The organism is Bradyrhizobium sp. LVM 105, from assembly GCF_003957705.1.
GTDB lineage: Bacteria > Pseudomonadota > Alphaproteobacteria > Rhizobiales > Xanthobacteraceae > Bradyrhizobium > Bradyrhizobium frederickii.
Genome location: NZ_QZMV01000001.1, coordinates 507709 through 563987, shown reverse-complemented (window position 1 = coordinate 563987; position 56279 = coordinate 507709). Strand labels below are relative to the sequence as shown.

Sequence of the window (56279 nt, the reverse complement as noted above, 5' to 3'; positions counted from 1 at the left end):
GAGGCATGAGCACGCAGCCCCGTGATCAACGGCGATTTCGATACGACCTCAAAGAGCGCAGACTTGCTGGCGACCTGATCCAGAAGTCCGGGCCGTTGCACTACTCCAGTCCGCGCGTCGAAGATCCTGTCCATGTCAAGCTGGGTGGTGTGATAAATCGAATGCTTGAACAGCCCCACACCCATCCTGAGCATCGTGCGTTCATCGAGCACGAGGACGTCGTTGATCCCGTTGAGAGTCGTGACCACGTCAGGCAGGAATTGCATGCCATCGTGCGCCAAAGTGCCCAAAGAAATACTCGAGAACCCGGCTGGTACGGAGGCGTTGATCACCTCCCACTCCTCGCCGGTCCGAAGCTCGAGCGCCCGCTTGAGGATTCCTCCGAGGGAAGCCTCCTCGCGACAGCCCCAACAGGAAAATGCCACACTGTCGCCGAGCAGCATCGCACGCCTGACGGACTTACTGCGCGCAATCGTCGGCTCCGCTCCGCGCCAGCCCCAGCTATTGACGACGACCGGCACCCAATTCCCGAGCTCATAGCGGAACCCTGGCGTGTTCCGATACCCGGACCAGGGCTGATAGGCGGCGTGCTGATTTAGAACGGTAATGGCCTTCGTCTCCGGCTTGGGAGGCGCAATGGACCTAGCCCACCATTCGCCGATCACCAGGCCCAGAACGATCAGGATGAAGGCGTTTCCCACGATCAGCGATACCGCCCGCAGGAGCATCCCTAGCGTCGTCAAATATCGCATCCCCGCTGCCTTTTGCAATTCAAGGATAAAAGCGGAGTAAGGATCGCAAATCCCGGCATGTCAACCAGGGCGCACTGCCGGCAAGATCACTGCCGGTGCTCAGCGCACAAGTGGCATCGGGCAAATCGCTCAGCCAGCGATCTTGGACTAATCCGCTTCAAATCGGTTCTTATCGTCGAGCTTCAGAGCTGGATTCTGTTCGGTTTTCTCGAGCATGCAGTTGCCGATCACCATAAGCATAAGGTCGATTTCCGATCCCATTAGCAGCGAAATGCATCCACAGACGTGCACACGATCGGCTCGCCGCGAACGTTGAGGCTGGTATTGACGAGGCGAAGCCCGCGACGAGTCCAAGCATGATCGCTGCCGCGCACTTGCGACGCGAAACGAACACAGCCAGTAAGCTTGTTCTGTCCATCTCGATCATGGACAAATTAGGAGCTGACACATTTCGAACAGCCCCCAAATTCCAACATCGACAGAAAGGAGCCAGCCGAAATTTGCTAGCGGCGGACCCTCGCATTGCGGTCGCACCATCGCCCCATTGGGCTCCGAACTTGACGCTTTCAACTCGATGCACCTAATAGTAGTGTTCGGGTCCTTATACAAATGGTCTTGGTGACAGCTGTGAGCGAGGCATTCAGAAGGGCCCGGTGGCCTACTTCCACCGGGCTCGTGTCTCTATTTTGCTTGTTGTTCTTTTTTTCCGGCACCACTTCCTTGATCTACCAAGTGGCGTGGGTACGATCCTTGTCTCTGTTCTTCGGCAGCGACGTGTATTCCGCCACCATTACGTTGGCCGTATTCATGGGCGGCTTGGCTCTGGGGAGCTGGCTGGCGAGCCACTTCGTGGACACGTGGACACGTCCGATCGCCATTTATGGACTGTTCGAAATCGCGATCGGACTCGCAGCATTGGCAGTCGCGTCGATGCTCGACTGGTTTCACGACTCCTATCGGCTCATCTACAACCAGCATTTCGAGAGCGCTCCCTGGGTCTACAATGGATTCCGGATGGTAGTCGCGACATCGTCGCTCATCGTTCCCACGACTCTGATGGGAGCGACGCTGCCCTTGCTCGTTCGGTACTTTGTTCGTCAAGCCGACCAGTTGGGTCAGCGCGCCGGTACATTCTACGCGATGAACACGTTGGGGGCGTTTTGCGGAACGCTCGTCGGCGGCTTCGTCCTCTTGCCAATGTTCGGTGTTTCCCGAACCGTGGCTCTCGCTGCGTCGCTCAATTTCGCGATCGGTGTCGTAGCGTTGTTCATGGGCGTGAAACGGACATCTGCATTGGGACTTTCCGGGAATGCGATCGCGGCATCCCCCGGACCGGCCGTTCACAAGATTTCCGAGCTTGAACGGCGTGCTGTTTTGGCTGCGATCGCCTTGTCCGGGCTGGCGGCATTGGCGCTTGAAGTTGTGTGGATGAGAGTCCTGGTCCAGTCGTTCTCCGCGACGGTATACGCCTTTGCCATCATGCTCGCCTGTTTCCTGTTTGGCATCTACTACGGGAGCTTCAAGGCGTCGCGTTGCGCCGACCGATCGCCATTGCCGGCAAAGACACTCAGTGGGCTGTTGATCGGTTTGGCGGTCGCAAGCACCTTTCTCGCGGTGTGCACCTATCTGGTACCGCATCTATTTGGGATGCTGGTATGGAGCTTGACCGCCATTTTGAAGGACGCATTCGGTACGGCGAGTGTCGTGGCGCAATTCATCGTCGCGAGCTTGGTCATCCTTGGGCCAACGATCATGTTGGGCGCAACTTTTCCATTCGCGGTGAAAGCCGTGACCTCCGATTTAGAACGACGTGGCTCTGACACGGGCAGAGTGTATGCCGTCAACACGGCCGGAGGGATCATTGGCTCGTTGTTGGCAGGCTTCGTCTTTCTCCCATTCCTTGGAGCCCGCCTCAGTTTGCTGATCATCGGCGGACTATTCGCCTTTGCCGGACTATTGCTGTCGCATGCTCTAAGATCGGGAGCGATGCCGACCACCCTTAGACTCCCGTTCGTGATCGCTGGGCTCGGGGCAATGGCGGTTTTCAGCGCCATCTCTGTCGCGCTGCCCTCGCAGACGGTCGCGAATTACGGCCTGCAGCGATCCACGCAGCCACAAGTCCTCCATCACAGGGAGGGCGTTGCTCATACGGTCTCCGTGGTCCGCAACGACAGCGGCACCATCATCATGATGGTCAATGGCAACGTCGAGGCGGACACTTCGCTCATCCAGCGTCGCCACTTCGTGCTGAAAGCCCACCTGCCGCTCCTTCTCCATCCCAATCCCGAGCAGATAGGCGTTGTCGGACTCGGTCTCGGCATCACGCTTCGCTCCACGACGCGCTACCCGACGGTAAGGCGCGTTCGATTAATCGAGCTCACATCCGATATGGTGGAAGCACATCAACACTTGAAAGAGATCACCGACGACGTCATGCGCAATCCGAAGATTCATCTGCGTATTGACGACGGTCGCAACTTCATGGCGATGTCCGACGAGCAATTCGACCTGATCACAGCTGATCCGATTCATCCACGGATCACCGGCGTTGGCTTTCTATATACGCGAGAATATTACGAAGTCATCAAGGCCAGGCTTCGCCCGGGCGGGATCGTGACGCAGTGGATGCCCATGTACAGTATCTCGCCGCGATCTTTCGACGCGGCATTCCGAACCTTCGCACAGGCGTTCCCGAACGCATCATTCTGGTACGTGCGTGGCCACGGCCTGTTCGTCGCGAGGATCGAGCCGATGTCAGTCGACTGTCGAAACCTTGCGGCCGAATTCGCAAATCCGTTGGTCAGAGAGGATTTCAGTTCAATACAAATTAACTCGCCGGCCCAGTTCCTTGGCCATTTGCTCATGGACAGTGACCATATCCGCAGCTACCTGGCGCGTAGCGCGAATGATGAGGTCAATACCGACGACAATGCCTACCTCGAATATCGAACCCCCTTTGAATTCCTTGGTCGCACCGATGCCATCATACCCGACCTCATTCGTTATGCCGGGTGGAGCCCCGAGCGGATCATGCGCAATTGCAGCGCTGAACAAGCGGCCGCGGCTTCTGACGAGTTCCAGAAACGGCTCGGGCGAATTCCCGTCGAGTTGACAGAGCCGCTGCAGTAAAGGCCAGGGTGTCGGACCTCGAACCCGTCAGTTTCCGTGGTTGGTCGTCCGAAGCAGATTGCGGGCACGGAGGAAATCGAAGATAGCCGCGGCGAACCGCTCATCGGCGAGGATGTTCGGGTGCGGATCGGTCGGCGTCACCCAGAGCCGGCCCGGTTCGAGATCGTCGACCGCGGGTAGGAGATCGAGATACGGAAGGTCCAAGCGGTTGGCCAGGGCCTGCACCATCGTCCTTTCCCGCTCGAACGGGTATGGCTTCAACTGCCTGAGCTCGGGCAGATTTGTCACGAGGACCATCGTCCCTCGCGCCCGGCAGAATTCCGCCAGGCGGGCGACGGCCGCTTCAACTTCGGCCCAGCCGCTGGTCGGCGATGATGGGTCATAGAGGTCCCTTAAGTAGTCATACCATGGCCGACGGCTGCCCAGCCCGAGCATCCGCGCGGCAACATCGATCCGCGACGCGAAATAGATGTAAGCCGCAGAAGTGCGTTCGAGCCGATGAGAGTCGTACCGCGGCGTCCGCTCCGCGTCGTTGATGAAGTAGTTCAGCACCAAGATATCCGGCCGGAAGCGATGGCCTTCGGAAAGATAGGCGGCAACTTCCATGCTGGTGTTGTAGTTTCCGACGCCCGCGTTGATGACCTCCGCCTGAACGCCGGTCGCGTGGATCATCGCTTCCAGGCGCTTCACGAACGTCTTGTCGTTCGGTACCCCCCAGCCGAAGGTGAGCGAGTCACCAAGCATCATGATTCGCAAGCTGTCGGGTGTACGTTCGAAGCCAATTTCGCGATCACGGAACTTGTGGCTATTGATGGCAACATCGACACCCATCAAATGGGCAGTTGCGCTGGGGCGATGCTCGTGCCCGATCCGCGGGTCCGCCGACACGCGCTTGACCTCGCGCGCATACTTCCACATTTCCAAATCGAACTGCATGCCGTCGTCGACCGCCAGCCGCACGAACGCTTCAAGTGCAAGCGCGACAAGCAGTATCGTGGCCGCAACGACTAGACCAGTGAAGAGACGCTCCCGTGACATCGCGAATGGGACGACAATCAAAACAGCGCATAGATAAAGGGCGCCACTGTGCTGCCCTGAGTCAGTATCATGAGACTGCCGAAGAACAGCATGGCCAGCACGATGGGTACCAGCCAATACTTCTTGCGGCTACGCATGAATTCGTAGAACTCAAACAGAAAGCTCTGCATCAGCACCTGCCCGTGCAACCGCGCGCGTGTTGGTAGTCGATGCCATTGAGCGTCGCATCGGTCAGCATCCGCAGCTCTCCAAAAGAAATGCCGTCAGGTCCCTTTGGATCGTCTACGACTGATCTTCTTCTCGATTCTCTGACGCCTAAAGTCCAAAAATACCGTCACATAACTACCAAGCGTGACGGTATTCCGATTTTCCTTGGGAGGCAAGCACGACGCATACCGTCGCATGTCAGAACTCGGATCGTAATAGAGCATCCTTGTAAGCGTCGGGCAGGTCACTGAAATAGAGGTCTCCGTCGAGGAATAAGCCGCAACTTTCGGATCGCTCCTTGGTCAACACTGACCAACTCAATTTCGCATCGCAGGAAGATCGAGCAACTCTCCTTCTCGCGGAAGCCGTCGCAAGCGGTCGATGACTAGGCCGGCCATCGTCTTGTACGCACCAAAGAAGGCCGAGACGTTTAGCTCATTGATCGACTATTTCAAGGACTGCAGCGAGTACAAAGATCTCGGCGAGAAAAGTAAGCGCGCTTATGACGGATACCTCAAACTCCTCGAGGCTAAGTTTGGCTCAATGCCGATTGGCGCTCTCGAAGACAAACGCGCGCGCGGGGACTTCAAGGAATTTCGTGATTCATTTTCTGATAAGCCGCGCATGGCGGACTACGTATGGACGACCATCGCTCGAGTTCTGTCGGTTGCGAAGGATCGGGGCAAGATCGCCGTAAACGTTTGTGAGGGCGGCGGCCGACTCTATGAATCTGATCGATCAGAAATAATCTGGACCTCAGAAGACATCCGCGCCTTCTGCTCGGTTGCCTCCGTCGAATTGCAAGCCGCTCTCCTGCTTGCGTTATGGACGGTCCAGCGCCAGGGCGACCTGCTGCGGCTCACCTGGAAGGATTACGATGGCACGTACACAAGGATGCGTCAGTCAAAGGGGCGTGGGAGCAAGGGAAGGCGCCGAGTGACCATCCCGGTCGGACCACCGCTGAAGGCCGCGCTGGACGCTACGCTGAAAGAGGAGCGCTCGGCCGTCACCATTTTTGGTCAATTCATTTGGCCAGCCCTGGACAGAAGACGGCTTTAGAACGAGTTGGGACAAGGCATTCAGAAGGACTTCGCTGGAGGATTTGCGCTTCCACGACCTGCGGGGGACCGCCGTTACGCGCCTTGCGCTATCGAACTGCTCAGTTCCTGAAATTTCGGCGATCACCGGCCATTCAATGAAGACGGCTCAGGGGATCTTGGATGCGCACTATCTAGGTGGTCGGCTCGAGCTTGCGGACTCCGCGATCAAGAAGTTGAGCGAAACCTACGGCTAGAACAGGTGTGAGTTCGAGATGTGGACGGATCCAGGTGAAGGCGCTCTCGGTCGCCAAGGCATCTCGCGTGGGAGAAGAACTCCACACCGCCGGAAACGAGCTAACCGCTGTGGTAACGCGCAGCCATCCCACCAATTCACAACTGAGAGTACGGAGGACGAACAAATTTCTCAGACAGGACGTCAAACTGAACAGTCCGTTCTGAGATGCACCGCTGTAAGTGCTTGATTTATATGGTGGGCGCACCAGGGCTCGAACCTGGGACCCGCTGATTAAGAGTCAGCTGCTCTACCAACTGAGCTATGCGCCCGAAAGGCCGGTCAAAGCCCCTGCGAGGCCGGTCGTTTAGCAAAGCGATCCGGGTCTGGCAAGCGATCGGTCGCAAGTTTTCCAAGGTTCTTCCACAGCTCCGGAAAAGCGAAAAGCCGCTGGATTCCAGCGGCTTCGCCAAAGTTAATCCCGGGGCTGACCCCGGCAAGACCCGCCTCGTTCAGAGCCTGCCCTCGCGGTCGCGGCCTTCGCCGCCGTCGCGGTCATGGTGGTCCATGCCGTGCCCCATCATGCGGTCCATGCCGCGCTCCATGAAGCGGCGGTGCCGCGGGCCGTCGTCGCCGCCGCCGAACGGGCCGCGGTGGCGGGTCAGCACGGCGAGGCGCCGCTTCTGGCCCTCGTCCAGGGTCTTGTAGAGCGGATCGGCGGCGTCGGCGATCTTCTTCAGGGCCGCGGACGTCGCGCCCATGTCCTCGGCACGCTGGCGCAGACGGGCGACCGGATCTTCCGGCCTGTCGGCGTCCTTGCCGGCATCGCCGGGGCCGGCATTCATCCGCGCATTGGCGCGGTCGATGCGCAGCTTGGCGAAGTCGCGCACGGCAGCCTCGACCGGCGGCCACAGCTTCTCCTGATCGGCGTTGAGCTTCAGCCCGGCATGGACGGCGGCGATCCGCGCGTCGATGAGGGCAGCGCGATCCTCGGGGTTCATGCGCATGTGGCGGACGTGCTCCATCCACGGGCGATGGTATTGGGCGTAGACCGCGCCTGAGCCGGCGATGCTGAGCACGGCGATGGCGGCGATGGTGAACTTCTTCATCCGAACCTCCTCTGGAAGGACGTCCGTGAGGATGGGCGCGGTGCGACTGACGCGCAACTTACAAGTTGGACAGGGAGCGCGTCCTTACCAAGATGTAACGCGCGATTTTACCTCCGCAATCGGAATCGTTCGCAACAAGAAGGCTTCCGTGCAGACCGCACGGAAGCCTTGGTTCATCGTTCGGATCGATCAGTTCGTCGCGCTCTTGGCCTCTTTGAGGAATTCGTCGATCAGCGGCTGACCGATGCGGCTCGCGGCATCCTTGTAGACCGGCTCCATGGCCTTGCGCATCGCCTCGTTTTGCTCCGCCGTGAGCTTGATGATCTCGCTCTTGCCGCTCTTCTTGATTTCGGCGAGCGCGTCGTCGTTCTCCTTCTGCGACTGCGTGTTGCCGAATTCGGTTGCTTCCTTCATCGCCTTGGTGAGCTGGTCGCGGATGTCGGCCGGCAGATCGTCCCAGAACTTCTTGTTCACGATCACGACGTAGCCGATATAGCCGTGATTGGTCTCGGTGATGTACTTCTGCACCTCGTGCATCTTCTGGGTATAGATGTTCGACCAGGTGTTCTCCTGGCCGTCGACCACGCCGGTCTGCAGCGCCTGATAGACTTCCGAGAATGCCATCACCTGCGGCAGCGAGCCGAGCGCCTTGAACTGGGCCTGGATCACGCGAGAGGATTGGATGCGGAATTTGACGCCCTGATAGTCGGCGGGCGTGATCAGCTTCTTGTTGGCGCTCATCTGCTTGAAGCCGTTGTCCCAATAGGCAAGGCCGGTGATGCCCTTGGCATCCAGCAGCTTGAGCAGCCGCGTGCCGAGCGGCCCTTCCGTCACCTTCCGCAGCGTCTTGATGTCGGGCAGGATGTAAGGCAGATCGAACACCTCGAACTCGCGGATGCCGAGCGGTCCGAACTTGGAGTTGGATGGCGCCAGCATCTGCACGCTGCCGAGCTGGAGCGCCTCGAGCTCTTCCTTGTCCTTGTACAGCGTCGAGTTCGGGTAGACCTCGACCTTGACCTTGCCGGCGGTGTATTTCTCGGCCAGCTCCTTGAACTTCTCCGCCCCCTTGCCCTTCGGCGTGTCGGTGGCGACGACGTGGCTGAACTTGATGATGATCGGCGATTGGGCCGATGCCGGCCCGGCCAGCCCGAGTGCCAATGCCGCGATGGACGCGGCGATCGCGAAGGTGCGCATAATCTCTCCCTGCTGTTATTTGGGCCGCCCGGCGTGCGGAGCGGCCTTTCCTCTTGCCCGGCTGCATCAATACAGGCCGCCGGCTTACACCGCTATTGGCCCTTAGCAGGGCAGGTATTCATGGTGAATGCCGCAGGCACTGCTGCGCACCCTCTCCCGCTTGCGGGAGAGGGTGTTTCGGCAACGGGACATTCCCCGTGGGGAAACAACCCTCACCCGCCACGCTTCGCGTGTCGGCCTCTCCCGCAAGCAAGCAGGAGAGGCGAAGAAACGTCAGCTCGCCGCGGCCGTCGTCACGGTGTCGCGCTGGCGCTTCATGACGATCTTGTTGAGCGCACCGAGATAGGCCTTGGCCGACGCCACCAGGGTATCGGGGTCCGCCGCGCGCGCCGTCATCGAGCGGCCGTCCTGCGACAAGCGCACCGACACTTCCGCCTGCGCGTCCGTGCCCTCGGTGACGGCATGGACCTGATACAGCTCCAGCTTGGCCTCGTGCGGCACCAGGCGCTTGATACAGTTGAACACCGCGTCGACGGGACCGTTGCCCTCGGCCTCCTCGATCTTGATCTGGCCGTCGACGTCGAGCTTCATGGTCGCGCGCTGCGGGCCATGGGTGCCGGCGATCACGGTCAGCGAGGTCAGCTTGATGCGGTCGTGGGACGCCGCCATCTCCTCGTCAACCAGCGCCTCGATGTCCTCGTCGTAGATGTCCTTCTTGCGGTCGGCCAGCGCCTTCATCCGCGTGAACGCATCCTCGAGCTGGTTCGGGCCGAGCTTGTAGCCCATCTCCTCCAGCTTGTGCACGAAGGCGTGGCGGCCGGAGTGCTTGCCGAGCACCAGCGAGGACTGCTTCAGGCCGACCATCTCCGGCCGCATGATCTCGTAGGTCGAGGCGTCCTTCAGCACGCCGTCCTGGTGGATACCGCTCTCATGCGCGAACGCGTTCCGGCCGACGATGGCCTTGTTGTACTGGACAGGAAACGAGGTTGCCGCCGAGACCACCTTCGAGGCACGGGTGAGCTGGGTGGTGTCGATCTTGTTCCAGTAGGGGAATTTGTCGTTGCGCACGTTGATCGCCATCACGATCTCCTCGAGCGCGGCGTTGCCGGCGCGCTCGCCGATGCCGTTGATGGTGCACTCGACCTGGCGCGCGCCGCCGACGATGCCGGCCAGCGAGTTCGCGACCGCCATGCCGAGATCGTTGTGGCAGTGCACGGAGAACACCGCCTTGTCCGAGTTCGGCACGCGCTCGATCAGCGTCTTCATGAAGTGGGTGTATTCCTCCGGCACCGTGTAGCCGACGGTGTCGGGGATGTTCACCGTGGTGGCGCCGGCCTTGATCACGGCCTCGACGATGCGGCACAGGAAATCCATCTCGCTGCGGGTGCCGTCCTCGGCCGACCATTCGACGTCGTCGATCTGGTTGCGGGCGCGCGCGACCATGGCGACCGAGGTCTCGATCACCTGCTCCGGGGTCTTGTTCAACTTCACCCGCATATGCAGCGGCGAGGTCGCGATCACGGTGTGGACGCGGCCGCGCTTGGCGAACTTCACCGCCTCGGCGCAGCGATCGATGTCGGCGGGATGGGCGCGCGACAGGCCGGCGATCACGGCGTTCTTGGAGCGGCGGGCGATTTCGCTGACGGCCTGGAAGTCGCCTTCGGAGGTGATGGGGAAGCCGGCTTCGATGACGTCGACGCCCATATCGTCCAGGAGCTCGGCGACCTCGAGCTTTTCCTCGAAGGTCATGGTGGCGCCGGGGCACTGCTCGCCGTCGCGAAGCGTGGTGTCGAAAATGATGACGCGGTCCTTGTCGGACTTGTTCTGGGTGGCCATTACGAAATTTCCTTTTGAGCGTTTGCGCCGTTCAGACCGATTTGTCCCCTGGCGCTTGTGAGGTGTCCGGTGATCTCGACCAACCCCTGAGCGCCCAGGCGCGTGGCGCCCAGCCGGCCCTCAGGGGCAAGTAAGAAGAAGGCCGCCAAGAAGGAGGGTGGGCAGCAGCGCGGCCGGGATCGTGGCGGCGGCCAGAGCCACCTCCCCCGAAATCCCTTCGATTTGGCCGCGAATCAGCATTGCCGGACCCTTTGAGCCCTCAAATCCTCGGTCAAAACCGTTGACGGTTGGTTGCCGGGAGGCTCAGTGGCCCGTTTCTAGACGAGAAATGGCCGCAACTGCAACGCCAAAAGATGGTCAAGGGGGCTGACCTGATTGGGCGCTCCGTATCATCGCTTCGCCGATGCGCTGCGTCCGGGGCACGAGAGCGGAATGGCGGCGCTCGCTCTCTCCACGCCGATCTCCCCTATCCTGCGCGGCGGGCGCGGGCCCTCGTCTCCCAGCGGTTCAGCATCTGGCCGAGCTCGCCGTTGACCACGGGTACGGCCGTGATGGCGCTTGCGATCTCGTTGGTGTTGGCGGGCGCGTTGGCGGACAGCCAATCCGGCTCGGTGTATTCGCGCCAGCGGCGGGCTTCCGCACGCCGCTTGTTGGAGATGTGGTCACGCGTGAAATAGCCGGCCGCGAATGCGATCCCCAGCAACACGATCAATACGATGACGCCAGCCACATTTAACTCCGTTCATCGCCCCCGCACGGTGTCTGCGGGGCAATGCGCGCAAAATCATGGCTTGAACCGGGCCGAATGCGTTGCATGCCGCGCTTTGCCGCAAGCAAATTTTTGCTCAATCCTGCGGAACATTTTCGAGCCCTGCAAACGGCGCAAGGCGAACGCGAAGCGCATCCATTTCGAGCGCATTCGAATATGACGGGATTGCGGCCGCTACATCGCGCGAATCCGATTTCCGCCCTCGCAACCGACTCCGGACCGCATTAACCTCCGGTTGCTCGGCCGGATCAACCGGCCAGCCGAACATCACTGGGAGGACGCGATGACACGCCAAGAACAGCGTGAGCAGGATGCTGCGCTTTCACGACGAACACTTGTCCGGGGGCTTGCGCTTGGCGCCGCGGCCACCGTCGCCGGCCCTGCGCTGGCCCAGACCGGACCCGCCGCACCGCCGACCACCATCACCACCCCGCCACGCGATTTCGGCCCCAACGGTGCACCGACGACCTATTTCTGGGACCCCGACATCATCGCGGTCGATCCCTCCTTCAACGATCTCGCGCAGCCCAACACCGCGATCAAGCGCCTTTACACCGGCTTGCTTTGGGCCGAGGGCCCGGCATGGAGCGCGCAAGGACGATATCTGCTCTGGAGCGACATTCCCAATAACCGGCAGATGCGCTGGAGCGAGGACGACGGCCGCGTCAGCGTGTTTCGCACGCCGTCCAACAATTCCAACGGCAACTCCTTCGACTTCCAGGGCCGCCAGCTCTCCTGTGAGCATCTGACCCGCCGGGTGACGCGCTACGAGCATGACGGCACCGCCACGGTGCTGGCCGACTCCTATCAGGGCAAGAAGCTGAACTCGCCGAACGACGTCGTCGCGCATCCCGACGGCAGCTATTGGTTCACCGATCCGCCCTATGGCGGTCAGCTCTACGAAGGCGAGCCTGACGTCGCGGGCGGCCCGAGCAATGCGGGCGGCAAGCTCAATCCGCGGATCGGACAGCCGGCCGGCTTCACACCGGGCAGGCGCGAGCTGCCGACCAATTGCTATCGCATCGACCCCTCCGGCCGCATCGACCTCGTCGTCACCGAGGAGCAGGTGCCTGATCCGAACGGCCTCTGCTTCTCGCACGACTACAAGAAGCTCTACATTGCCTCCACCGGCAAGGGACCGGGCGATACCGGACCCGGCGGCAAGGGCGAGATCTTCGTGTTCGACGTCGGCAGCGACAACAAGCTGTCGAATCACAAGAAGTTCAGCGACTGCGTGGTCGACGGCGTGAAGTGCGGGCCGGACGGCCTGCGCTGCGACGTCAACGGCAATTTATGGGCCTCCAGCAATGCCGGTCGTGCCGTCGGCTATAGCGGCGTGACGGTGTGGTCGCCGGAGGGCAAGCTGCTCGGCCGCATCCGCCTGCCGGAGGTGTGCGGCAACGTCTGTTTCGGCGGCCCCAAGCGCAACCGCCTGTTCATGGCCGCGAGCCAGTCGCTCTACGCGGTGTTCACGGCGACGCAGGGCGCGGGACCGGGCTGAGCGGCACGGGCCCTGTGACGACACGGCGCCGGCGTCTCCCGCCGGCGCCGATTGTCCTGATGGTCATCCTGCTGCATGGACGGGACCACGGAGGTGACTCCCGGACGGAGCGCGTGATAGTTGAGCCATGGCAGACAAGATTCGCGTCGTCGTTCTCTATGGTGGCAGGTCAGGTGAGCACGAGGTCTCGCTGAAATCCGCCGCCTCCGTGCTCAGGCATCTCGACCGCTCGCGCTTCGAGGTCATCCCCGTCTCCATCGACAAGGCAGGACGGTGGCAGTGGAACGATCTGCATGCGATTGATCGGGCGCAGGCGGCGTCCTTGCCGATCCTGCCCGACGCACCCGAGATGCGGCTCGCCCGGGGCCCCGACGGACGCTGCGCGCTCGTGCCGATCTGGCAAAGCGGAGCTGGCCCGCTCGATATCGACGTGGTCTTTCCTGTCCTCCATGGGCCGCTCTGCGAGGACGGCGCCGTGCAGGGCCTCCTGGAATTGGCGGAGGTTGCCTATGTCGGGTCGGGCGTTCTCGCCTCCGCCGTCAGCATGGACAAGGATGTCGCCAAACGCCTCGCCGGATTCGCCGGCATTCCGGTCGCGCCCTATCGCGTGCTGACCCGCAAGGCCTTCGTTCGGGACCGCGCCGCGTCCGTCGCCAAGGCGACCGAGGGCTTGGCGCTTCCGGTCTTCGTCAAGCCGTGCAACATGGGCTCCAGCGTCGGCATTCACAAGGTCAAGACGTGGGAAGCGCTCGGCGCGGCGCTCGACGACGCATTTCGCTATGACGTCAAGGTGCTGGTCGAACAGGGTATAGACGCCCGGGAGATCGAGGTCGCGGTGCTCGATGGCGAGACGCCGTTCGCGAGCATCGCCAGCGAGCTCAATCCCAACGCCCATCACGAATTCTACTCGTATGAGGCCAAGTACCTGGACCCCGACGGCGCCCGGGTCGATCTTCCGGCCAAGCTCGACGCCGCCCAGATGGCGCGCGTGCGCATGCTTGCGGTGCAGGTCTTCGCGGCCCTCGAATGCAGTGACCTCGCGCGCGTCGACTTCTTCCTCGACCGGCACTCCGGTGAATTCTGTTTCAACGAGATCAACACCCTGCCCGGCTTCACGTCGATCAGCATGTACCCGAAGATGATGGAAGCCTCCGGCGTACCCTATGGCGAGCTGCTGACTCGTCTCGTCAACCTGGCACTGGATCGGCACCTGCAGCGTCGGTCCCTGGAACGCACCTACGCAAGCTAGGTTATCCGCCGGCACCGGCGACACCTGGTCGCTGCGCGAAGCATGCGACGCGCGGAGCCGCTCCCGCCGCGGCTGGAGGATCCAGATCGATGACCGGTCGAAACCGACCGATGACCTGATGCAGGGACGACGGCAGTCCGCCGCCGACTATCCGGCGACGAAGCTCAGCGCATGACCCCGTGACCAGACGTCACGCGCGCCTCGCCGTCATTTCGCATTTGCGTTCCATGCCGCGGGCGACTGACCTCGACTTTCGCGATGTTGACTTTCCGTCGTCGCGCTCCCCATACTTCGCAAAAGATAACAAGATCATACGACGGTTTTGAGGGAGGATAGGATGCCGACTTCACGCAGGCAGCTGCTGAAGGGTACGGCGGCTGCCGCCGCCACACTCAGCCTCGATTGGACCAGGGCCCAGGCGCAAGCCGAGAATTTACGCATCGGCCTGATCTACGACCTCACCGGCCCCTTCGCCGCCGGCGGCTCGGTCGCCTCCTCGATCGGCGCGCAGATCGCCATCGACCTCGTCAACGAGAAGGGCGGTGTCGGCGGCAGATACAAGGTCGCTCCTGTCGCCGCGGATTCCCAGAGCAAGCCCGACGTCGCGATCAACGAAGCGGAACGTCTGATCAGCCAGGAGAAGATCGACATCCTCAACGGTGTCTATGCGAGCTCGCACGCGGTGCCGCTCGCGGCCAAGGTCGAGCAGCAGAAGAAGATTCTCTGGATCACGACCGCGGTCTCCACCGCCGTGTTCAAGGACAAGAACCTGCAATACGTGTTTCGCGCGCAGATCCATTCCGACCAATACGGCCAGGCCTTCGCCGGCTTCCTCGTCGAGCACGCCAAGGCCAAGCTCGGCATCGATCCGAAGGAGGTCAAGGTCGCACTGATCCACGAGGACGGGCCCTACGGCGTCGGTGTCGCCGCCGCCGACGAGACCTACGCCAAGCAGGCCGGCATCCAGGTCGTGCTGCGTGAAGGCTATTCGGCCTCCGCGCCCGACCTTTCGGTGCTCGTCACCAAGATCAAGCGCGCCAAGGCCGACGTGATCTCGCACGCCGGCTACAATCCCGACATCACCCTGTTCCTGCGCCAGGCCCGCGAGAGCGGATTGCGCTTCAAGATGCTGTTCGGCGCCGGCGCCGGCTACAGCCAGCTCGACAAGCTGCGCGCGACCTTCGGCGCCGATATCGACAATTTCTGCAACATCGATCCGGTGCCGGCGCAGCTGCTCGATCCCGCCAAGCTCGCGCCGGGCATGGGCGAGCTGATCAAGACCATGGTCTCGCGCTATCAGGCCAAGACCGGCGCCACCGACGTGCCGCCGCATTGCTCGATGGGCTTCAACCAGACCTGGGTGCTGCTCAACAACGTGCTGCCGGTCGCCAAGGAGAAGTACGGCAGCTTCGAGCCCGAGGCCATTCGCAAGGCCGCGCTCGACGTCGACATTCCCGCCGGCGGCACCATTCAGGGCTACGGCGTGAAATTCTTCCCGCCGGGCACGCCGCTCTCCGGCCAGAACGAACGCTCGACCCCGGTGGTGATGCAGAATGCCGGCGAGCACATCTCGGTGGTGTGGCCGACCAACATCCGCACCCAGGACCCGGTATTCCCGCTGCCGAAGGGCTCGACCTACGGGGCGTGAGCGAATTTCTTCGCCTCTCCCCGCATGCGGCAGGGCTATCGCATACGGCGCTTTGGGAGACTTGAGCGCGCGCCTCGTCCTTCGAGACGACCGCTTCGCGGTCTCCTCAGGATGAGGCTAAGCAGCATTGGTGCTGGTTGAAACTCGAGCCGCGCACCCGGTCCTCATCCTGAGGGCCCGCCAACGGCGGGCGTCTCGAAGGATGGCCACAGGCGAGATCGCTCGCATATGCGACTGCCTGCCGCTTGCGGAGCGAGAGAGCGGTGACGATCTCATTCACAGCACCACCCGTCGTCCCTCCTCCGCGGCCCAATAGCCGGCGTAGTTCACCTTGATCGTCTCATAGGCCAGCGCGAGGTCCGACAGCGGCTGTCGCCCCGTCGCCACGCATTCCATGAAGTCCTGGATCTCCTGCAGATAGCCGCGCGTCCATTCCTCCTCGAGGCAGACATATTGCCAGCCGGTTTTGCGGTCGACCTTCTCGGTGATGTAGACCGAGGCAAGCTTGTCCTCGCTGGTCTGGTAGCTCATCAGATGATTGTTGGGGGTGATGTTGGCGAACAGCGAGCCGCCGGACGTGTAGGTCTCGATCAGGTTGCGCACGCCGCCCATGATCATGTCGCCGGAGAACACGGTGGCCTTGGTGCCGTCGGAGAACGTGGCGGTGAGCGTGCCCCAGTCCTCGACGTCGACGGGATTGGCCTTGATGTAGGTGCGCTCCTCGGGCTTGAGACCGGCGGTGACGTTGCCGACATCACAGGTGACGCTGGCGACGCGAATGGTCTCGCCGCGCGCCCTGGCCTCGACCTGCTTGAGATGAAGCACGGCCGAGAGCGGATGGCAGCCCATGCGGATCAGCGAGCCGCCGCCGGTCATCGCCCATTGCGCGGCATGGGCCGCATGCGACCCGGAATGGCTCTCTTCGCCCTTCATGAACAGGATTTTGTCTTTTGTCGCCCTGATGATTTCGGCCGTCTTGGTCACTGCAGGCGCGTAGACCCAGTCCTCGGCATACATGAAGAGCTTGCCGGTGCGCGCGATCGCCGCGCGCGTCTTGTCCATCTCCTCGATCACGCGCTCGTACATCAGCGCCTTCGGCACGCGCCTGCCGATCGGCTGCGCATCGCCCTCGCGGCCGAAATAGCCGGCGAACGGCTTTTCGCAGATCACATGCTTGCCGGCCTGCATGGCGCCGACGATCATCTCGGCATGAAGGTTCGGCGGGGTGCAGATGTCGACGACGTCGAGCTCGCGGTCGGCGATCAGATCAGTGAAGCTGCGGTAGACGCGCGGGATATTGTGGTGCTGCGCGAACGCGATGACCTTGTCGCCACGCGCGGCGACCGCCGCGACCTCGACATCCACGCCATAGACGCGCCGGAAGGCATACATGTGCAGCTCCGACACGAAGCCGCAGCCGACGAGTCCCACCCTGATCCTGGCCATAGTGCTCCCCAATGCTTTGAGCGGCACTATAGCGCGCGGTTCGGCCTATTCCACGGAGACCCGCACCACGCCGGCACTCATCATGCCAAGCGCCCGCGCGGCGGGGACCGAGAGGTCGACGATCCGACCGCGGATGAAAGGACCGCGATCATTGACTCGGCATTGGATCGAGCGGCTGCCATAGGACACCCTGAGCACGCTGCCGAACGGACGCGTCCGGTGCGCGCAGGTCAGCTCGCCGCCCTTGCCGGCTTTTGCATAGCTGTAATACGAGGCAAGCCCGCTTTCGGCCTGGGCAACAGAAATGGCAAAAAGCGAAAAGCTGGCCAGAGAAAAAAATAGTGTGGTTTGCGCGCGCACGGCACCGCTCCCGGTTGACCCTGCCCTGCGCTGCAAACGTCGCTTTGTTCCCTTGGGTTCCAGACACTGCCGCCGGACGCACGGCGGTGCCATCACACATTGTTACTGTGTTACTGTGAAAAACTGGCACGCCTCCAGCAATCATGCGTGCAAACGCGTTGCGCGTTTGCACGTAGATCATGCTCAAAGCCAAAGGGCGCGGGCGCTCACCAATATCGGCGGTAATAGTGTCGGTGATAGACCCGGTACGGCCGGTAATAGCCGTAGCTGTAATACGGACGATAGGGCCGATAATAGCGCGGATAGGCATAGACCGGCGCGTAGCCGTAGCCGCCGTAATAGGCGGGGGCATAACCATAGCCGTAGCCTGGATAGCCGTAGCCGCCGTAATACGGTGCGCCATAATAACCATAGGGTCCGCCGCCGGCGATGGCGCCGCCGATGATTGCACCGGCCGCGAGGCCGCCAAGGGCAAGTCCCCAGCCGCCGCCGCGCCAATGCACCGGCGTGACGTCGTCGCCGACCGCGGCCTTCATGGTCGCGACGTTGGTCGGCAGCGGGGCTGCCGCCGCCTGCTGGATCTGGCCGGCGATGACCACACCGGCCAGCGAACAGGCAATTGCCGTTTTCCAGAACCTCATCGTCTTTACTCCTGTTGACGTTTCGCTTGGAAAAGGATCGCAGCGTCATGATCGGGCATCGTTGCGTTAAGTCAAAGCCCGGATTTGCGTGCGGCGCACAAGTCTCCTTCTGCCTCCTTGCGAGAGGCCGCCGGCACGCGAAGCGCCCGAACACCCGCCGCCCGGCGTCGCCGCGGCGATGCCGAAGCTCGGCGCCTAAGGCAAAGCATTAAGCTTCCCGCCTTCGCAACCAACAACCTACTTCACGATTTACTATGCGTACCGTTACTATCTGTTCCAATGGCGCGGGGGCTTCTCGCGACAAATGGCCTCGGCCTGCGCCGGGCGTGAGTGGGAGGATGACATGAGTGCCGTGGGTAGTGAACCGCTCGCCCGTCAGGCGCTGGCGTTCGTCCTCGCTGGCGGACGCGGCAGCCGGCTCCTGGAGCTGACTGACCGGCGCGCCAAGCCCGCCGTCTATTTCGGCGGCAAGTCCCGCATCATCGATTTCGCGCTGTCGAATGCCGTCAATTCAGGCATCCGCCGCATCGCGGTCGCCACCCAGTACAAGGCACACAGCCTGATCCGGCATCTTCAGATGGGCTGGAACTTCTTCCGCCCCGAGCGCAACGAGAGCTTCGACATCCTCCCCGCAAGCCAGCGCGTCTCCGAGAACATGTGGTATGTCGGCACGGCGGACGCGGTGTACCAGAACATCGACATCATCGAATCCCACGCCTGCCGCTTCATCGTGGTGCTGGCCGGCGACCATATCTATAAGATGGATTACGAGGTGATGCTGCGCCAGCACGTCGAGAGCGGCGCCGACGTCACCGTCGGCTGCCTGGAGATGCCGCGCGCGGAATCCTCGGGCTTCGGCATCATGCATATCGACGAGAACGGCTGGATCCAGGAGTTTCTGGAGAAGCCGAAAGATCCGCCGCCGATGCCGGGCAAGCCGGACGTCTCGCTCGCCAGCATGGGCATCTACGTCTTCAACGCAAAATTCCTGTTCGACCAGCTCAAGCGCGACGCCGAGGACCCGGACTCCAACCACGATTTCGGCAAGGACATCATTCCCTACCTCGTCAAGAACGGCCGCGCCATCGCGCACCAGTTCTCGACCTCCTGCGTCCGCTCCAGCCGCAACAACGGCGCCTATTGGCGTGACGTCGGCACCGTCGACGCCTACTGGTCCGCCAATATCGATCTCACCGACGTGGTGCCGGAGCTCGATTTGTTCGACCGCGCCTGGCCGATATGGTCCTACGCCGAGATCACGCCGCCCGCCAAATTCGTCCATGACGAGGAGAGCCGGCGCGGCCAGGCGGTGAGCTCGCTGGTCTCCGGCGGCTGCATCATCTCCGGCGCCTCGCTGCGGCGCTCGCTGCTGTTCACCGGCGTGCGCATCAACTCCTACGCCAATGTCGAGAACGCGGTTATCATGCCCTATGTGAATGTCGGCCGCGGGGCTCGCTTGAAGAACGTCGTGATCGACCGTGGCGTCGAGATCCCCGAAGGCCTCGTCGTCGGCGAGGATCCCGAGTTCGACGCAAAGCGCTTCCGCACCACTGAACAGGGTATCTCGCTGATCACCCAGCCGATGATCGACGGGCTCAATAGATGATGCCTGTTCGCGTCCTCGCGGTCGCCTCTGAAGTCTATCCCATCGTCAAGACCGGCGGCCTCGCCGATGTCGCCGGCGCCCTGCCGATCGCGCTGAAGGCGCACGGCGTCGAGATGCGCACCTTGATGCCGGGCTATCCCGACGTGATGCGACTGTTGTCCGGCGCCGCGGAGATCCGCAACTGGCCGGATTATTTCGGCGGTCCCGGACGGCTGCTCGCGGGCTTCCACAATGGGCTCGACCTGTTCGTGCTCGACGTGCCGCATCTCTACGCGCGGCCGGGCAATCCTTACGTCACCAGCGAAGGCGTCGACTGGCCCGACAATGGCGTGCGCTTCGCGGCGCTGTCGCGCGTCGCGGCCGACATCGGCCACGGCCTCGTGCCCGCGTTCGTGCCCGATATCGTGCACGCCCACGACTGGCAGGCCGGGCTCGCGCCCGCTTATCTGCATTATGACAATCGCCCGCGGCCCGGCACCGTGATGACCATCCACAACATGGCCTATCAGGGCAAGTTCGCGCCCGAGCTGATCGGGTCGATCGGACTGCCCTGGCACTCCTTCAACGTCAATGAGCTCGAATATTTCGGCGGCATCAGCTTCCTCAAGGCCGGCCTGCAATTCGCCGACCGCATCACCACGGTATCGCCGACCTACGCGCGGGAGATCCAGAGCGACGAAGGCGGCATGGGATTCGGCGGCCTGTTGCGCGCACGCAGCGACGTGCTGAGCGGCATACTCAACGGCATCGACGTCTCGGTGTGGAATCCGCAGGAGGATCCCCACATCGCCTACCGCTACGGCGCCGAGGACCTCACGTTCCGGGCCGCGAACAAGGCGGTGCTGCAGCAGCAATTCAACCTCGATTCCTCGGACGAGGCGCCGCTGCTCGGCGTCATCAGCCGGCTGTCGTGGCAGAAGGGACTCGATCTCCTGCTCGAGGCGATCCCGACCATCTTGCGCGAAGGCATGCAGCTCGCGCTGCTCGGCAGCGGCGACCGCGATCTCCAGGACCGCTATCAGGCCGCGGCCCGCGCCAATCCCGGCCGCATCGGCGTCGTGATCGGCTATGACGAAATCCTGGCGCACCTGCTCCAGGCCGGCTCGGACGCGCTGATCGTGCCCTCGCGCTTCGAGCCTTGCGGCCTCACCCAGCTCTGCGCGCTGCGCTATGGCGCCGTCCCGATCGTCTCGCGCGTCGGCGGGCTCGAGGACACCATCGTCGATATCGGCGAGGCCGACGCCTCCGGCCGCGACGCCACCGGTTTCAAGTTCGCACCCGTGACCGCGGATGCCCTCGCCGGCAGCTTGCGCAAGGCCAACGCCGCCTTCCACGACAAGCAGACCTGGCGCCGGCTGCAACGAAACGGCCTTGCGACCGACGTCTCCTGGCGTGGCCGCGCCGGCGACTATGCCGCACTGTATCGTGATCTGATGGCGACGCGCGCCTGAAGATGACCATCGGCGAATCCATGTTATAGAGCCGGCATGGACCCCTTCGTCATCAAGCTGATCGGCTTTGCCGCCGCCACCTGCACCACCGTCGCCTACGCGCCGCAAGCTATCAAGGTGTGGAAGACCCGCTCCACCGGCGACATCTCGCTCGGCATGTTCCTGGTTATGGTGCTGGGCCTCGCGCTCTGGCTGATCTACGGCCTGCTCTCGGGCGACGCCCCGCTGGTCGCCGCCAACGCCGTCACCATGGTGCTCGCCGGCGGCATTCTGGTGATGAAGCTGAGATACGGGTGAGGTTGTTGCTGCGTAGGGTGGATTAGCCGAAGGCGTAATCCACCACCTAAATTGCGGCCCGATGGTGGATTACGCTTCGCTAATCCACCCTACGAAGTCACCCAAACACATACGACGCCATCGCCACGCCCGCGACTTCGTCGACGAAGACGCGCCTGCCGACGTCGCTGCCGGCGGCGCCGGCGGCCACCATCAGCGGCAGCAGATGGTCTTCGCGCGGATGCGCCAGGCGCGCACTCGGTGCATTCTCCCAATCGACCAGCATGGCGTTGCGGCGGGCCGGATCCGGGTTGCTGATCGCCTCGTTCAGATAGGCCTCGAAATCGTAGGAGACGGGCTTGGACTCCGGCCGGTTGAAGCCGCGCATGTTGTGATAGGTCAGGCCGCTGCCGACGATCAGGATGCCTTCGTCGCGGAGCGAGGCGATCGCCTCGCCGGCCTTGATGTGCTCGGCCGCATCGTACGCAGACCTCAGCGAGAGCAGCACGATCGGCATGTCGGCGTTCGGATACATCAAGCCGAGCGGCACGAAGGTGCCGTGATCAAAACCCTGATTGGGATCTTCCCGGCAATCGAGGCCGGCACGCGTCAGCTGCGCCTTCACTTGCGCGGCGAGTTCGGGCCTGCCCGGCGCCGAATATTTGAGATGATAGGTATGCTCGGGGAAACCGTAATAGTCGTACACCATCGGCGGATGCGCCGAGGTCGACACGGTGAAGGCGTCGGCCTCCCAATGGCCGGTGATGACGAGCACGGCCTTCGGCCTTTCGGGGAGCAGCTGCGGCAGCCGGCCGAACTCCGCGGCGGTCTTGGCATATTGCACCCGCCTGTCCTCCATGAACGGCCAGGGACCGCCGCCATGCGACAGGAAGAGCGTCGGAAATCGCGTCATGGGCTCGTCTCATCGGCAAAATGCGCGCGCCAGTGCCGGCGCGACCGGCGGCGAGCATAGGCAAACCGGCATGGTTAGCAAGTCGTTAACGATTTGCCGCCCAAAATCTCAGGCGGGGCCGAAGCAGTCGGCCTGAAGACAAGTGAGACGTGAGATGAGGAAGTTTGCGCTGGGGGACGTCGTCAACAGCGACAAGGGCCGCCGCGGCATCGTGCGCGCCGCCTTCAAGTCGCGGGAAGGCCAGCAATTCTACGCCGTCGAGAAGGACGGCGCGATGGATTATCTGGAGGAAGACCGGCTGACGCCCGCCCCGCGCGTCGAGCTCGCGGCTTAAGTCCACTTCATTCGCGCTAGCGCGCGAGCCGGTCCAGACGCTCCGCCAAGGGATCGTCGCCGCTCGCGACGCCGTCGTTCGTCATCAGCAACAGGCGATCGCGGCCGGCCTCCGCGTCCCAATGCGGCAGGTCTGGACCGTTGGGATCGCCGCTCCTGGCGAAGTTGATCCAATAGGATCGCATGCGGCTTGCCAGCTTGCGATCGCCCCGCGAGAAGATGCCCGCTCCCGGCACGCCTTCCGCACCGAAAATGAACTGTAACTCGCGCCCGTGCCCGCCTTCGGGACTGGCGCGCCGGGCCTCCGGCACATAGGCGAAGCGATAGCGAAAGGTCGCTGCGCCGCCTGCGGCATGCAGGCGGGCAAGCAATCGTGCGGGCTCGGAAAAGATCTTGTCGGTATAGAACCTTGCCGCAAGCTCTGAAGGCCCGGCGAGACCGGGATAGAGCTCGCGCAGTTCGTTGCTGCTGATGCCTGACGATGCGACCTCCTCCTTGATATCGAACTCGCTGTCGAAATCCGTCTCGTCGTCGTTCGAGCCGATGATCAGGGGAATACGGCTTTGATGCCCGGCCGCAAAGCCGGCGGCAATATCCTCGGTCACCAGACTTCCATCCCTCATCGGCGCGAAGCTGCGACGCGAGGTCTGCAACAGACGGCTTTGGGCGGCCAGCAGGCGTCGCGGTTCGACGCCGCGCAAATCCGCCTGCGAACCAAGCGCGGTCACGAACTGCCGGCCGACAGCCTCCGCCTCCTGCACCGAGCGCAGATGCGCGCGGGCGGGGATCGATTGCAGAATGGCCTTCTGGAACAAACCGCGCGCTTGCGTGGACAGCATCAGGAGCGCGATCGACGTCGCGCCGGCGCCGCTGCCGAACAAGGTGACGTTGTCTCGATCGCCGCCGAAGGCCGCGATGTTGTCGCGAACCCAATGCAGCGCGGCGATCTGGTCCATCAGGCCGAAATTGCCTGAGCCGCCTTCCGACAGCGCGGGATGAGCAAGCCAGCCGAGCGCGCCGAGGCGATAATTGGCGGTCACGACGATAAGGCCGGCCTGCGCCAGCCTGGCACCGTCGAACAGCAGCTCGTTCGCGGTGCCGCTGACGAAGCCGCCGCCATGAATGAACATCATCACCGGCAGCGGGCCGTCGACCCCGAACGGACGAAACACGTTCAGCGTGAGACAATCCTCGCTTGCCACAGGCAGCGCCGGCTGAAGGCACGGCGCGCCGTACGCGTAGGCGGTGTGCATCTCCGAGCTTTCGGGCGTCGGCTGCGGCGAACGCCAGCGCAACGCACCGACCGGCGGCGCCGCGTAGGCCAGTCCCTTGAACGACGCCACCTCGCCTTCGACGGCGCCGAGCATCTGTCCTTCGCGCGTCAGCGCGAATGGAAACTGTCCGGCCGGCTGAGCCATGGCCGAGCCGGCAAGCCAAAGGAATGCGGTAGCCGCAATGAGCGCAAGCACGGATCGCATCTTCTGGGCATTTCGATGCGCAGACGGGGTCCCGTGAGGTTATGTCCGCGGCGCGCCAGGAGGCAAGCCTCGCGGCTTACTCACTTCGCTTTGCGAGAATCTCCGCCAGCGCGCGCCGTGCGACGATGCCGAGCTCGCCGAGCGTGGAGTGGCCGGCCTGCGCGGCCTCGATCAGGCGTTCGGCGATGAATCTGCGGCTGTCGTGATCGCCGCCATGCGGCAATTGCCGGCACGTCTGCTCCAGGACGACGTCCATGTTCGCTTTGGTCCGCTCACTCAACTCTGGCATGACGCTCGGTCGCTACGCATGGCTTGTAACCGCAAGCATACACAGACGGATCGGGCATGATTAGCCCGGGTAATCACGGTCATTGTGCATCGCGATGCGTGTAGCCTGCGACCAGCGCGCGGCCACGATGCCGCCGCAAACGACCACCGAAGATTGCACTTGCTCTGATGACAAGCTGAACCTGCAGCGATAGCCTGCCGGCAAAACGACACATACGGGAGGAAATGCCATGTCTGACGCACTGGTCGCTACACGTGCCTCCGAGGAACGCGGAACCGCCCAGCGGGTCGATGTCGCGGTGGTCGGCGCCGGCTTTGCCGGCCTCTATCTCCTGCACCGCCTGCGCAAGGCCGGCTTCTCGGCCGTCGCCCTCGAAGAGGCCGGCGACGTCGGCGGCACCTGGTATTGGAACCGCTATCCCGGCGCGCGCTGCGACATCCAGACCATCGACTACAGCTACACCTTCGATCCCGAGCTCGAGACCGCCTGGACCTGGTCGGAGAAATACGCGACCCAGCCCGAAATCCTACGCTATCTCGGCTTCGTCGCCGACCGCTACGATCTCAGGCGCGACATCCGCTTCAAGACCAAGGTCACCGAAGCCAGATGGGACGAGACGGCGGAGCGCTGGCTGCTCACCACCGACAATGGCGAACCGGTCTCCTGCCGCCATTACATCATGGCCACCGGCTGCCTCTCGGCGCCAAAGCCGCCGGAGATCGACGGCGTCAAGGATTTCAAGGGCGAGGTCTATTTCACCGGACGCTGGCCGCATGGCGGCGTCGATCTCGCGGGCAAGCGCGTCGCCGTGATCGGCACCGGCTCCTCGGCGATCCAGTCGATCCCGCTGATCGCCGAGCAGGCTGCGCATCTGACCGTGTTCCAGCGCACGCCGAACTTCGCGCTGCCCGCGCATAACGGCCCGGCGCCGTCGGACCGCATGAGCCTGCTGCAAGGCGACCGCGCCGCCTATCGCGAGCAGGCGCGCCAGTCGATGGCCGGCGTGCCCTATCCGCAGCAGACGGTCGTGAGCTGGCAATTGAGCGATGCCGAACGTCGTGAGCGGTTCGAACGTGCCTGGGCAGCCGGCGACCTCGTCCACATCCTGACCCAGCTCTGGGCCGACCAGGCCGTCGACATCGACGGCAACAAGATCGTCCAGGACCTGATCCGCGAGAAGATCCGCGCGGCCGTGAAGGACCCCGAGACCGCTGCCGCACTCACGCCGCACGACCATCCCTTCGGCGCCAAGCGCCCCTGCCTCGATACCAACTATTACGCCACCTACAACCGGCCCAACGTCACACTGGTCAACCTGCGCCAGGAACCGATCAAGGCGATCACGGCGAGCGGAATCGCGACCGACAAGCGCAGCTTCGACCTCGACGTCATCGTGTTCGCGACCGGGTTCGACGCCATGACCGGCGCGATCCGCGCCGTGCATCCGATCACCGGGCGCGGCGGCAAGTCGCTCACCGACGTCTGGGCGCAGGGACCGCAGACCTATCTCGGGCTCACCGTCGCGGGCTTTCCGAACTTCTTCACGATCACCGGCCCCGGCAGCCCGTCGGTGCTGTCGAACATGGCGGTGTCGATCGAGCAGCATGTCGACTGGGTGGTCGACCGCCTGGCTGCGCTGCGCGATGGCGGCTTCACGACGATCGAGCCGACCGAGACGGCGCAGGACGGCTGGAACAGGCACATGGCCGATTGTTCGATGCTGACGCTGCACCGGCTCGCCAACACCTGGTACACGGGCGCCAACGTGCCCGGCAAGGTGCAGGGCCTGATGCCCTATACCGGCGGCGTCGGCCCCTATCGCAGCATCTGCGACGAGGTGGTGAGCCGCGGCATGCTCGGCTTCAGGCTTACCGGCCCTGATGGCGCCGCGCAGTGCAATGACGGCGAGGTGGTGCGGCTGCAGCCGGACGTGCGGCTGGTGCTCAACCTGCTGGCGTCGCTGAACCTGCCGCCGATCGAGTCGATGGGCGCGGAAGGCGCCCGCGCGTTCGTGAACGAGTTCAACAAGGGCCGGCCCGCGGGACGGCCGATCGGCGACATCGTCGACGGCACCCTGCCCGTCACGGGCGGTGCGCTGCCTTACCGCGTCTACAGGCCGGCAACGCCGGGACCGCATCCGGTCGTGGTGTATTTCCACGGCGGCGGCTGGGTGCTCGGCGACGAGCAGTCGGACGAGCCGTTCTGCCGCGACATGGTGCGGCGGACCGGCATGATGTTCGTCAGCGTCGGCTATCGTCACGCGCCGGAGCATCGCTTCCCGACCGCGGCCGAAGACGGCTATGCGGCAACGCGCTGGATCGCCGAGCACGCCGAAGAGCTCGGCGGCAGAGCGGGCCCGGTGCTGGTCGCCGGCTGGAGCGCCGGCGGCAACGTCGCTGCCGTCACCTGCCAGCTCGCGCGCGACCGCGGCGGGCCCGCGATCGCCGGCCAGCTCCTGATCTGCCCGGTCACCGATTGCAGCTTCGATCGTCCCTCCTACAACGACAATGCGACCGGCTACTTCCTGACGCGCTCGCTGATGTACTGGTTCTGGGACCTCTACTGCTCGCCGGCCGACCGTACCGATCCGCGCGTCTCGCCGCTGCGCGGCAAGGTCGCCGGCCTGCCGCCCGCCTTCGTGGTGACCTGCGAATTCGATCCGTTGCGCGACGAGGGAATCGCCTATGCCGAGGCGATGTCGGCCGCAGGCGTCCCGGTCGAGCAGCTGAAGGCGCACGGCCATTTCCACTCCTCCTTCACCATGGTCGACGTGGTGATCACGGGGGTGCCGGGCCGGGTGCAGATGGCGGAGGCCTTGCGTCGCTTCGCCGGCCAGGCCAGCCCGGGGCACAAGATCGCGGCGGCGGCGAGCTGATCAGGCAAGGCGACCGGGAACCTTTTCGCGGCTGCTGCATTGTGGCGTTGTGGCATTGAGATGCAGCGACAGGTGCGGCCCCGGCACGCAGATCCGCGTGCTGGGGCGTTTTTGCGTGAGGCGGGACGATGGGCGACGTTGTCGGGGAGTCAAAGGTCAATTTCGGTGCGCTTGCGGTGCTGAATAAATGGCCATCGCTGGCCAATCAGCGTCAGCCGGACCGGCAGCCGTATCAGGTTATCGAAGGCACGCTCGACGATTGCATCTCGGCGTTCATGGGCAAGCCGGTGGCGACCCGTCACCTCTATGAGATCCGCACAATGGCGCAGCCGCCGCTCGTCACCGAGGTGCTCTCGGCCGAGCACGTCATCGAGCTCTGGCGCCTCCGAGAGTTTCTCTGACGGCACTTCACGAAATCGCGCAGGAACCTTCTTCCGGTTTTTCCCGTTAACGGGGATCGGAAGCCAAGTCGTAAGCCAAGTCGCGAGTGCCTGAGGATGCTTGAAGCTGGCGCATCACCATCGATCGTACCTTACGGGGCGGACCAAACCTTGTTCGTGGTGGTCGATCGCCGCGATGAGAAGACCGAAATCCGCATCGAACGCAACGACCTCGAAGCCACGATCGGCGAGCTCGTCGCTGGCTGCTTCAACGACCCCATCAAGGTGATCTCCTTCAACACGCTCGAGCATTGGATGAAGGACATCTCGACCGACGTCGCCGGCGAGATCCGTGCGCGCTGCGACATCGACGGAATAGAGCTGCCTGATTATCTCAGCGACTTCGTGGAAAGCCATTCCTGAGCCGCGTTGCGCCGATTTGCGCGGCAACAAAAAGCGCCGCTGCCGCGGCGCTTTTCGTACAGTGTAGTCACCTTAGTGATGCCAGAACAACGCCAGCAGCAGAACGATCGGCAGCGGCACGCCAAGCAACCACAGCAAAGCACCTCGTCCAAAACCCATACTGTCCTCCTCTCTCTCCTGGCCAGATGACGCGGGAGACGAGAACAAGTTCCGCGCTTCGCAGGAAGCACGAATGCGCTCAGGGCATGGATCTGTGAAGGGTCTAAGCGCGATGCGATCAGGAGAATCGTCATCGCGCTTTATTGTTATTCAAGCATGATCTTTTCGGAAAACCGCTGCGCACTTTTCCGGATCATGCTTTAGGCGCGCCGGTACTTGCCGGCGATGACCTCGATCTCGCGGCGGCGTTCGTCGGCGAAGGCAAGGAGCTTTTCGATCGTCAGCGTATCCGTGATCCGTCTGGCGAGACGCTCGGCGCGCGCGGCCTGATCTTCAAGATACTGGATCGTGTTCAAGCGTCCCTCTCCCCAACTGCCCCAAATTGCTTGGACATACATGGTGCTCGAGAAGCCGCTAACACCCGGTTAAGCGCGCGCCGCCTTGTCTCGTGAGCCCCTATTGCACGACCTCGAGCCGAACGTTGGTGATGCCCTTGTCGACCATGCCGAGCGCCTCGGCCGCAGACGGGGTAATGTCGACCACGCGTCCGCGAACATAGGGCCCGCGATCGTTCACCCTGACCGTGACGAAGCGGCCGGAATTGGTATCGGTGACGCGCAACTTGGTGCCGAACGGAAGGGTGGGATGCGCCGCGGTCAACTCGTTCCTGTCGAACCTCTCGCCGCTCGCGGTCTCCGTATCCGAATAGAAGCTGGCAATGCCGTGCGAAGCGGTCTGCTTTGCGTCACCGTGGGGAACGCGCGCCCGGCTGATCGGGCGTGGATGCAGCGCCGCCACACGGTGCGGGCGCTCGACCGCGGCCTGCCGGCTGGCGCCGGCGAGATCGGCCTTCTGGCGGCCGACCGGCGCTTGCGCGCAGGCGGCAAGCGAGGCGGCGCCGGCGATGGCAAGCAACAGCCGGCTCGAGGTTGCGAAGGAAATCCGGGAAGTTTCGGCACGTGCAATGCGAGACATGGTACGCCCTCCGAACGGGGGCGATTTTCGGCCGGCAATGAGGGCAGAACCTTGTCGGAACAAAAGCAGGCGTGGGGCCGCCGCCATTTCGCGCCGGCTGTGACGATTCCACCACACTGACGCGTCCTGAATCGGGACAGGCCCCACAGGGACCGGCCAATCCGGTGCCTCAGTAGTGCGGCTCGTACATCTGGGATTGGACCAGGGCCTTGACGTCGTTGGGCGCCGGTCCGGCCGCCAGCCCACGCTGATAGGCGACGTCGGCAACGGCCGCGGCGATGCGGACCGAGACCTCGCGAATGCGCGGCAACGCCGGATAGAGGCTGCCCTGCGCAAGATCCTCCTTGCCGACGCAATCGGCAAGCGTATGGGCTGCCGCCATGAACATCTCGTCGGTCACCAGCTTCGAGCCGCTGGCGATAACGCCGAGGCCGACACCGGGGAAGATGTAGGAATTATTGCCCTGGCGCGGCACGAAGCTGCGACCGTTGAGCTTGACCGGATCGTACGGGCTGCCGCAGGCGAACAGCGCGCGGCCCTCGGTGTAGCGATAGGCATCCTCGGCCGAGCATTCCGCCTTCGAGGTCGGGTTGGAGAGCGCGAACACGATCGGCTGTTCGTTGAGCTCGGCCATGGTCTTGAGCACCTCGGGCGTGAAGGCGCCGCCGACCGCGGCGACGCCGATGATCGCCGTCGGCTTCAGCGTCTTGATCGCGGTGAGGAAGTCGGAGATCGGCGCCTGGCCGGCATGCGCATAGCGCAGCTTGTGGCCGGAGAGACCTTCGCGTCCGCTGACGACAAGGCCGCGGGAATCCACCAGCCAATTGCGCCGGAGCGCGTCCGCTTCGGAAGCGCCCTCCGCCATCATCGCCGACACCACGAGATCGGCAATGCCGGTCGCCGCCTCGCCCGCGCCGAGGAACAGGATGCGCTGATCCCTGAGCTTGCCGCCGGAGATTCGCAAGGCCGAGAACAGGCCGGCCAGCGCCACCGCCGCGGTGCCCTGGATGTCGTCGTTGAAGACGCAGGCTTCGTCGCGATATTTGTGCAGCAGCTTGAACGCCGAATGATTGGCGAAATCCTCGAACTGGATCAGCACGCCCGGAAAGGTCTTTCGCGCAGCCTGCATGAACTCATCGACGAAGCTGTCATAGGCTTCGCCCGTCAGCCGCCGCTCGCGCAAGCCGAGATAATAGGGATCGTTCAGCAGCTCTTCGTTGTTGGTGCCGACGTCGAGCACGATCGGCAGGCACGCTTCCGGATGCACGCCGGCGCAGGCCGAATAGAGCGAGAGCTTGCCGACCGGGATGCCCATGCCGTTGGCGCCGAGATCGCCAAGCCCCAGAATGCGCTCGCCGTCGGTGACGACGATCAGCTTGGCCTGATAGGGCCAGTTCTTCAAGAGTTCGGCGATCTGGCCGCGATCGCGCGAGGAGATGAACATGCCGCGCGGCCGCTGGAAGATCAGGCCGTATTTCTGGCAGGCGAGCCCGACCGTCGGCGTGTAGATGATCGGCTGGATCTCGTCGATATGGTCGACGACGACGCGGAAGAACAGCGCCTCGTTGCGGTCATGCAGCGCGTTCAGCGCGACATATTTCTCCAGATCGGTCGGCAGCGTGCGCAGATTGGTGAGGACGCGCTGCGCCTGCGTCTCCATCGTCAACACGCAAGGCGGCAGCAGGCCGCGCAGGCCGAGTGCGGCGCGCTCGGATTCCGTGAAGGCGGTGCCCTTGTTGAGCAGGGGATCGCGCAGCAGCGCCATGCCTTGCGGCGGATTTGACGACGTCGATTGGGCAACGACCCGAGCAGGTCTATTCACGAATTCCCCCAAGGAGCTTCACATTGAACCAGCGGACATTGTCGGCCAGTGCTCCATTGAGATCAAGGACGTAGAGACCGAGGCGTCGATTGTGATCTCGCACCGCAGCGAGATCGCCGCGAACGAGTAGCAGTCGCGGGAGCAAAAGTTAACGCGGCAAGGCAGCTCTCTCTCTCCTCATGGTGAGGAGCGCGGTACGCGCGTCTCGAACCATGAAGGCCGAGATCTCGCCCGCGGCCATCCTTCGAGACGGCCGCTGCGCGGCCTCCTCAGGATGAGGAAAAGTGCTTGTGGCGCCGCGCGCAGCTATTCCGCCTTGATGTTGGCCGCCTTCACGATCGGCCACCATTTCTCGGTCTCGGCCTGCTGAAAAGCCGCGAGCGCCGCGGGCGTCTGCTGGTCGGGCGGTGGTATCTCCTGCCCCAATTCGGCAAAGCGCCGCTTGACCGCGGCCTCGGCAAGCACGGCGACGACGGCTGCGTTGAGCTTGGCGACGATCTCCTTCGGCGTGTTCTTCGGTGCCCAGATGCCGTGCCAATAGGAAATATAGAGCCCCGGCAGGCCCGCCTCGTCGACGGTCGGAATGTCGGGAGCGGAGGCAAGCCTGGTCGGCGATGTCACGGCGAACGCCTTGATCGCGCCGCTCTTGACGTGTGCCAGCGAGTTCGCCGCCTGGTCGAACATGATGTCGATCTGCCCGGCGACGAGATCGATCATGGCGGGCCCTGCACCGCGATAGGGCACGAACTGGAAGTCGGTGCCGGTCTTGTCCTTGAAGAAGACGGCGGCGACGTGGGCTCCTGTGCCCGCCCCTGAGGTCCCCGCGGTGGCCTTGCCGGAATTGGCCTTCAGCCAGGCGATCAGCCCCTTGAGATCGTTCGCCTCGAGCGACGTCCGGCCGACGATGAGTTGCGTGCCCATCGCGATCATTGCGACCGGTTCGAAATCGCTCACGACGTCATAAGGCAGCTTGAGGATCGCGCCGTTCAGCACATGCGTGCCCCAATGACCGATCGTGATCGTGGTGCCGTCAGGTGTCGCGCGGGCGACGCGGGCGCCGGCAATGCTGCCCGAGGCACCGGCGACGTTCTCGACCACGACATTGGTGCGCAGCTCGGCGGCAATCCGCTCCGACAGGATCCGCGCCAGCGTATCGGTCGGGCCGCCCGCCGCGAACGGCACGATGAGCGTGATCGGACGCGACGGAAACGGCTGGGCGTTGGCTTGGGCAGACCAGGCCGCACATCCCATCAACGCGCCCACGACGATCGCAACGCCGCGCAATCCGGCCCACAACAGCCCCCGCATTGTTCTCTCCCAGTCTCTTGCCGCCCGCATGTTGGCAGCGGGCTGGAGGCGGAGTGAACGCTGCCGGCCGGACGGAGGCAAGCCGGAAATTTCCGCAGGAGCGACTAACCCGCGGCCCGCCGCGGCGTCAGATTGGCCGCGGCATCTGCCGGCGGCGCGATATGCATCAGGATGGTCTGGGTGGCGGATGCGACGTCGATGCCGTGCTGCTGGAAGCGGAGCTTCATGCGGCGGTTGAATTCGCGCTGGACCGGCCAGCGCCCGGCCTCGGTGCAGCGGATCTGGCCGACGATCGACACCATGGCGCCGTCCACCTTGTCGATGCCCCACAGCTCAAGGTCGCCGCGGATCAGCGCGCGGAATTCGGGTTCGCGGCGCATCTCGTCGACGATGTCCTTGAGGATCTGGCCGGCACGGTCGGTGTCTTCCTTGTAGGCGACGTTGACGCTGACCGAGGCGTTGCCGGCGCCGCGGCTGGCATTGGTGATGGTCGTGACCGCGCTGAACGGCACGATGTGCACCGCGCCGTCGCCCGCGCGCAGGCGGATGGTGCGGATCGAGACGTTCTCGACGACGCCCGAGAGCCCGGAGACGCTGACATTGTCGCCGACCTGCACCGTGTTCTCCAGCAGCAGGAACAGGCCGGTGATGAGGTCCTGCACCAGCTTCTGCGAACCGAAGCCGATGGCGATGCCGACGATGCCGGCGCCTGCCAGCAGCGGCGCGACATTGACGCCGATCTCGCTCAGCGTGGTGAGGCCGACGATCGTGGCGATCAGGCAGAGCAGCGCGGTGCGCAGCATCGGCTGAAAGGTGCGCAGGCGCGCGGCGCGGGCATAGTGCCCATCGCGCGACAGCGTGTTGATCTGGCGGTCCAGCAGCGCGTTGCTGGCTTCCCAGATCGCGGCCGCGATGAACACGGCGAGGCCGATCGTCACCAGGGCGGAAATCAGCCGGCTGCCGATCTGGCCGCCGTAGAACCAGACGATGGCGTCCACGCCCCAGACTTCGAGCACCGCCACCAAGCCGATGAAGACGATCGCGCCGGAAACGATCTTGCGCAGCAGCGGCAGGTAGCGGTTGGCGCGGATCTCGAGGCCCGGAAAGCGCTGGAGAATTTCCGGCTGGATGCGGAAGCCGCGGTCGATCAGGCTCAGCGTCAGCATAACGGCGACGCGCGTGATCACGGCGACCGCGATGGTGCCGACGAAATATTGCAGCAGCAGCGAATAGCCGTTGCGGATGTTGAGCGCCCACACCGCCCACAGCGCGAGATCCAGTGCGATGGCAAGATAATGCCAGCCGCCGGCGACACGGTTACGCAGGCGGGCCGCGATCCCCTGCCGGTCGGCCGGCGCGCGGATGGCCTCGGCGACCTGGCGGCGGCATTGCAGGATGATGACGACGACGAAGAGGTGGACGATCAGCATCACCATGCGCAGCAGCGCGGCATAGCCGGCGCGGTGCAGACCGAGCAGCAGCGCGACATTGGCAAAGGCGATGCCGGAGACGCCGACGCCGACGATGCGGCGCGCCCAGATCTCGACATAGGCCGCCGTCTCGGCGCGCACCGGAAACAGGCCGAACGGTCCTGCCAGCGCCCGAACCACGCAGATGAGTCCGCGCGAGAACGCGTAGGCATTGACGACGGCGAGGATCACGAGGCGGACCGTGGTGGGCTGGCCGATCTCGGTGCCGAGCAGCGCCGTCGCGACGCCCACGAAGGCGACAACGGGAAGCAGTTCGAGGACGAGGCGGCCGAGCACGGGGGGCAGCCGCAGCATGATCTGCCAGACGCGCGCAAGGCTGTGGCGGCGCTTGTGCAGCTCGGGCGCCGGGGTTACATCGGCGACCGACGACGGCGGATCGGCAATCGGCAGGGCCTGCGCCGGCAGATGCGCGGTTTGCGGCACGCGTCCCTCCAGGAACGCAACCGGGCGCCGGATCAGGCGGAACAGCACCCATTCGGCCGCCAGCGCGCAACCGATCACCAATGCGAGCTTCCAGGCGATCTCGATCAGAAGGTTGTAGGCCGCGGGATCGTTGGCCGTCCGCACGATCCAGTAATAGAACGCCGGAAAATGCGTGATCGTCCGCGCCACGCTGGCGATCTCGCTCGAGATCTCGCCGATCTCCTCGGACACCGTGAGCAGGAGCTGCGCACCGAGGCCGTCGGCCGACAGCGGGATCGGCGACTTCTGCGCGGGCGCGGGCGTCGCGGGCTGCTGCGGACCGGACGCATTGGCGATCGCGCGCAGCGTATCGATCATCTGTGCGCGTTTCTGGTCGTCCTGGAGCGTCTCAAGCGCTCGCCTGGCCTCCTCGGACGACAACGCGGCGGCATTGGTCGACGCGGGCTGAGCCTGCTCGGCGCGAACGCTGGGGAAGGAGAATGCGAGGAAGAGAACGGCGAGGAATGCCTGGGCAAGCTTGTGCGACACGAGGATTCCCTGAAAAAAAGCATGCGCCGGCGGCGTCGGGACCACCGAAACACATGCGTCATGTCGGATCGTCGTTATTCGCCTCCAGCCTGTGTCGGAAGTTGGCCTTCGAGGCGACATTCTCTTGGCATTTGTCGCAATGCGAAGATGGGGGAACCGAGATTGCAGTGAAGCGATGCGCGTGCCGGAATGCCACGCGAAGGAAGTCCCCGTCACTCCACAAGGCTATGGCGCTTGAGATTTTCCCCGCGGCCATCCTTCGAGACGCCCGCTTTGGGCGGGCTCCTCAGGATGAGGACGGGCGTGCGCGGCGCCAGTTTCGACGAGCTCCAATGCTGCTTAGCCTCATCCTGAGGAGGCGCGTCAGCGCCGTCTCGAAGGACGAGGCGTTCACTCGCGAAGGGGTTGCAGGCGATCATCCGTCATTCCGGGCGTCGGCCCGGAATGACGGCGAGGAGGAAGGAGGAGGAAAGCAGGACGTCAAAGGAGGCCACCGCGATCGGCCTCATCATGCCCATCCGACACGCTACTATCGTTTGGGGCTATCGATGTGATGCAAAATACAGCGCCGGGCAGGTAGGGGCTTTGCCTCACTGATGCAGCCCGCTAAACCTTGACCCGGCGTGCCGTTCGCGGTTTTTGCCGCTATGCGATAGTCCGAACGAGCTCCATCGCACTTAACGCGGCTGGATTTGCGGAGGTGGTGTCATAGACCTCCCCTTGCTCTTGAGGTGGACGTTGCGCGTCGCTTGTTTGCGACCATCGGCATGGTCCTCCTGTGACACAAAACTGTCAAGCGGGATCAGCCGGGTGAGACATCACAATCGAACCGCCGGTTCCGCAGAGCTCGGCGCGCGTCTGTTTTGCCCGACGCAGCAAATTCATTTCGCAATGATCAGCAATCCTTCCCGATGGCCATCAAGCCATTGATCTTGCTGCTGCCGGCTACTGTGCATGGGGTTGTTTTCGCGATTTTCGCATATTGTCCCTCTTTTCTTCCTGCTCCAGCGCCTTGCGCACCTCGTCGAACTCCCGCAGCGAGGCCTTGTCGGCGCGGGGAAAGCGCAGGTCGAGCTTTTCCAGCGTCGCATTGATCACCGAGCCGATCACGACGCGCGCGAACCATTTGTGGTCGGCCGGCACGACGTACCACGGCGCATGAGACGTCGCCGTGTGCCGGACGATGTCCTGGTAGACCGCCTGGTAGCGCGGCCACAGCGCGCGCTCCTCAATGTCGCCCATGGAGAATTTCCACTGCTTGGCCGGATCCTGCAGCCGGTCGAGGAAGCGCTCGCGCTGCTCGTCCTTGGAGACGTTGAGGAAGAACTTCAGCACCACGGTGCCGTTGCGGCAGAGATAGCGCTCGAAGGCCGAGATGTCCTCGAACCGCTCCTTCCAGATGTTCTTGGTGAGGAGCTTCTGCGGCAGCTTCTCCTTGGCGAGGAGCTCCGGGTGCACGCGCGTCACCAGGCACTCCTCGTAATGGGAGCGGTTGAAGATGCCGATATGGCCGCGCTCGGGCAGCGCGATCACGTGGCGCCAGAGGAAGTCGTGGTCGAGCTCCTTGCTGCTCGGTGCCTTGAACGCATGCACCTCGCAGCCCTGCGGATTGATGCCTTCGAAGATCGCCTTGATCGCGCTATCCTTGCCGCCGGCGTCCATGGCCTGGAACACGATCAGCAGCGACCAGCGGTCCTGGGCGTAGAGCTTCTCCTGAAACTCGGTCAGCCTTTTCTTGTTGGCGTCGAGAATCGCCTGCGCCGACTCCTTGTCGAGATCGCCCTTCTCGCTGGTCTTGTGATCCTTGAGATGAAACTTGCCCGAACCGTCATAGCGGAATGGCGTGATGTAGCGGTCAAGTTCCTGGGCGAGCGGCTTGGACGGCTTCTTGCTCATGAGCGCGGGGCACCTTGCGTTGCGGCTTCAGTCGGTCGAGCAGGCTACCAAGGATGCCCTTGGGAAGGAATATGATGAAAAGCACGAGCAACACGCCGTAGACGAGATTGTCCCAGCCGACCGCCTTGGTGCCGAAGCCGATGCGCAGGGTCTCGGCCAGCAGGATGGTGATGATGGCGCCGAAGGTCGGGCCGAGCGAGACGAACAGGCCGCCGACGATGGCCGCGAACACCATCTGCAGCGACACCGCGATGCCGCTGACGGTGTCGGGCGTGATGAACATCTGGTACTGGCAGTAGATCGCGCCCGCGAGCGCCGTCATCAGGGCGCTGAGCAGCGTGATCTTCAGCTTCTCCGCGGTGACATCGACGCCGGCGGCAGCCGCTGCGTCCTCGTCCTCCGAGATCGCCTCCAGCGCATAGCGGGCCATGCTGCGGTCGACCCAGTGCCAGATCACGATGCCGAACAGCCAGACCCCGAGCGCGATCAGATACCAGGTCGTCTTGTCGTCGAATTGCAGCGCCAGCAGCCTGTTGCCCGAGGTGCGGTTCGGCGTATAGCCCAGCGATCCGCCGGTGTAGTCGCGCGTCGCGGTGATGACCTGGAGCACGATGCCTGACAGCGCCAGCGTCACGAGCACGAAATAATGCCCGGTGATGCGGAAACGGAAGCAGGGATAGCCGACGATCAGCGCCAGCGCACCGGCTGCGGCCATGCTGATGGGAATGCCGATCCAGGGCGAAAGGCCCAGGTGATTCCACAGCAGCGCGGTGACATAGGCGCCGATCCCCATGAAGCCGCCGTGCCCGAGCGAGACCAGGCCGAACCGTCCCATCATCGACCAGGAGGTGTAGGCGAACGACCAGATCAGGATCAGCACCAGGATGTGCAGATGATAGGGCTCGCGATAGACGAAAGGCAGCGCGATCAGCGCCGCCAGCCCGATCCCCCATGCTGCAAACCGCCCCTGCCCCATCATCGGCGCCTCGCCAAGAGGCCCGCGGGCCGGATGAACATCATGACGATGAAGAAGGCGAAGGCAAGCACGTAGCCCCATTCGAGGTCGGAGAACAGGCCGCCGAGCGAGATGATCTCGGCAAAGACGAAGGCAGCAATGAAGCCGCCGATGAAATTGCCGAGCCCGCCGAGCACGCAAATGAGGAAGGTGATCGGCCCGAACGACAGGCCGACGAAGGGGTGCACGTCATATTGCAGCACCAGAAGGCAGGCGGCGAGCCCGGCCAGCGCGCCGCCGAGCGCGGAGGTGATGAGATAGATCCGCCTGGTGTCGACGCCCATCAGCGCCATGATCTGGCGGTCCTGCGAGATGGCGCGGATCGCGGTGCCGGTGAAGGTGCGCGTCATGAACAGGTAGACCGCGACCATGCCGACCAATGCCGCCAGGAACGACAGCAGCCTTGCATAGCTGAAATTCATGTCGCCGAAGGCGAGCACCGGCAGGCGGATGCCGAGATTGCGGAAGTCGATGCCGAAGGCGACGGTGGCAAAGCTCTGCAGCACGAACAGAACCCCGCCGGTCGCGAGCAGCTGGTTGATCGGCGGCGCGGTCAGGAGCGGCGCGATCACGAGGTAGTGCAGCGCCGCGCCAAGCACTGCGACCAGCAGGATGGTGAGCGGCGCGGCGACGAAATAGCTGAGGCCGTAAACCTGCACCATGAAGTACATGCCGTACATGCCGATCATCACGAGCTCTGCATAGCAGATCCACGTGACGTCGATGACGCCGAAGATCAGATTGAGCCCGAGCGCGAGCAGCGCCAGCACGCCGCCGAGCAGGATGCCGTTGATCACGGCCTCCAGCAGGTAGATGTCGAAGATGTCGAGGAATCCCTGCATGCCCATTACACCCCGAGATACGCTTCCTTGACCGTGTCGCTGGCGAGCATCTCGGCCGAGGTGCCGGACGCGCGGATCGAGCCGGCCTCGATCAGATAGGCGCGGTCGACCACTTTCAGCACCTGCTGCACGTTCTGCTCGACGATCAGTACCGTCAGCCCGCTGGCGCGGATCCGCTTCACCAGCTCGAACACCTGTTGCACCACGACCGGCGCGAGGCCGGCCGACGGCTCGTCGAGCAGCAGCAGCTTTGGATTGGACATCAGCGCGCGGCCGATCGCGCACATCTGCTGCTCGCCGCCGGACATGGTGCCCGCCATCTGGTGGCGCCGCTCCTTGAGGCGCGGGAACAGGTCGAACACGACCTCGAGCCGCTCGGCAAGATGACCGCGCGCTTCCTTCATGAAGGCACCCATCTTGAGATTGTCGTCGACCGTGAGCTGCGGAAACAGCCGGCGGTTCTCCGGCACATGGGCGATGCCGAGGCTGACGATCTTGTGCGAGGGCGTCGCCACGACGTCGACGCCTTCCATCCTGATCGAGCCGCGCGAAGGCCGGATCAGGCCGGAGATGACCCGCATCAAGGTGGTCTTGCCAGCGCCGTTGGGGCCGATGACGCCGACGGCTTCGCCGGCCTTGACGTCGAGGCTGACGTCGAACAGCGCCTGGAACGTACCATAGCCGGCATTGACGGCGCGGAGCTCCAGCATCAAGCGCCTCCCGCGCGGCGGCGCGCTTCAGCGGCCGCGGCCTGCGTCGTCTCGGCATCGGTGCCGAGATAGACCTCGATAACGCGCGGATCGCCCGCGACCGCGCTCGGCAGGCCTTCCGAGATCTTCTCGCCGTGATCGAGCACCATGACGCGATCGACGACGCGCATCAAGACGCCCATGATGTGCTCGACCCAGATGATGGTGATGCCAAGCTCGTCGCGGATGTTGCGCAGCATGTCGGCCGCCTGGTCCATCTCGGCGTCGTCGAGGCCGCCGAGGCTCTCGTCGGCGAGCAACAGCTTTGGCGCGGTGGCGAGCGCCTTGGCGAGCTCGAGCTTCTTCAGGCCGGCGGCGCCGAGACCATCGACGCTGGCATGGCGATCGGTCGGCAGGCCGACCATGGCGAGCGAGCGCTCGGCCGCTTCCTCGGCCTTGACGCGGCTGTGGCGGCCCTGGCCGTAAAAGCCGGCGAGCGCGACGTTCTCGAAGATGGTCAGACGGCGGAACGGACGCGGAATCTGGAAGGTCCGCCCGATGCCGCTGTTGATGATCCGGTGCGGGGCGAGGCCCGCGATCTCGGAGCCGCCGAACAGGATCGAGCCCGATGTCGGCGCCAGCGTGCCGGAGAGCATGTTGAAAATCGTGCTCTTGCCCGAGCCGTTGGGGCCGATCAGGCCGAGGATCTCGCCCTGCTCGACCCGGAACGACACGTTGTTGACGGCAGTGAAGCCGCCGAACCGCTTCACCAGCCCGCTGACTTCCAGCACCAAAGCCCTCCGCTGCTACTGGTTGCTGTAGGTGGTGCCCTTCGGCAGCGGCAGCACGGCCTCGCGCTGCGCTTGGCTCTTGGGCCACACCACGTAGGACTTGTCGTCGACGTACTGGATCACGACGGGGAACGAGCGCTCGTTCTGGCCGGCCATTGGCGAGCCCTCGCCGTGGAATTTGACGCCGAAGCCGAGCATGGTGCCGCCTTCGGGTATGTCGGTGTCGAGTGCTGCCTTGCGCAGGGAGTCGGGATCTATGCCGCCATATTTCTTGATCGCTCGCGGCAGCACTTCGGTCAGGAACAGGTAGGTGTTGGACGCCGCCATGCCGACATGAGCCGAACGGATGGCGACGCCCGGCTTGCGCTTGTCGAACTCCTCGCCAACCGCCTTGATGATCGGCGGCAGCTTAGGATCCATGCTCTTCTGGTTGGCGAGCCAGATCGAGATCGGATCGGTGTTGAAGAAGTAGTTCACATCGGCGCCCAGGCCTTCCTTCAGCTTCTCATAGACCCCGTAGCCGGCGCCATGTCCCATCAGTGCACCAAACTTCAGCCCTTGCTCGCGGGCTTGCCGGAGCAACAGGGTGATGTCGGGATTGTAGCCGGTGTGGAAGACCACATCCGGCTTGGCCCGCTTCAGCTTGGTGACCAGCGCAGACAGATCCGGGGCCGTGGCCGAATAGCCTTCCCTGAGCACGATGTTGAACCCGGCCTTCTTGGCACCGGCTTCATTGCCCTTGGCAACGTCGACGCCGTAGGCGCCGTCCTCATGGATGATGGCAACCCGCAGGTCCTTCGGATCCTTGCCGAACTTTTCCTTCGCGTTCTGCGCGATGAAGTCCATCGTCATCATGCCGAACTGATCGCCGGAGGCCTGCGGCCGAAACACGTACTTGTAGTTCTTGTTCTCCAGCACCGCGGACGAAATGCAGGTCGTGATCCACATGAACTTCTTCAGCTGCTCGACGCGCGCTGCTACCGGCACGCACTGCGCCGACGAAAAGAAGCCGAGCAGCATGTCGACCTTTTCCTGCTCGATCAAACGGATCGCTTCATTGATGGCGACGTCGGGCTTGCTCTGAGCATCGGCATAGATCGCCTCGATCTTGTAGCCCTCGACATCCTTCGCGCTGTACTGATCCAGCATGATTCTTGCGCCGGTATATTGCAGCTCCGAGCCGCCGCCGGCGAGCGGGCCAGTCAGATCATAGATGACGCCGATCTTGAGCTTCTTGTCCTGGGCCTCGGCGGACACCGCCAAGCCTGTCGCTGATATCGCGACCAACAGCCCACGTACCAAACGGGCAGCCATGCGCAGGCGCATCAAAACCTCCCTGGACGATTGTGCATTGCATTCGTCTTGATCTTGCTTGCCCCCATCACATGGGCAGAGCGCAGCGATGTCAAGCCTTGCGCATCAGCGCGAGGCCAGCTGCTGCTCGACAAAGGCCGTGACAAATCGCGGCATGGTCGGCTTCAGATCACTCATCCCGCGCACGAGATGGATGGCCGACAATTCGGGCTCGTCCTCACGGGCGAGATTGGCTTCGATCCGGGCGCGCGCCTCGTCGCCCGACATGTTCAGGTTGAGCACCTGCATCATCGCAATCGTGGGACCGCTGACGACGCAATGCCAGTCCGGCTCGGCCCGAAAGTCCGCCGCCGTCAGGCCGGTCTCCTCCTCGAGCTCGCGGACGACGCTGCCGGGAATGTCCAGCGTGCCGCCCCTGACGTCGTCGAGATCGGGCGTGCCCGACGGGAAATAGATGCGGCCCGCGTTGGCGGTGTGCGCCGCCATCTCGCCCATCACGAAGGCGCCGTCGGAGGTGCGCAGCGCGCCCATGCCGAAACCGTTGAACACGGGGACGCCGGGAAAGCCCCAGTCGCGCCAGGCGAGGAAGCTTGCGAAATCGGTCTCGAAATAGGTCGCGGCGAAATGGCCGGCCGCGAACACAGGATCGCGCCCGAGCAGGACGCGGCCGTTCCAGATCTTCGGCCGCTCGCGCTGCTTCTCGACGAAGTGCGCCGCGATCTCGTCACGACGCTCCTCGGCGAACGGCCAGACGATCGGCCGCACCGCAAGATCGAGCGTCGTGACGCGATGAATGATCGGTGACGTCATGCGGGACGACTATCGCGCCGGCTATTTGACGCTTCCCGTGGTCTTCTTGGCTTGCTCGACGAACTTGTTGGTAAAGGTCTTGCTGACGTCGATCTTGGCATTGGCCACCTCGGGCGAGCCGACGCTGAACACCGCGAGCACGGCGTCCGCACCCTTCGGGTCCATCTTGCCGGTCTCCGAGTACATCGGGATCGTGTTCTTCAGCGCGGCGAGATAGAGATCCTTGTTCTTGCCGACCGTCTCTTCCGGCATCTTCGCCATGATCTCCTCTGGCGAGTGCGAATGGATCCAGGCGAGCGTGGCGAGGATGGCATTGGTGAGCGCCTGCGCCTCCTTCTCGTGGCCGTTGATCCAGGCCACGGTCGAGTAGAGCGCGCCGCCCGGATACTCGCCGCCGAACGTCTCGAGCGTGTCCTTCTGCGTGCGGGTGTCCGAGAGGATGCGCAGATCCTTGTAGCTGCCCTGAAGCACGGTCACCGAGGGATCGAGCATCACGGCAGCGTCGATCTGGCCCTGCTGCATGGCAGCGACCGCGGTGGCGCCGAGACCGACGCCGATCACCGCGACGCTGGTGGGATCGAGCCCGTTCTTCTTGAGCATGTATTTGAGGAAGAAGTCGGTGGAGGAGCCGGGCGCACTCACGCCGACCTTCTTGCCGGCGAGATCCTTGACCGACTTGATCTCATTGGTACGCGAGGGCGCGACCACCAGCACGAGGCCGGGATAGCGGTCATAGACCACGAAGGACTGGAGTTCCTGCTTCTTGGCGGCGAGATTGACGCAATGGTCGAAATAGCCGGAGACGACGTCGGCGCTGCCGCCGAGCACGGCTTTGAGCGCATCCGAGCCGCCCTTGAGGTCCACGAGCTCGACATTGAGGCCCGCCTTCTCGTATTCGCCGAGCTGCCTGGCCAGCACCGTCGGCAGGTAGCACAGGCACGAGCCGCCGCCGACCGCGATGGTGACCTTGCTTTGCGCCTGGGCAAGCGAGACGGTGAGCGTCAGCGCGAGCAGTGCGCCGGCGAGCCTGGCAATCGTGTTCTTCATTGGTTTCCTCCGTTCGGCCGGCGGCACCATAGAGCAGCCCGGCTGGCTTGAGAAGCGCTGCTCCGGCCATTCGATCGAGACCGTCACGGCCTAGCCTCGCCCGTCCGACGCGGTCGGCCGCCACACCAACAGGCGCCGCTCCACCAGCGTCACCCCGAAGTCGATCAGGATCACGAAGGCCGAGAGCACGAACATGCCGGCGAACACGCCGGCGACGTCGAACACGCCCTCGGCCTGCTGGATCAGGTAGCCGAGCCCCGCCGCAGATCCCAGATATTCGCCGACGACCGCGCCGACCACGGCGAACCCGACCGAGGTGTGCAGCGAGGAGAACATCCAGGACAGCGCCGAGGGCCAATAGACGTGCTGCATCAGCTGCCGCTCGCTCATGCCGAGCATGCGGCCGTTGTCGAGCACGGTGCGACTGACCTCCTTGACGCCCTGATAGACGTTGAAGAAGACGATGAAGAACACCAGCGTCACGCCGAGCGCGACCTTGGACCAGATGCCGAGGCCGAGCCACAGCGCGAAGATCGGCGCCAGCACCACGCGGGGCAGTGCGTTGATCATCTTCACGTAAGGGTCGAACACCGCGGCCACCAGCGGCTGGCGCGCGAACCAGAAGCCGATCAGCACGCCGCCGAGCGAACCGATCACGAAGGCGAGGATCGATTCGGTCAAGGTGATGCCGAGATGCTTCCAGATCACGCCGGAGGCGAACCATTTCACGATCTGGCTGAAGACGTCGAGCGGGTTGGAGAAGAAGAACGGCGGCAGCAGGATCTTGCCGAACACGGGGACGGTCGACAGCACTTGCCACAGCACGATGCAGACGACCGCGACCAGGACCTGGAGCGCGAACAGCGTCGGGCGCGACATCAGACCGCCTCCGCCGCTTGCGTGGATTGCGCGTAGCCCTTCATCACCTCGTCCTTGAGCACACCCCAGATCTCGCGATGGAGCTCGTGGAACTCCTTGTCCAGCCGCACCTCGAAAATGTCGCGCGGGCGCGGCAAGCTGACGCGCCAGTCGCCGATGATGCGCGAGGACGGGCCAGCCGACATGATCACGACGCGGTCGGCGAGCGCGATTGCCTCTTCCAGATCGTGGGTCACGAACAGCACCGCCTTGCGGTCGGCGCTCCACAAATCGAGCAGCAGATTACCCATCACCTGGCGAGTCTGCGCATCGAGCGGCCCGAACGGCTCGTCCATCAGGAGGATCTTGGGATCGCGAATCAGCACCTGCGCCAGCGCCACGCGCTTGCGCTGGCCGCCGGAGAGCATGTGCGGATAGCGGCCCGCGAAGGCGCCAAGGCCGACGGAGGTCAACCATTGCTGCGCGCGCGACAGCGCTTCGGCCCGCGGCGTGCCCTTGATCTCGAGCCCGATCGCGACATTATCGAGCGCGGTTTTCCAGGGGAACAGCGCGTCGGCCTGGAACAAATAGCCGGCATCCCGGTTCAGCCCCGCCAGCGGCCGGTCGAAGATCCTGACGCTGCCGGCGGCTGGCTTCAGCAGCCCGGCCGCGACGTTGAGCAGCGTCGATTTTCCGCAGCCCGTGGGGCCGACAATGGCCACGAACTCGCCCTGCGCAACCGCAAGGTGGGCTTTCTCCACCGCCGTATAGACCCTCCCGTCCCCGAGCCGGAACGCGACCTTGGCATCTTCCAGCGCCACCGCCGTGGGCGTCGACATAGGCTTCCTCCGAATTTCGCTTGATGCCTTAGCCGCTCGCGCGGCCAAGTTCAATCAAGGCGCCAAGCGTGATACGCATGGGGCATGCCGTGCTCTGACCCTCCCCTGGAGGGGAGGACAATGACGAATGAGCTGCATCGAATGCCTTCCAAACCGGCCATCAGCTATTCCCACGTCACCAAGAGCTTCGGCTCGCTCAGGGCTGTCGACGGCGTGTCGCTCGACGTCGCCGACGGCGAGTTTGTGGCCATCGTTGGGGGCTCGGGCTCTGGCAAGACGACGCTGCTGCGGCTGGCCAACCGGCTGATCGAGGCCGATCGCGGCACCATCAGCGTCGAGGGCGAGGACGTGCAAAGCGTCGATCCGGTCGCGCTGCGGCGCCGGATCGGCTACGTCTTCCAGAGCGGCGGGCTGTTTCCGCATTTGAGCGTCGCTGACAATATCGGGATCACACCCAGATTGCTGGGTGCGCCGGCGGCGGGCATCGCCGCGCGGGTCGATGAGCTGCTAGCGCTCGTACAGCTCGACCGCGATGCGCATCGCGACCGCCTGCCGGCGGCGCTCTCCGGCGGTCAGCGCCAGCGCGTCGGCGTGGCGCGGGCGCTTGCCGCGAAGCCTCGCATCGTGCTGATGGACGAGCCCTTCGGTGCGCTCGATCCCCTCACCCGCGACGCGCTCGGCGAGGACTATCGTTCGCTGCATCGCAAGCTCGGCCTGACCACGGTGATGATCACGCATGACATGACCGAGGCGATCCTGCTCGCCGACCGCATCGCGGTGATGCGCGGCGGGAAGCTGCTCGCCCAGGGCACGCCTGCCGAGCTGTCGACGAGCGGCGATGCTTACGTGCTGGAGCTGTTGCGCACGCCGCGGCGCCAGGTCGAACGGCTGAACGCGCTGCTGCCGCAGGGCGGCGCGGCATGAGCGTCCTTGCCGATCCACGCTGGGGCGAGGCGCTGGCGCATCTGCCCGATTATCTTGGCAACCACGTGCGGGTGAGCCTTGCCGCGCTCGCGCTCGGTCTCGCCGTCAGCCTGCCGCTGGCGATCCTGACGCGCAACCACCCGGCGCCGCGAGCCGTCCTGCTCGCGATCGCCAGCATCGTGCAGACGGTGCCGGGTCTAGCGCTGCTCGCGCTGTTCTATCCGCTGCTGCTGCTGGCGGCGTCGGTGACGCTGGCCTGGTTCGGCGTGTCCTTCTCGGCCTTCGGCTTCCTGCCGGCGATGCTGGCGCTGGCGCTCTATTCGATGCTGCCGGTGCTGCGCAACGGCATCACCGGGCTCAACGGCATCGATCCCGCCCTGATCGAGGCCGCCAAGGGCGTCGGCATGACCGCACGGCAGTCGCTGATCATGGTCGAGCTGCCGCTGGCGTTGCCGGTGATGATGGCGGGCATCCGCACCGCCGCGGTGTGGGTGATCGGCACCGCGACGCTGTCGACGCCGATCGGGCAGACCAGCCTCGGCAATTACATCTTTGCCGGACTTCAGACCCAGAACTGGGTGTTCGTGCTGTTCGGCTGCCTTGCCTCGGCCCTGCTGGCCCTCGCTGTCGATCAGCTGCTCGGCCTGATCGAGGGTGGCCTGCGCCAGCGCAGCCGCGCCCGCTCCGTGCTCGGCGCAGCCGGCATTGCAGCGCTGGTCGCGGCCACGCTGGTGCCGTCGATGGGGCGCTCGTCGCAGGGCTATGTCGTCGGTGCCAAGACATTCGCCGAGCAATATGTGCTGTCGGCCCTGCTCAGGGACCGGCTGCAGGCCGCCGGCCTCACCGCGACGGCGCGCTCGGGCCTCGGCTCCAGCGTGATCTTCGGGGCGTTGAAGGCCGGCGACATCGATCTCTGTGTCGATTATTCCGGCACGCTGTGGGCCAACCAGCTGCATCGCACCGACATCAAGCCGCGTGCCGAGCTGATCGCCGAGCTGAAGACTGCGCTGGCGAAGGACAACATCACTTTGCTCGGCGAGCTCGGCTTCGAGAATGCCTATGCGCTGGTGATGCCGAAGAAACGTGCCGATGCGCTTGGCGTCCGCACCATTACCGATCTCGCCGCGCACGCATCGACGATGTCGATCGCTGGCGACTACGAATTCTTCTCACGGCCGGAATGGGCGGCGCTGCAGAAAGCCTATGGGCTTTCGTTCCGCGCCCAGCGCCAGATGCAGCCGGACTTCATGTATGCGGCGGTCGCCAGCGGCGAGGTCGACGTCATCGCCGGCTACACCAGCGACGGCCTGATCGCAAAATATGACCTGATCGCGCTCGACGATCCCAGGCAGGCCATCCCGCCCTATGACGCGATCCTTCTGCTCGCGCCGAAGCGCGCCGGCGACGAGCGGTTGCAGGCCGCGCTCAAGCCGCTGCTCGGCAAAATCGACATCGCCACGATGCGTGACGCAAATTTGCGCGCCAGCGGCAACGACGCGAATTCGTCGCCGGACGTGGTGGCGAAGTGGCTGTGGGAAAAGGTGGGCGGGCGGTAGGCACGCCGCCGGCCCCGTCATCTGAGGTGCGAGTGATGGGGCGCGGAGCGCCACATCGCGAGCCTCGAAGATGAACGGCCACGATGTAGATGCAGCCGGGCTGTCGCCCTTCGAGGCTCACCAAGCGGCCTACGCCGCTTGATGAGCACCTCAGGGTGACGGTGATAGAGTTGTAGTCGCGGTGCAGGCGAGCGGGACTACAGCCCCCGGATCATCCCGGCGTCGATCAGCAGGCGGTTCAGTCGCCGCGCTTCGGCGCCGTCCTTGCAGGCGTAGAAGACGCCCTTGCAGCGGAGCATGATCTCCTTCTGCTCGGCAAAGGACGGGTCGAGCGGGATGCCCGCGGCCTCCTGGATGACCAGCGGCAGATAGGGGCCGTCGATCGTCTCCATCACGGCCTCGCTTCTGACCGGCTCGAAATTGAGGGCATCGATCGCGTAATAGGTCGCGTAGAGACGCGGATCGTAGGCGTCGAGCTTCTTGCCGAGAGCACCCTCGTCGAGCCCGGGCTCGAGGATACCGGGCGCGAACTCCGGCTGATGATCGCCGTAACGCACGATCAGGAAGGGCTCGCCGGGAAATTTCTTCTTCAGCCCCGCGACGAACGCCTTGTACTGCTCGGCGCTCATCGCCTGCCGGCGCAGATATTCGTCGATGGAGGCCGCGTTGCCCGGCGCGCGCCAATTCGGCAGCAGCTCGGGACGGAAGCGCGTCTCCCAGGGGAAATGATTGGCGCCGAGATAGAGGAAGGTGAACAGCGGCTTGTTGGGCGGCTGCTGGCCGATCAGCTGCAGCGCCTTGTCGTAGAAGAAGCTGTCGGGCTCGACATCCTTGGCGCCGAGATCCTTCGAATCGAGGAAGCGTTCGATGCCGGTCGTCATCTGAAAGCTGCGGGCCGCCATGAAGCCGCCATGGGCGGGATAGAGCGACATCGTGTCGTAGCCGCAGCGGCGCAGCGCCAGCGGCAGCCCGCGCTCGACGCGGTTGGAGGCGATGCGTGTCACGAAATAGGCGAAGCGGCCGAACGAACGCGAGGACAGCCCCGCAAGCACGTTGTATTCGGTGAACCAGCTCGGACCGCCATTGCTCTCGGCCAGGAACGTGCGCTGCTTGCCGTCCCAGGATTTGAAGTGGCTGCCATAGCCCTGCGGCACCTTGATGCCGCGGGCGGCGCGGATGTCGAAGCTCGATTCATCATGGATCATGATGATGTTCGGCCGGCGCCCGGCGGGGTGACAGGAATCGACCAGCGGCATGTTGAGACGCTCATTGGTCGCAGCGGCCGATTCCATGAAGCCGTATTGCACGAAGTCGGAGACCGAACTGACGCCGGAGCGGAAGAATTTCGACAGATAGCCGTCGTCGTAATAGCCGCGCCAGGCCTCGTCAGGATGATAGAGCGAATAGCCGACCAGCGCGGCGAGGCAGGCCAGCTTGCAGGCGAGCGCGGGCAGGCGGCGGATGCGGAACGGATCGAGCCACCACAGCGCATACATCAGCGGCAACGTGACCAGGCCAGCCAGGATCACCGACCAGCGCAGATTCGGGAAGATCGCGAACAGGAACGCGACGGTGTCGCGGTCGATCATCATCAGGTCGATGAAGTTGACCGTCATCTGCACGACGTCGTGCTTCAGCCGCGACAGCAGCACCAGCACGACCACCATGGTCAGCGACAGCGCGCCGGAGAGCGCCGGCCGGCGCAGCAATGTGATCCAGAAGAAATTGAGGATACCCCAGGCCAGCGCGAACGACAGCCGCGAGCCGAAATCGGTCTCGGTCTGGTACATCAGGGCGAGGGCGGCAAGGTGCGGCGTGGCAACGGCGAGCAGCCGCCAGATGCCAAGCGCGGCAACGCTCGCCAGCACGGCGGTGGTGGCAGAAGGACCTGGATTGGGCGCGGACGCCATCGAGGACACGCAACTCTGGTCCGGTGCGGTGATGCCAAGCCGTCTGGCCGGCCCGAGAACGACCAGGGCCTCCGGCGCAGCCGGAAGCCTGCACCGTGTCATAAAACTGTAACGGAACGGTCAAGGACAGGCAACGCGCGTCGTCGTCCGACCTTCGCTTCATCCTGGTGGGCGGCGACGAGGTGCCCCACGTTTCGAGTGCCCGCTTGCCCAACTCCATCTCCTCACCCTGAGGAGCCCCGCGAAGCGGGCGTCTCGAAGGGCGAGGCCCGGACCGGGGCCTTCATGGTTCGAGACGGCGCTGCGCGCCTCCTCACCATGAGGGTCCAGCGGCGGTTGCCGCGGCGTCAGGATTTTGCGATCCCGGCAATGAACAGGTCGAGCACCGCTTCCGCCATCCGCTCGATCTCGCCCTCCTCGACGCCCCAGCGCGGAAAATGGCCGTCGAGGTTCATCCGGGCAAAGCCGTAGACCAGCGCGCGGCCGGCGATCTGGACCTGCTTGAGGTCGGCCGGTCGCAGCAGGCCCTGCTCCGCCGCTTCGGCCAAGAGCCCCTCGGTCAGCGCGATCAGCTCGGCATTGTCGCGGCTCAGGTCGGCGGAGCTGCCGTGGGCGAAATAGCGGCCGGTGGAGATGATCTCGAAATGGGCGGGATTGCGCATCGCCCAGCGCAGGTAAGCGAGCCCGAAGGCGCGGAAACGCGCGAGCGGGCCGGCGGCCGGAGACTCGCTCAGCGCCGCCTCGATCTCGGCACGAAAGCGACGCTGCGCCTCCGCCGCCGCTGCCGCCATCAGGGCATCGCGGTTCGGAAAGTGCCGGAATGGCGCACCGGGGGACACCGCGGCCCGGCGCGCGGCCTCGCGGACTGAGACCTCCGCGCCCTCCGCCGCGAGCTGCAGCGCAGCATCGATCAGGACGCGGCGAAGGTCGCCATGGTGATAGGGCTTGGCCCGGGCCGTGGGGCGGCGGGCACGCGGCTTGGAGGGCTGACGAGCGGACATAGCCGCTTCTAGCATCACCCGAACGTGAATGTAAGCAGCGATTACACCATTGACCAGTTCGATGCCCTGCAATGTAATTGATGATTACATGACGAATGGAGATCACCATGTCGCAACGTCAAGGCTGGCTCGAAGGCTGGCGGCTGCTTGCCGCCCTGTCGTTGAGCCTGATCGTCCTCAGCCTCTGGATCGCCTCGATGCGGCAGTTCGAGGTCGAGGGCGTGCGGATGGTGATCCGTTTCACGGCGCGCAGCTCGCTCGCGCTGTTCTGCCTCGCCTTCAGCGCCGCGGCGCTGGCGCAGCTGTGGCCCAATGCCTGGACCCGCTGGCAGCGCCGCAACCGGCGCTATCTCGGCCTCAGCTTTGCGGCCTCCCATGCCATCCACGCGGCCGCGATCGTTGTTTTCGCCTGGATGGATCCTGCCAGCTTTGCGGAAGCAACCTCGGTCGTCTCCTACATCTTCGGTGGCCTGGGCTATGTCGTCATCATGGTCATGAGCGCGACCTCGTTCGACCGCACCGCCGCGCTGATCGGCCCCCGCGCCTGGCGGACGCTGCACCTGGTGGGCGGCTATTATCTTTGGTTTCAGTTCCTAGTGTCGTTCGGCAAGCGCGTGCCGGCGATGCCGCTTTATGCCGCGTTCCTGATTCCGCTCCTGATCGTGCTGGCGCTGCGCATGATCGCGATGGCACGCCATCCGCGCGCGCGGACCGTTGCAGCGGGCTGAAGCGCCTGCCTTACTGCGGCAGGAACCCGAGCCGCTTGGCGATGATGCGATCGAGCGTCCGCTTCGGCAGCACGGCCGCGATCAGGTGGCGCATCGGGTCGGGCGTGATCTGGTAGCGCACCTTGGGGCTCGCCGCCGTCAGCGCCTCGAACACGATCTCGGCGATCCGCTCGGCCGGCAGGCCCTTGGCGCCGAGGTCCATCATGAAGGCCATAACCTTGTTCAGCGCCGGCAGATAGGGCGAGTTCTGGTAGACGGAGAGGTCGATCTGTTCGGCCTTGCTCCAGATCGGCGTCTTCACTGCCCCGGGAGCGACGATGATGACGTCGATGCCGAACAGCATCAAATTCACGGCGCAGGCTTTCCGACAATCCCTCGATGGCATGCTTGGAGGTGCAATAGGGCGCCGACAGCGGATTGCCGTTCTTGCCCGCGACCGAGCTGATCATCACGATCCGCCCCTTCGGCCCCTTCAGCGAGGGATCGGCGCCGAGCAGCGGCCCGAACGCCTGCGTCGCGATAACGGGGCCGATGACGTTGATATCCATCTGGCGGCGAAAATCGTCGGCCGACAATTCGAGCACGGGACCGGCGACCGCGACGCCCGCATTGTTGACGAGGCCGGCCAGCGTCTGCCCGCCCAGCGCCTCGCGGACTTCTCGCGCAGCCGCGAGGACTGCGGCTTCGTCGGTGACGTCGAACAGCAGCGGCGTGAAATTGGCGCCGAACTCGGCCTTGAGCCGCTCGGCATCGGCCTGCTTACGAACACTGCCGAAGACACGATAGCCGCGCCCGATCAGGAATTTTGCGGTAGCCCAGCCGATGCCGGTGGATGCACCGGTGATGACGACAGATCGCATGGTCTCCCTCCCTCAGGTGCCAGCAATCATGCCTTGGATTCTTGGCGGTGTCCCGGACAAGCGCAGCGAAGCGGAGCGCAGAGCCGGGACCCAGGGAGCCACAATGGACCCCGGATCAGCAGCGCAGCACCAACGTGCTGCGCCGCTGATGGGAAACGACTTCTTAGTTCTTGCTCTTGTCGACCAGCGCGCCCTTCTTGATCCAGGGCATCATGTCGCGCAGCTTGGCGCCGACTTCCTCGATCGGGTGCTGAGCGAGCTTGGCGCGGGTCGCCTTGAACGAGGTCTGGTTGACCTTGTTCTCGAGCATCCAGTCGCGGGCGAACTTGCCGCCCTGGATGTCGGCCAGAACCTTGCGCATCTCCTTCTTGGTCTCGTCCGTGATAATGCGCGGACCGGTGACGTACTCGCCGTACTCGGCGGTGTTGGAGATCGAGTAGTTCATGTTGGCGATGCCGCCTTCGTAGATCAGGTCGACGATCAGCTTCACTTCGTGCAGGCACTCGAAATAGGCCATCTCCGGCGCGTAGCCGGCTTCGACCAGCGTCTCGTAGCCGCCCTTGATCAGCTCGACCAGGCCGCCGCAGAGCACCACCTGCTCGCCGAACAGGTCGGTCTCGCACTCTTCCTTGAAGGTGGTTTCGATGATGCCGGCGCGGCCACCGCCGATGGCGGAGGCATAGGACAGGCCGAGGTCATGGGCGTTGCCCGAGACATCCTTGGCGATCGCGATCAGGCAGGGCACGCCGCCGCCGCGCTGATATTCCGAGCGCACGGTGTGGCCGGGGCCCTTCGGCGCGATCATCAGCACGTCGAGATCGGCACGCGGATCGAGCAGGTTGAAATGGACGTTGAGGCCATGCGCGAACACGAGGGCGGCGCCCTTCTTCATGTTGTCGTGCAGGTGCTCGCGATAGATGTCGCCCTGGAGTTCGTCCGGAGTCAGCATCATGACGAGGTCGGCCCATTTGGCGGCTTCGGCAACTTCCAGCACCTTGAAGCCGGCGGCTTCCGCCTTCTTGGCCGAGGCCGACCCCTTGCGCAGCGCAATGGCGACTTCCTTGACGCCGGAATCCTTCAGATTGAGCGCATGGGCATGGCCCTGGCTGCCATAGCCGACGATGGCGACCTTCTTGCCCTTGATCAGGTTCAGGTCGGCGTCGCGATCGTAATAAACACGCATGGTCGTTTCCTCGTTCAGGGCCGAAATCGGCCAATGGTCAGTGTCCGAAGGGTGAAATTTGCGGATTTCGGGGGCTGTCTAGAGCATTTTCAGCCCTGAGGGAAACCCGTTTCTGCATGGAAATCCGCGACATCATGCATCCACGAAAACGGGGTAGAGGGAGGCCAGCAGCAGGATCGCCATCAGGATATTGAAGGCGCGGACCAGCCGCTCCGAGGTCAGGACCGGCCGCAAGGCGGAGCCGAACAGGGCCCAGACCACGGTCGAGACGGCGCCGACGATCAGGCTGATCAGGGTCTGGATCGCGATATTGAGCGGGAATTGGGCGATCGCCGCATAGGCGGTGATGGTGCCGATCACGATCACCCAGCCCTTGGCATTGATCCATTGGAACATCGCCGCGCCCCAGAAGGTCATCGGGCCGCGGCCATCCCCCTCCCCTGGCTTGGCCGGGCCGGACATTGCGATCGCGGCGGCAAGATAGATCAGGTAGGCGGCACCGGCATATTTCAGGATGGTCTGCAGGATCGGATAGGCCAGGAACACGGAGCCGAGCCCGAGGCCGACAGCGGCGACCATGAAGGCGAAGCCGAGGACGATGCCCACGATGTGGGGGATGGTGCGCCGGAAGCCGTAAGTCAGGCCCGAGGACAGCAGCATGATGTTGTTCGGCCCGGGCGTGAAATACATCACGACCATGAAGATGAGGAAGGCATAGAGCAGCGACTGGGACATGCTCACCTCACGCCGTCTTCGCAAGGACTTGTGGCCGCTTCGCCAGCACCATCACGGCGATACCGCCGATCACCGTCACCATGCCGGCAAGCCGCAAGGGTCCGAACCGCTCGCCGAAAACGATGCTGGAGGCGGCCGAGCCGACGAACGGGACCAGCAGCGCGAACGGCACCACTTGCGCGGCGGGATAGTCGCGCAGCAATCGGCCCCACAGCCAATAGGCGACGCTGGTGGAGATGCCGCCAAGCGCCAGCATGCAGAGAGCCGATGTCAGCGACATCCGGCTCAGCGACGTCCAGGTCGGCGCCGGGCCGTTGGCGATCAGCGTCAGCACGAACAGCGGTACGGCGGAGGCTAGGCACAGCCACGCGAACAGCTCGAACATCGGTGCGCCGCGGGCACTGCGCAGCAGCAGATTGCCGACCGCAAAGCTGAGCGGTGAGACCATCAGCACGGCAAACGCAGCGACGCTGAAATCGTAGCCGACGGTGCCGCAGATCATCAGCAGGCCGATCGCGGCGACACCGATGCCGAGCGTCTGCATCGGGGTCGGACGTTCGCCAAAGGCGATCGCGGCAAAACCGATCGTGAACAGCGCCTGGCTCTGCACCACGACGCTGGTCAGCCCGACCGGCACGCCGTGAGCGATGCCATAGGCCTGGCTCAGGAACTGGCCGAGGAACAACGTGGAGCTGATCGCGATCAGCAGCGACCAGGCGATTTTGGGCTTGCGGATGAACAGGCATGGCACCGCGGCAATGGCAAAGCGTAGCGCCGTCATCAGCTCCGGCGAAAGCTCGTCGAGCGCGATCCGGCTTGCCACGAAGGCAAGCCCCCAGATGATCGCCACCAGGATGGCGATGAGGATATCGGCCGGCTTCATTGTTGTTCTCGGTTCTGCCCTGTCGTGCAGCCCTATTGTTATTCGTCTAGCCTTGCTCGCCGGCCTTTGGTTTGCGCAGCAGATACGTGCCGTGCATCGGTGCGTGGTAATCGGCCGAGACCAGCGTGAAGCCGACGTCGGTCAGCATCCGCTCCATCACCCAGCCGAAGGTGGAATATTCGTCGCGCATATGCGTCACCACGCTTTCGCGCGCGAAATCGTGGTTCTTGATCTGGACGTCGGCCCATTGCTCGACGTCGCGCTCGATTGCGTCGGGCATCGCGGTGTAGACGATGTCGCGCAGGTAGAACGTTGATCCCGGCTTGAGCGCGCGGAAAATCCGGGACATCGCCACTGCTTTCCAGAAATCCGGCAAATGGTGCAGCGTGAATTCGCTGACGATGAGATCGTAGGATTCCGGCCGATAGGCGAAGCTGAGCAGGCCCGCGGACTGGGTCGCGACCTTTGCCTTGCGATCGCGCGCGTAGATCTCGGCGAGCGCCAGCATCGCCGGCGAGATGTCGATGGCGTCGACCTCGGCCCCCATCAGCGCCGCCTCGGTCGCCAGCACGCCGTTGCCGCAGCCGATGTCGGCGATGCGCCAGCCGCGCTGGACTCCCAGCATCTTCAGTGCGGCGCGCGCCCGCAGATCGGCATCGTCGTGGGCGTCGTAGATCGAGGCCACGGCGGGCTCGATCCCCATCCGGTTCCGCTCGTTATAGTACCAGTCGCGCGCCAGCATGGTTCACATCCCTTCAGGCCCGCGGCCGATCGCGGCAACGCCGGTGCGCGACACCTCGACGAGGCCGAGCGGGCGCATCAGGTCGATAAATTGGTTGATCTTGTCCGTGTTGCCTGTGATCTCGAACACAAAGCTCTCGGTCGTGGCGTCGATCACCCGGGCACGGAACGCATCCGCGAGCCTGAGCGCCTCGACGCGATGCTCGCCCTGCCCGCGCACCTTCACCATCGCGAGCTCGCGCTCGATCGAGCGGCGGGTCTGGGTCATGTCGACGACCTGGTAGACCGGGATCATGCGGTCGAGCTGGTTCTTGATCTGCGCGATCACCATCGGCGTGCCGGTGGTGACGATGGTGATGCGCGACAGATGCTTCTGGGCCTCGGTCTCCGAGACCGTGAGGCTTTCGATGTTGTAGCCGCGGCCCGAGAACAGGCCGATGACGCGCGCGAGCACGCCCGGCTCGTTCTGCACGAGCACCGCGAGCGTGTGCGTCTCGTTCGGATCGTGGCGCTCTTCGATGAAATAGGCGGATGCGGGCTGGTTCATTGTCGTCCCCTCTTGTCTCTCCGTCACGCCATCGCTGACGCGTCCGTCCCGACCCAACGGCGGAACAGATCGAAATCGATATTGCCGCCGGACAGCACGAGACCGACGCGCCTGCCCTTCAGCTTGCTCTTTTCCTGCAGCGCCGCGGCCAGCGCGGCTGCGCCGGCGCCTTCGGCGAGATTATGCGTATCGGTCCAGTAGGCGCGGATCGCGGCGGCGACCTCGTCGTC

52 protein-coding genes, 1 tRNA gene and 2 pseudogenes (2 of these 55 only partly in view) are annotated in these 56279 nt (G+C 64.1%); 16 read left to right on the top strand and 39 right to left on the bottom strand.

Annotation, left to right across the window (positions count from 1 at the left end):
• Together D6B98_RS02715 and D6B98_RS02710 are read right to left on the bottom strand one after the other, a co-directional pair.
• Positions 1-752, bottom strand: partial view of an SGNH/GDSL hydrolase family protein gene (locus tag D6B98_RS02715; RefSeq protein ID WP_126255391.1) — the start only. It extends 1045 nt beyond the left edge of the window; 752 of the gene's 1797 nt are visible here — the first part of the coding sequence; the start codon lies at positions 750-752; its stop codon lies beyond the left edge, outside the window.
• Positions 753-899: 147 nt separating this feature from the next.
• A pseudogene (locus tag D6B98_RS02710) lies at positions 900-1084 on the bottom strand (carbamoyltransferase C-terminal domain-containing protein); the annotation flags it as partial.
• Positions 1085-1361: 277 nt separating this feature from the next.
• On the opposite strand from D6B98_RS02710, the gene D6B98_RS02705 reads away from it, so the two are divergent.
• Entirely contained in the window at positions 1362-3881 is a 2520-nt protein-coding gene (locus tag D6B98_RS02705) for a fused MFS/spermidine synthase (RefSeq protein WP_126255390.1), read from the top strand.
• A gap of 27 nt (positions 3882-3908) precedes the next feature.
• Here the strand turns inward: D6B98_RS02705 and D6B98_RS02700 are convergent, their stop codons facing one another.
• Both D6B98_RS02700 and D6B98_RS39665 read right to left on the bottom strand, forming a co-directional pair.
• Positions 3909-4841 carry an SGNH/GDSL hydrolase family protein gene (locus D6B98_RS02700; RefSeq protein ID WP_164718343.1) on the bottom strand — a complete coding sequence of 311 codons (933 nt, stop codon included), beginning with the start codon at positions 4839-4841 and terminating at the stop codon, positions 3909-3911.
• A 95-nt stretch (positions 4842-4936) separates the two neighbouring features.
• Positions 4937-5089 carry a DUF5989 family protein gene (locus D6B98_RS39665; RefSeq protein ID WP_164718342.1) on the bottom strand — a complete coding sequence of 51 codons (153 nt, stop codon included), beginning with the start codon at positions 5087-5089 and terminating at the stop codon, positions 4937-4939.
• A 475-nt stretch (positions 5090-5564) separates the two neighbouring features.
• Here D6B98_RS39665 and D6B98_RS02690 point away from each other — a divergent pair, with 475 nt between their 5' ends.
• Both D6B98_RS02690 and D6B98_RS41855 read left to right on the top strand, forming a co-directional pair.
• Positions 5565-6185: a site-specific integrase gene (locus D6B98_RS02690; protein ID WP_126255388.1), complete on the top strand. Its 621-nt coding sequence runs from the start codon at positions 5565-5567 to the stop codon at positions 6183-6185.
• Entirely contained in the window at positions 6142-6420 is a 279-nt protein-coding gene (locus D6B98_RS41855; RefSeq protein ID WP_126255387.1) for a tyrosine-type recombinase/integrase, read from the top strand. Before D6B98_RS02690 ends, D6B98_RS41855 begins: the two co-directional genes overlap by 44 nt.
• 234 nt (positions 6421-6654) lie before the next feature.
• Here D6B98_RS41855 and D6B98_RS02680 read toward each other — a convergent pair.
• The 5 genes from D6B98_RS02680 to D6B98_RS02660 form a co-directional block, all read right to left on the bottom strand.
• Positions 6655-6730: transfer RNA gene (locus D6B98_RS02680), tRNA-Lys, on the bottom strand.
• 180 nt (positions 6731-6910) lie between these two features.
• Positions 6911-7507 carry a Spy/CpxP family protein refolding chaperone gene (locus D6B98_RS02675; RefSeq protein ID WP_126255386.1) on the bottom strand — a complete coding sequence of 199 codons (597 nt, stop codon included), beginning with the start codon at positions 7505-7507 and terminating at the stop codon, positions 6911-6913.
• Positions 7508-7696: 189 nt separating this feature from the next.
• Entirely contained in the window at positions 7697-8701 is a 1005-nt protein-coding gene (locus D6B98_RS02670; RefSeq protein ID WP_126255385.1) for a TRAP transporter substrate-binding protein, read from the bottom strand.
• A 273-nt stretch (positions 8702-8974) separates the two neighbouring features.
• Positions 8975-10537 (bottom strand): 2-isopropylmalate synthase, encoded by a 1563-nt coding sequence (locus D6B98_RS02665; RefSeq protein ID WP_126255384.1) that lies wholly within the window; start codon positions 10535-10537, stop codon positions 8975-8977.
• Between the two features lie 466 nt (positions 10538-11003).
• Complete coding sequence (locus D6B98_RS02660; RefSeq protein ID WP_126255383.1) at positions 11004-11267, bottom strand: hypothetical protein; 264 nt, start codon at positions 11265-11267, stop codon at positions 11004-11006.
• Between the two features lie 322 nt (positions 11268-11589).
• Here D6B98_RS02660 and D6B98_RS02655 point away from each other — a divergent pair, with 322 nt between their 5' ends.
• The 3 genes from D6B98_RS02655 (at position 11590) to D6B98_RS02645 (ending at position 15704) form a co-directional block, all read left to right on the top strand.
• Positions 11590-12807 carry an SMP-30/gluconolactonase/LRE family protein gene (locus tag D6B98_RS02655; RefSeq protein ID WP_126255382.1) on the top strand — a complete coding sequence of 406 codons (1218 nt, stop codon included), beginning with the start codon at positions 11590-11592 and terminating at the stop codon, positions 12805-12807.
• 127 nt (positions 12808-12934) lie between these two features.
• Positions 12935-14056: a D-alanine--D-alanine ligase family protein gene (locus D6B98_RS02650; RefSeq protein WP_126255381.1), complete on the top strand. Its 1122-nt coding sequence runs from the start codon at positions 12935-12937 to the stop codon at positions 14054-14056.
• Positions 14057-14393: 337 nt separating this feature from the next.
• The gene (locus tag D6B98_RS02645; protein ID WP_126255380.1) at positions 14394-15704 is read left to right on the top strand and encodes an ABC transporter substrate-binding protein; all 1311 of its coding nucleotides are present in this window, start codon (positions 14394-14396) and stop codon (positions 15702-15704) included.
• A gap of 276 nt (positions 15705-15980) precedes the next feature.
• Here the strand turns inward: D6B98_RS02645 and D6B98_RS02640 are convergent, their stop codons facing one another.
• The 3 genes from D6B98_RS02640 to D6B98_RS02630 all read right to left on the bottom strand — a co-directional run bounded on the left by D6B98_RS02640 (position 15981) and on the right by D6B98_RS02630 (position 18151).
• Positions 15981-17150 (bottom strand): Gfo/Idh/MocA family protein, encoded by a 1170-nt coding sequence (locus D6B98_RS02640; RefSeq protein ID WP_126255379.1) that lies wholly within the window; start codon positions 17148-17150, stop codon positions 15981-15983.
• 45 nt (positions 17151-17195) lie between these two features.
• Positions 17196-17510, bottom strand: coding sequence for a septal ring lytic transglycosylase RlpA family protein (locus tag D6B98_RS02635; RefSeq protein ID WP_126255378.1), 315 nt, complete (start codon positions 17508-17510; stop codon positions 17196-17198).
• A gap of 206 nt (positions 17511-17716) precedes the next feature.
• A complete protein-coding gene (locus tag D6B98_RS02630; RefSeq protein ID WP_126255377.1) occupies positions 17717-18151 on the bottom strand; it encodes a hypothetical protein in 435 nt (144 codons plus the stop codon).
• A gap of 343 nt (positions 18152-18494) precedes the next feature.
• Here D6B98_RS02630 and glgC point away from each other — a divergent pair, with 343 nt between their 5' ends.
• Genes glgC through D6B98_RS02615 form a run of 3 tightly spaced genes read left to right on the top strand, consistent with a single transcriptional unit; the run spans position 18495 to position 21505 of the window.
• Positions 18495-19757 carry a glucose-1-phosphate adenylyltransferase gene (gene glgC, locus D6B98_RS02625; RefSeq protein ID WP_126255376.1) on the top strand — a complete coding sequence of 421 codons (1263 nt, stop codon included), beginning with the start codon at positions 18495-18497 and terminating at the stop codon, positions 19755-19757.
• Positions 19754-21208: a glycogen synthase GlgA gene (gene glgA, locus D6B98_RS02620; RefSeq protein WP_126255375.1), complete on the top strand. Its 1455-nt coding sequence runs from the start codon at positions 19754-19756 to the stop codon at positions 21206-21208. Before glgC ends, glgA begins: the two co-directional genes overlap by 4 nt.
• 36 nt (positions 21209-21244) lie before the next feature.
• Entirely contained in the window at positions 21245-21505 is a 261-nt protein-coding gene (locus tag D6B98_RS02615) for a SemiSWEET transporter (protein WP_126255374.1), read from the top strand.
• 97 nt (positions 21506-21602) lie between these two features.
• Here the strand turns inward: D6B98_RS02615 and D6B98_RS02610 are convergent, their stop codons facing one another.
• Complete coding sequence (locus D6B98_RS02610) at positions 21603-22397, bottom strand: DODA-type extradiol aromatic ring-opening family dioxygenase (protein WP_126255373.1); 795 nt, start codon at positions 22395-22397, stop codon at positions 21603-21605.
• A 154-nt stretch (positions 22398-22551) separates the two neighbouring features.
• Between D6B98_RS02610 and D6B98_RS02605 the strand changes: the two genes are divergently transcribed.
• Positions 22552-22731 carry a hypothetical protein gene (locus D6B98_RS02605; protein WP_126255372.1) on the top strand — a complete coding sequence of 60 codons (180 nt, stop codon included), beginning with the start codon at positions 22552-22554 and terminating at the stop codon, positions 22729-22731.
• A gap of 16 nt (positions 22732-22747) precedes the next feature.
• Here the strand turns inward: D6B98_RS02605 and D6B98_RS02600 are convergent, their stop codons facing one another.
• Both D6B98_RS02600 and D6B98_RS02595 read right to left on the bottom strand, forming a co-directional pair.
• On the bottom strand, positions 22748-24208 hold the full coding sequence (locus D6B98_RS02600; RefSeq protein ID WP_126255371.1) for a carboxylesterase/lipase family protein: 1461 nt from the start codon (positions 24206-24208) through the stop codon (positions 22748-22750).
• A gap of 76 nt (positions 24209-24284) precedes the next feature.
• Complete coding sequence (locus D6B98_RS02595) at positions 24285-24497, bottom strand: hypothetical protein (protein WP_126255370.1); 213 nt, start codon at positions 24495-24497, stop codon at positions 24285-24287.
• Between the two features lie 229 nt (positions 24498-24726).
• On the opposite strand from D6B98_RS02595, the gene D6B98_RS02590 reads away from it, so the two are divergent.
• From D6B98_RS02590 to D6B98_RS02580, 3 genes are all read left to right on the top strand, one after another.
• Positions 24727-27372 carry a flavin-containing monooxygenase gene (locus D6B98_RS02590; protein WP_126255369.1) on the top strand — a complete coding sequence of 882 codons (2646 nt, stop codon included), beginning with the start codon at positions 24727-24729 and terminating at the stop codon, positions 27370-27372.
• A 128-nt stretch (positions 27373-27500) separates the two neighbouring features.
• Positions 27501-27773, top strand: coding sequence for a hypothetical protein (locus tag D6B98_RS02585; protein WP_126255368.1), 273 nt, complete (start codon positions 27501-27503; stop codon positions 27771-27773).
• Between the two features lie 96 nt (positions 27774-27869).
• A complete protein-coding gene (locus D6B98_RS02580; RefSeq protein WP_126255367.1) occupies positions 27870-28175 on the top strand; it encodes a hypothetical protein in 306 nt (101 codons plus the stop codon).
• Between the two features lie 359 nt (positions 28176-28534).
• Here the strand turns inward: D6B98_RS02580 and D6B98_RS39660 are convergent, their stop codons facing one another.
• The 15 genes from D6B98_RS39660 to D6B98_RS02510 all read right to left on the bottom strand — a co-directional run bounded on the left by D6B98_RS39660 (position 28535) and on the right by D6B98_RS02510 (position 44981).
• On the bottom strand, positions 28535-28690 hold the full coding sequence (locus D6B98_RS39660; protein WP_164718340.1) for a hypothetical protein: 156 nt from the start codon (positions 28688-28690) through the stop codon (positions 28535-28537).
• Between the two features lie 100 nt (positions 28691-28790).
• Positions 28791-29309 carry a septal ring lytic transglycosylase RlpA family protein gene (locus tag D6B98_RS02575; RefSeq protein WP_126255366.1) on the bottom strand — a complete coding sequence of 173 codons (519 nt, stop codon included), beginning with the start codon at positions 29307-29309 and terminating at the stop codon, positions 28791-28793.
• Positions 29310-29478: 169 nt separating this feature from the next.
• Complete coding sequence (locus D6B98_RS02570) at positions 29479-31131, bottom strand: NAD-dependent malic enzyme (protein ID WP_126255365.1); 1653 nt, start codon at positions 31129-31131, stop codon at positions 29479-29481.
• 306 nt (positions 31132-31437) lie between these two features.
• Positions 31438-32439, bottom strand: coding sequence for a Bug family tripartite tricarboxylate transporter substrate binding protein (locus tag D6B98_RS02565; RefSeq protein WP_126255364.1), 1002 nt, complete (start codon positions 32437-32439; stop codon positions 31438-31440).
• A gap of 104 nt (positions 32440-32543) precedes the next feature.
• The gene (locus D6B98_RS02560; protein ID WP_164718339.1) at positions 32544-34880 is read right to left on the bottom strand and encodes a mechanosensitive ion channel domain-containing protein; all 2337 of its coding nucleotides are present in this window, start codon (positions 34878-34880) and stop codon (positions 32544-32546) included.
• A 945-nt stretch (positions 34881-35825) separates the two neighbouring features.
• Positions 35826-36776: a polyphosphate kinase 2 family protein gene (locus D6B98_RS02555; RefSeq protein ID WP_126255362.1), complete on the bottom strand. Its 951-nt coding sequence runs from the start codon at positions 36774-36776 to the stop codon at positions 35826-35828.
• Positions 36736-37755 carry a branched-chain amino acid ABC transporter permease gene (locus tag D6B98_RS02550; RefSeq protein WP_126255361.1) on the bottom strand — a complete coding sequence of 340 codons (1020 nt, stop codon included), beginning with the start codon at positions 37753-37755 and terminating at the stop codon, positions 36736-36738. Before D6B98_RS02550 ends, D6B98_RS02555 begins: the two co-directional genes overlap by 41 nt.
• Positions 37752-38633: a branched-chain amino acid ABC transporter permease gene (locus tag D6B98_RS02545; protein WP_126255360.1), complete on the bottom strand. Its 882-nt coding sequence runs from the start codon at positions 38631-38633 to the stop codon at positions 37752-37754. Before D6B98_RS02545 ends, D6B98_RS02550 begins: the two co-directional genes overlap by 4 nt.
• Positions 38634-38638: 5 nt before the next feature.
• Entirely contained in the window at positions 38639-39343 is a 705-nt protein-coding gene (locus D6B98_RS02540; protein WP_126255359.1) for an ABC transporter ATP-binding protein, read from the bottom strand.
• Positions 39343-40113, bottom strand: coding sequence for an ABC transporter ATP-binding protein (locus D6B98_RS02535; RefSeq protein ID WP_126255358.1), 771 nt, complete (start codon positions 40111-40113; stop codon positions 39343-39345). Before D6B98_RS02535 ends, D6B98_RS02540 begins: the two co-directional genes overlap by 1 nt.
• 15 nt (positions 40114-40128) lie before the next feature.
• The gene (locus tag D6B98_RS02530; protein ID WP_126255357.1) at positions 40129-41439 is read right to left on the bottom strand and encodes an ABC transporter substrate-binding protein; all 1311 of its coding nucleotides are present in this window, start codon (positions 41437-41439) and stop codon (positions 40129-40131) included.
• Positions 41440-41532: 93 nt separating this feature from the next.
• Complete coding sequence (locus tag D6B98_RS02525) at positions 41533-42237, bottom strand: NUDIX hydrolase (protein ID WP_126255356.1); 705 nt, start codon at positions 42235-42237, stop codon at positions 41533-41535.
• Positions 42238-42258: 21 nt separating this feature from the next.
• A complete protein-coding gene (locus D6B98_RS02520; RefSeq protein WP_164718338.1) occupies positions 42259-43284 on the bottom strand; it encodes an ABC transporter substrate-binding protein in 1026 nt (341 codons plus the stop codon).
• 90 nt (positions 43285-43374) lie between these two features.
• Positions 43375-44163, bottom strand: a complete 789-nt coding sequence (locus D6B98_RS02515) for an ABC transporter permease (RefSeq protein ID WP_126255355.1) — start codon at positions 44161-44163, stop codon at positions 43375-43377.
• The gene (locus D6B98_RS02510; RefSeq protein WP_126255354.1) at positions 44163-44981 is read right to left on the bottom strand and encodes an ABC transporter ATP-binding protein; all 819 of its coding nucleotides are present in this window, start codon (positions 44979-44981) and stop codon (positions 44163-44165) included. Before D6B98_RS02510 ends, D6B98_RS02515 begins: the two co-directional genes overlap by 1 nt.
• 141 nt (positions 44982-45122) lie before the next feature.
• Here D6B98_RS02510 and D6B98_RS02505 point away from each other — a divergent pair, with 141 nt between their 5' ends.
• Positions 45123-45905 carry an ATP-binding cassette domain-containing protein gene (locus D6B98_RS02505; RefSeq protein WP_126255353.1) on the top strand — a complete coding sequence of 261 codons (783 nt, stop codon included), beginning with the start codon at positions 45123-45125 and terminating at the stop codon, positions 45903-45905.
• A complete protein-coding gene (locus D6B98_RS02500) occupies positions 45902-47461 on the top strand; it encodes an ABC transporter permease/substrate-binding protein (RefSeq protein WP_126255352.1) in 1560 nt (519 codons plus the stop codon). Before D6B98_RS02505 ends, D6B98_RS02500 begins: the two co-directional genes overlap by 4 nt.
• A gap of 197 nt (positions 47462-47658) precedes the next feature.
• On the opposite strand, the gene D6B98_RS02495 is transcribed toward D6B98_RS02500, so the two are convergent.
• The gene (locus D6B98_RS02495) at positions 47659-49371 is read right to left on the bottom strand and encodes a sulfatase-like hydrolase/transferase (protein ID WP_164718337.1); all 1713 of its coding nucleotides are present in this window, start codon (positions 49369-49371) and stop codon (positions 47659-47661) included.
• Between the two features lie 347 nt (positions 49372-49718).
• Positions 49719-50372 carry a TetR/AcrR family transcriptional regulator gene (locus tag D6B98_RS02490; protein ID WP_245481209.1) on the bottom strand — a complete coding sequence of 218 codons (654 nt, stop codon included), beginning with the start codon at positions 50370-50372 and terminating at the stop codon, positions 49719-49721.
• 107 nt (positions 50373-50479) lie between these two features.
• Here D6B98_RS02490 and D6B98_RS02485 point away from each other — a divergent pair, with 107 nt between their 5' ends.
• Positions 50480-51100: a hypothetical protein gene (locus D6B98_RS02485; protein ID WP_164718336.1), complete on the top strand. Its 621-nt coding sequence runs from the start codon at positions 50480-50482 to the stop codon at positions 51098-51100.
• 10 nt (positions 51101-51110) lie between these two features.
• Here the strand turns inward: D6B98_RS02485 and D6B98_RS02480 are convergent.
• From D6B98_RS02480 to D6B98_RS02450, 7 genes and pseudogenes are all read right to left on the bottom strand, one after another.
• Positions 51111-51960: pseudogene (locus D6B98_RS02480) on the bottom strand (SDR family oxidoreductase).
• A 163-nt stretch (positions 51961-52123) separates the two neighbouring features.
• Entirely contained in the window at positions 52124-53143 is a 1020-nt protein-coding gene (gene ilvC / locus D6B98_RS02475; protein WP_126255348.1) for a ketol-acid reductoisomerase, read from the bottom strand.
• Between the two features lie 132 nt (positions 53144-53275).
• Entirely contained in the window at positions 53276-53878 is a 603-nt protein-coding gene (locus tag D6B98_RS02470) for a LysE family translocator (RefSeq protein ID WP_164718335.1), read from the bottom strand.
• A gap of 7 nt (positions 53879-53885) precedes the next feature.
• Complete coding sequence (locus D6B98_RS02465) at positions 53886-54761, bottom strand: EamA family transporter (protein WP_126255346.1); 876 nt, start codon at positions 54759-54761, stop codon at positions 53886-53888.
• A 46-nt stretch (positions 54762-54807) separates the two neighbouring features.
• Complete coding sequence (locus D6B98_RS02460; RefSeq protein WP_126255345.1) at positions 54808-55503, bottom strand: class I SAM-dependent methyltransferase; 696 nt, start codon at positions 55501-55503, stop codon at positions 54808-54810.
• Positions 55504-55506: 3 nt separating this feature from the next.
• Positions 55507-56049 carry an acetolactate synthase small subunit gene (ilvN, locus tag D6B98_RS02455; RefSeq protein WP_028137987.1) on the bottom strand — a complete coding sequence of 181 codons (543 nt, stop codon included), beginning with the start codon at positions 56047-56049 and terminating at the stop codon, positions 55507-55509.
• A gap of 23 nt (positions 56050-56072) precedes the next feature.
• Positions 56073-56279 carry the 3' end of a threonine dehydratase gene (locus D6B98_RS02450; RefSeq protein ID WP_126255344.1) on the bottom strand. The gene runs 765 nt beyond the window's last position, so the window shows 207 of its 972 coding nt (coding positions 766-972); the start codon falls outside the window, past its right edge; its stop codon occupies positions 56073-56075.

What these genes read in the sequence shown, in the direction of transcription:
- D6B98_RS02545 (WP_126255360.1), bottom strand. Translation starts at nt 38,633, where the DNA reads ATGCAGGGATTCCTCGACATCTTCGACATCTACCTGCTGGAGGCCGTG.
- D6B98_RS02645 (WP_126255380.1), top strand. Translation starts at nt 14,394, where the DNA reads ATGCCGACTTCACGCAGGCAGCTGCTGAAGGGTACGGCGGCTGCCGCC.
- D6B98_RS02505 (WP_126255353.1), top strand. Translation starts at nt 45,123, where the DNA reads ATGCCTTCCAAACCGGCCATCAGCTATTCCCACGTCACCAAGAGCTTC.
- glgA (WP_126255375.1), top strand. Translation starts at nt 19,754, where the DNA reads ATGATGCCTGTTCGCGTCCTCGCGGTCGCCTCTGAAGTCTATCCCATC.
- D6B98_RS02460 (WP_126255345.1), bottom strand. Translation starts at nt 55,503, where the DNA reads ATGCTGGCGCGCGACTGGTACTATAACGAGCGGAACCGGATGGGGATC.
- glgC (WP_126255376.1), top strand. Translation starts at nt 18,495, where the DNA reads ATGAGTGCCGTGGGTAGTGAACCGCTCGCCCGTCAGGCGCTGGCGTTC.
- D6B98_RS02705 (WP_126255390.1), top strand. Translation starts at nt 1,362, where the DNA reads ATGGTCTTGGTGACAGCTGTGAGCGAGGCATTCAGAAGGGCCCGGTGG.
- D6B98_RS02600 (WP_126255371.1), bottom strand. Translation starts at nt 24,208, where the DNA reads ATGCGATCCGTGCTTGCGCTCATTGCGGCTACCGCATTCCTTTGGCTT.
- D6B98_RS02495 (WP_164718337.1), bottom strand. Translation starts at nt 49,371, where the DNA reads ATGGCGTCCGCGCCCAATCCAGGTCCTTCTGCCACCACCGCCGTGCTG.
- D6B98_RS02470 (WP_164718335.1), bottom strand. Translation starts at nt 53,878, where the DNA reads ATGTCCCAGTCGCTGCTCTATGCCTTCCTCATCTTCATGGTCGTGATG.
- D6B98_RS02510 (WP_126255354.1), bottom strand. Translation starts at nt 44,981, where the DNA reads ATGTCGACGCCCACGGCGGTGGCGCTGGAAGATGCCAAGGTCGCGTTC.
- D6B98_RS02675 (WP_126255386.1), bottom strand. Translation starts at nt 7,507, where the DNA reads ATGAAGAAGTTCACCATCGCCGCCATCGCCGTGCTCAGCATCGCCGGC.
- D6B98_RS02630 (WP_126255377.1), bottom strand. Translation starts at nt 18,151, where the DNA reads ATGAGGTTCTGGAAAACGGCAATTGCCTGTTCGCTGGCCGGTGTGGTC.
- D6B98_RS02595 (WP_126255370.1), bottom strand. Translation starts at nt 24,497, where the DNA reads ATGCCAGAGTTGAGTGAGCGGACCAAAGCGAACATGGACGTCGTCCTG.
- D6B98_RS02670 (WP_126255385.1), bottom strand. Translation starts at nt 8,701, where the DNA reads ATGCGCACCTTCGCGATCGCCGCGTCCATCGCGGCATTGGCACTCGGG.
- D6B98_RS02525 (WP_126255356.1), bottom strand. Translation starts at nt 42,237, where the DNA reads ATGACGTCACCGATCATTCATCGCGTCACGACGCTCGATCTTGCGGTG.
- D6B98_RS02555 (WP_126255362.1), bottom strand. Translation starts at nt 36,776, where the DNA reads ATGAGCAAGAAGCCGTCCAAGCCGCTCGCCCAGGAACTTGACCGCTAC.
- D6B98_RS02590 (WP_126255369.1), top strand. Translation starts at nt 24,727, where the DNA reads ATGTCTGACGCACTGGTCGCTACACGTGCCTCCGAGGAACGCGGAACC.
- D6B98_RS02585 (WP_126255368.1), top strand. Translation starts at nt 27,501, where the DNA reads ATGGGCGACGTTGTCGGGGAGTCAAAGGTCAATTTCGGTGCGCTTGCG.
- D6B98_RS02575 (WP_126255366.1), bottom strand. Translation starts at nt 29,309, where the DNA reads ATGTCTCGCATTGCACGTGCCGAAACTTCCCGGATTTCCTTCGCAACC.
- D6B98_RS02550 (WP_126255361.1), bottom strand. Translation starts at nt 37,755, where the DNA reads ATGATGGGGCAGGGGCGGTTTGCAGCATGGGGGATCGGGCTGGCGGCG.
- D6B98_RS02655 (WP_126255382.1), top strand. Translation starts at nt 11,590, where the DNA reads ATGACACGCCAAGAACAGCGTGAGCAGGATGCTGCGCTTTCACGACGA.
- D6B98_RS39665 (WP_164718342.1), bottom strand. Translation starts at nt 5,089, where the DNA reads ATGCAGAGCTTTCTGTTTGAGTTCTACGAATTCATGCGTAGCCGCAAG.
- D6B98_RS02605 (WP_126255372.1), top strand. Translation starts at nt 22,552, where the DNA reads ATGAGGAAGTTTGCGCTGGGGGACGTCGTCAACAGCGACAAGGGCCGC.
- D6B98_RS02580 (WP_126255367.1), top strand. Translation starts at nt 27,870, where the DNA reads ATGCTTGAAGCTGGCGCATCACCATCGATCGTACCTTACGGGGCGGAC.
- D6B98_RS02665 (WP_126255384.1), bottom strand. Translation starts at nt 10,537, where the DNA reads ATGGCCACCCAGAACAAGTCCGACAAGGACCGCGTCATCATTTTCGAC.
- D6B98_RS02640 (WP_126255379.1), bottom strand. Translation starts at nt 17,150, where the DNA reads ATGGCCAGGATCAGGGTGGGACTCGTCGGCTGCGGCTTCGTGTCGGAG.
- D6B98_RS02465 (WP_126255346.1), bottom strand. Translation starts at nt 54,761, where the DNA reads ATGAAGCCGGCCGATATCCTCATCGCCATCCTGGTGGCGATCATCTGG.
- D6B98_RS02565 (WP_126255364.1), bottom strand. Translation starts at nt 32,439, where the DNA reads ATGCGGGGGCTGTTGTGGGCCGGATTGCGCGGCGTTGCGATCGTCGTG.
- ilvN (WP_028137987.1), bottom strand. Translation starts at nt 56,049, where the DNA reads ATGAACCAGCCCGCATCCGCCTATTTCATCGAAGAGCGCCACGATCCG.
- D6B98_RS02520 (WP_164718338.1), bottom strand. Translation starts at nt 43,284, where the DNA reads ATGAAGAACACGATTGCCAGGCTCGCCGGCGCACTGCTCGCGCTGACG.
- D6B98_RS02650 (WP_126255381.1), top strand. Translation starts at nt 12,935, where the DNA reads ATGGCAGACAAGATTCGCGTCGTCGTTCTCTATGGTGGCAGGTCAGGT.
- D6B98_RS02490 (WP_245481209.1), bottom strand. Translation starts at nt 50,372, where the DNA reads ATGTCCGCTCGTCAGCCCTCCAAGCCGCGTGCCCGCCGCCCCACGGCC.
- D6B98_RS02615 (WP_126255374.1), top strand. Translation starts at nt 21,245, where the DNA reads ATGGACCCCTTCGTCATCAAGCTGATCGGCTTTGCCGCCGCCACCTGC.
- D6B98_RS02540 (WP_126255359.1), bottom strand. Translation starts at nt 39,343, where the DNA reads ATGCTGGAGCTCCGCGCCGTCAATGCCGGCTATGGTACGTTCCAGGCG.
- D6B98_RS02485 (WP_164718336.1), top strand. Translation starts at nt 50,480, where the DNA reads ATGTCGCAACGTCAAGGCTGGCTCGAAGGCTGGCGGCTGCTTGCCGCC.
- D6B98_RS02610 (WP_126255373.1), bottom strand. Translation starts at nt 22,397, where the DNA reads ATGACGCGATTTCCGACGCTCTTCCTGTCGCATGGCGGCGGTCCCTGG.
- D6B98_RS02515 (WP_126255355.1), bottom strand. Translation starts at nt 44,163, where the DNA reads ATGTCGCGCCCGACGCTGTTCGCGCTCCAGGTCCTGGTCGCGGTCGTC.
- D6B98_RS02500 (WP_126255352.1), top strand. Translation starts at nt 45,902, where the DNA reads ATGAGCGTCCTTGCCGATCCACGCTGGGGCGAGGCGCTGGCGCATCTG.
- D6B98_RS02530 (WP_126255357.1), bottom strand. Translation starts at nt 41,439, where the DNA reads ATGCGCCTGCGCATGGCTGCCCGTTTGGTACGTGGGCTGTTGGTCGCG.
- ilvC (WP_126255348.1), bottom strand. Translation starts at nt 53,143, where the DNA reads ATGCGTGTTTATTACGATCGCGACGCCGACCTGAACCTGATCAAGGGC.